52 protein-coding genes and 1 pseudogene (1 of these 53 only partly in view) are annotated in these 56,091 nt (G+C 68.4%); 26 read left to right on the forward strand and 27 right to left on the reverse strand.

Annotated features, from left to right (window positions below):
* The 4 genes and pseudogenes from AB7U46_RS06710 to AB7U46_RS06725 form a co-directional block, all read right to left on the reverse strand.
* A pseudogene (locus AB7U46_RS06710) lies at positions 1–504 on the reverse strand (ATP-dependent DNA helicase RecG); the annotation flags it as partial.
* Positions 501–2,918 (reverse strand): NAD-dependent DNA ligase LigA, encoded by a 2,418-nt coding sequence (ligA, locus tag AB7U46_RS06715; protein WP_428336178.1) that lies wholly within the window; start codon positions 2,916–2,918, stop codon positions 501–503. The gene ligA and the pseudogene AB7U46_RS06710, both read right to left, overlap by 4 nt.
* Positions 2,919–3,007: 89 nt before the next feature.
* A complete protein-coding gene (gene ctrA, locus AB7U46_RS06720) occupies positions 3,008–3,721 on the reverse strand; it encodes a response regulator transcription factor CtrA (protein WP_428336179.1) in 714 nt (237 codons plus the stop codon).
* Positions 3,722–3,815: 94 nt separating this feature from the next.
* Positions 3,816–4,094, reverse strand: coding sequence for a DUF1153 domain-containing protein (locus AB7U46_RS06725; protein ID WP_428336180.1), 279 nt, complete (start codon positions 4,092–4,094; stop codon positions 3,816–3,818).
* Positions 4,095–4,220: 126 nt separating this feature from the next.
* Between AB7U46_RS06725 and mnmA the strand changes: the two genes are divergently transcribed.
* Positions 4,221–5,357: a tRNA 2-thiouridine(34) synthase MnmA gene (mnmA, locus tag AB7U46_RS06730; RefSeq protein WP_428336181.1), complete on the forward strand. Its 1,137-nt coding sequence runs from the start codon at positions 4,221–4,223 to the stop codon at positions 5,355–5,357.
* Positions 5,358–5,364: 7 nt separating this feature from the next.
* Here mnmA and AB7U46_RS06735 read toward each other — a convergent pair whose 3' ends face one another.
* From AB7U46_RS06735 to AB7U46_RS06745, 3 genes are all read right to left on the reverse strand, one after another.
* A complete protein-coding gene (locus AB7U46_RS06735) occupies positions 5,365–5,994 on the reverse strand; it encodes a LysE family translocator (RefSeq protein WP_428336182.1) in 630 nt (209 codons plus the stop codon).
* A gap of 161 nt (positions 5,995–6,155) precedes the next feature.
* On the reverse strand, positions 6,156–8,072 hold the full coding sequence (locus AB7U46_RS06740) for a PHA/PHB synthase family protein (protein WP_428336183.1): 1,917 nt from the start codon (positions 8,070–8,072) through the stop codon (positions 6,156–6,158).
* Between the two features lie 42 nt (positions 8,073–8,114).
* A complete protein-coding gene (locus AB7U46_RS06745) occupies positions 8,115–8,480 on the reverse strand; it encodes a phasin family protein (protein ID WP_428336184.1) in 366 nt (121 codons plus the stop codon).
* 231 nt (positions 8,481–8,711) lie between these two features.
* Here AB7U46_RS06745 and AB7U46_RS06750 point away from each other — a divergent pair, with 231 nt between their 5' ends.
* Genes AB7U46_RS06750 through pxpA form a run of 6 tightly spaced genes read left to right on the forward strand, consistent with a single transcriptional unit; the run spans position 8,712 to position 17,996 of the window.
* Positions 8,712–12,161 (forward strand): DUF2126 domain-containing protein, encoded by a 3,450-nt coding sequence (locus tag AB7U46_RS06750; protein WP_428336185.1) that lies wholly within the window; start codon positions 8,712–8,714, stop codon positions 12,159–12,161.
* 24 nt (positions 12,162–12,185) lie between these two features.
* Positions 12,186–14,600: a circularly permuted type 2 ATP-grasp protein gene (locus AB7U46_RS06755; protein WP_428336186.1), complete on the forward strand. Its 2,415-nt coding sequence runs from the start codon at positions 12,186–12,188 to the stop codon at positions 14,598–14,600.
* Between the two features lie 2 nt (positions 14,601–14,602).
* Positions 14,603–15,487, forward strand: coding sequence for a transglutaminase family protein (locus tag AB7U46_RS06760; RefSeq protein WP_428336187.1), 885 nt, complete (start codon positions 14,603–14,605; stop codon positions 15,485–15,487).
* 42 nt (positions 15,488–15,529) lie between these two features.
* Positions 15,530–16,249 (forward strand): 5-oxoprolinase subunit B family protein, encoded by a 720-nt coding sequence (locus tag AB7U46_RS06765; RefSeq protein ID WP_428336188.1) that lies wholly within the window; start codon positions 15,530–15,532, stop codon positions 16,247–16,249.
* A complete protein-coding gene (locus AB7U46_RS06770; protein ID WP_428336189.1) occupies positions 16,246–17,262 on the forward strand; it encodes a biotin-dependent carboxyltransferase family protein in 1,017 nt (338 codons plus the stop codon). The genes AB7U46_RS06765 and AB7U46_RS06770 overlap by 4 nt, the downstream gene beginning before the upstream one ends.
* Positions 17,259–17,996, forward strand: a complete 738-nt coding sequence (pxpA, locus tag AB7U46_RS06775; RefSeq protein WP_428336190.1) for a 5-oxoprolinase subunit PxpA — start codon at positions 17,259–17,261, stop codon at positions 17,994–17,996. The genes AB7U46_RS06770 and pxpA overlap by 4 nt, the downstream gene beginning before the upstream one ends.
* On the opposite strand, the gene AB7U46_RS06780 is transcribed toward pxpA, so the two are convergent.
* The 14 genes from AB7U46_RS06780 to pyrH form a co-directional block, all read right to left on the reverse strand.
* Positions 17,993–18,283 (reverse strand): hypothetical protein, encoded by a 291-nt coding sequence (locus AB7U46_RS06780; RefSeq protein ID WP_428336191.1) that lies wholly within the window; start codon positions 18,281–18,283, stop codon positions 17,993–17,995. The genes pxpA and AB7U46_RS06780 overlap by 4 nt on opposite strands.
* Positions 18,280–19,437 (reverse strand): lipid-A-disaccharide synthase, encoded by a 1,158-nt coding sequence (gene lpxB, locus AB7U46_RS06785; protein WP_428336192.1) that lies wholly within the window; start codon positions 19,435–19,437, stop codon positions 18,280–18,282. Before lpxB ends, AB7U46_RS06780 begins: the two co-directional genes overlap by 4 nt.
* Complete coding sequence (locus AB7U46_RS06790; RefSeq protein WP_428336193.1) at positions 19,434–20,258, reverse strand: LpxI family protein; 825 nt, start codon at positions 20,256–20,258, stop codon at positions 19,434–19,436. Before AB7U46_RS06790 ends, lpxB begins: the two co-directional genes overlap by 4 nt.
* A complete protein-coding gene (gene lpxA / locus AB7U46_RS06795; RefSeq protein WP_428336194.1) occupies positions 20,255–21,049 on the reverse strand; it encodes an acyl-ACP--UDP-N-acetylglucosamine O-acyltransferase in 795 nt (264 codons plus the stop codon). Before lpxA ends, AB7U46_RS06790 begins: the two co-directional genes overlap by 4 nt.
* Positions 21,050–21,052: 3 nt before the next feature.
* Positions 21,053–21,514, reverse strand: coding sequence for a 3-hydroxyacyl-ACP dehydratase FabZ (gene fabZ / locus AB7U46_RS06800; protein ID WP_428336195.1), 462 nt, complete (start codon positions 21,512–21,514; stop codon positions 21,053–21,055).
* Positions 21,515–21,610: 96 nt separating this feature from the next.
* On the reverse strand, positions 21,611–22,309 hold the full coding sequence (locus AB7U46_RS06805) for an OmpH family outer membrane protein (protein ID WP_428336196.1): 699 nt from the start codon (positions 22,307–22,309) through the stop codon (positions 21,611–21,613).
* A gap of 8 nt (positions 22,310–22,317) precedes the next feature.
* Positions 22,318–24,699: an outer membrane protein assembly factor BamA gene (bamA, locus tag AB7U46_RS06810; protein WP_428336197.1), complete on the reverse strand. Its 2,382-nt coding sequence runs from the start codon at positions 24,697–24,699 to the stop codon at positions 22,318–22,320.
* A gap of 206 nt (positions 24,700–24,905) precedes the next feature.
* Complete coding sequence (locus AB7U46_RS06815) at positions 24,906–25,079, reverse strand: hypothetical protein (RefSeq protein ID WP_428336198.1); 174 nt, start codon at positions 25,077–25,079, stop codon at positions 24,906–24,908.
* Between the two features lie 148 nt (positions 25,080–25,227).
* Positions 25,228–26,559, reverse strand: a complete 1,332-nt coding sequence (gene rseP / locus AB7U46_RS06820; protein ID WP_428336241.1) for an RIP metalloprotease RseP — start codon at positions 26,557–26,559, stop codon at positions 25,228–25,230.
* A gap of 12 nt (positions 26,560–26,571) precedes the next feature.
* Positions 26,572–27,744 (reverse strand): 1-deoxy-D-xylulose-5-phosphate reductoisomerase, encoded by a 1,173-nt coding sequence (gene dxr / locus AB7U46_RS06825; RefSeq protein WP_428336199.1) that lies wholly within the window; start codon positions 27,742–27,744, stop codon positions 26,572–26,574.
* 15 nt (positions 27,745–27,759) lie between these two features.
* Positions 27,760–28,575 carry a phosphatidate cytidylyltransferase gene (locus tag AB7U46_RS06830; RefSeq protein WP_428336200.1) on the reverse strand — a complete coding sequence of 272 codons (816 nt, stop codon included), beginning with the start codon at positions 28,573–28,575 and terminating at the stop codon, positions 27,760–27,762.
* Positions 28,572–29,315, reverse strand: coding sequence for a polyprenyl diphosphate synthase (gene uppS, locus AB7U46_RS06835; RefSeq protein WP_428336201.1), 744 nt, complete (start codon positions 29,313–29,315; stop codon positions 28,572–28,574). The genes AB7U46_RS06830 and uppS overlap by 4 nt, the downstream gene beginning before the upstream one ends.
* A 28-nt stretch (positions 29,316–29,343) precedes the next feature.
* Complete coding sequence (gene frr, locus AB7U46_RS06840; RefSeq protein WP_428336202.1) at positions 29,344–29,907, reverse strand: ribosome recycling factor; 564 nt, start codon at positions 29,905–29,907, stop codon at positions 29,344–29,346.
* Positions 29,908–30,027: 120 nt separating this feature from the next.
* The gene (gene pyrH, locus AB7U46_RS06845; RefSeq protein WP_428336203.1) at positions 30,028–30,759 is read right to left on the reverse strand and encodes a UMP kinase; all 732 of its coding nucleotides are present in this window, start codon (positions 30,757–30,759) and stop codon (positions 30,028–30,030) included.
* 98 nt (positions 30,760–30,857) lie between these two features.
* Between pyrH and miaA the strand changes: the two genes are divergently transcribed.
* The 4 genes from miaA to AB7U46_RS06865 all read left to right on the forward strand — a co-directional run bounded on the left by miaA (position 30,858) and on the right by AB7U46_RS06865 (position 35,476).
* Positions 30,858–31,772: a tRNA (adenosine(37)-N6)-dimethylallyltransferase MiaA gene (gene miaA, locus AB7U46_RS06850; RefSeq protein WP_428336204.1), complete on the forward strand. Its 915-nt coding sequence runs from the start codon at positions 30,858–30,860 to the stop codon at positions 31,770–31,772.
* Between the two features lie 99 nt (positions 31,773–31,871).
* A complete protein-coding gene (locus AB7U46_RS06855) occupies positions 31,872–32,762 on the forward strand; it encodes an AraC family transcriptional regulator (protein WP_428336205.1) in 891 nt (296 codons plus the stop codon).
* A gap of 73 nt (positions 32,763–32,835) precedes the next feature.
* Entirely contained in the window at positions 32,836–33,363 is a 528-nt protein-coding gene (locus AB7U46_RS06860; RefSeq protein ID WP_428336206.1) for a TIGR00645 family protein, read from the forward strand.
* A gap of 145 nt (positions 33,364–33,508) precedes the next feature.
* On the forward strand, positions 33,509–35,476 hold the full coding sequence (locus tag AB7U46_RS06865; RefSeq protein ID WP_428336207.1) for a bifunctional 2',3'-cyclic-nucleotide 2'-phosphodiesterase/3'-nucleotidase: 1,968 nt from the start codon (positions 33,509–33,511) through the stop codon (positions 35,474–35,476).
* Between the two features lie 75 nt (positions 35,477–35,551).
* Here the strand turns inward: AB7U46_RS06865 and AB7U46_RS06870 are convergent, their stop codons facing one another.
* The 6 genes from AB7U46_RS06870 to AB7U46_RS06895 form a co-directional block, all read right to left on the reverse strand.
* Positions 35,552–37,792 carry a methyl-accepting chemotaxis protein gene (locus AB7U46_RS06870; protein ID WP_428336208.1) on the reverse strand — a complete coding sequence of 747 codons (2,241 nt, stop codon included), beginning with the start codon at positions 37,790–37,792 and terminating at the stop codon, positions 35,552–35,554.
* Positions 37,793–37,954: 162 nt separating this feature from the next.
* Positions 37,955–39,481, reverse strand: a complete 1,527-nt coding sequence (adh, locus tag AB7U46_RS06875; RefSeq protein WP_428336209.1) for an aldehyde dehydrogenase — start codon at positions 39,479–39,481, stop codon at positions 37,955–37,957.
* Between the two features lie 308 nt (positions 39,482–39,789).
* Positions 39,790–40,770 (reverse strand): GAF domain-containing protein, encoded by a 981-nt coding sequence (locus AB7U46_RS06880; protein ID WP_428336210.1) that lies wholly within the window; start codon positions 40,768–40,770, stop codon positions 39,790–39,792.
* A gap of 108 nt (positions 40,771–40,878) precedes the next feature.
* Entirely contained in the window at positions 40,879–41,487 is a 609-nt protein-coding gene (locus tag AB7U46_RS06885) for a hypothetical protein (RefSeq protein WP_428336211.1), read from the reverse strand.
* 47 nt (positions 41,488–41,534) lie between these two features.
* A complete protein-coding gene (locus AB7U46_RS06890) occupies positions 41,535–42,287 on the reverse strand; it encodes an RlmE family RNA methyltransferase (RefSeq protein WP_428336212.1) in 753 nt (250 codons plus the stop codon).
* A gap of 10 nt (positions 42,288–42,297) precedes the next feature.
* On the reverse strand, positions 42,298–43,413 hold the full coding sequence (locus AB7U46_RS06895) for a Ppx/GppA phosphatase family protein (protein WP_428336213.1): 1,116 nt from the start codon (positions 43,411–43,413) through the stop codon (positions 42,298–42,300).
* A gap of 334 nt (positions 43,414–43,747) precedes the next feature.
* Between AB7U46_RS06895 and AB7U46_RS06900 the strand changes: the two genes are divergently transcribed.
* The 15 genes from AB7U46_RS06900 to AB7U46_RS06970 all read left to right on the forward strand — a co-directional run.
* A complete protein-coding gene (locus AB7U46_RS06900) occupies positions 43,748–44,068 on the forward strand; it encodes a virulence factor (protein WP_428336214.1) in 321 nt (106 codons plus the stop codon).
* 1 nt (position 44,069) lies between these two features.
* On the forward strand, positions 44,070–44,960 hold the full coding sequence (locus AB7U46_RS06905) for a methylenetetrahydrofolate reductase (RefSeq protein ID WP_428336215.1): 891 nt from the start codon (positions 44,070–44,072) through the stop codon (positions 44,958–44,960).
* Between the two features lie 3 nt (positions 44,961–44,963).
* Positions 44,964–45,941 carry a methyltetrahydrofolate cobalamin methyltransferase gene (locus AB7U46_RS06910; RefSeq protein WP_428336216.1) on the forward strand — a complete coding sequence of 326 codons (978 nt, stop codon included), beginning with the start codon at positions 44,964–44,966 and terminating at the stop codon, positions 45,939–45,941.
* Positions 45,942–46,474: 533 nt separating this feature from the next.
* The gene (locus AB7U46_RS06915) at positions 46,475–47,872 is read left to right on the forward strand and encodes a DUF2927 domain-containing protein (RefSeq protein ID WP_428336217.1); all 1,398 of its coding nucleotides are present in this window, start codon (positions 46,475–46,477) and stop codon (positions 47,870–47,872) included.
* A gap of 37 nt (positions 47,873–47,909) precedes the next feature.
* Complete coding sequence (locus AB7U46_RS06920; RefSeq protein ID WP_428336218.1) at positions 47,910–48,074, forward strand: hypothetical protein; 165 nt, start codon at positions 47,910–47,912, stop codon at positions 48,072–48,074.
* Positions 48,075–48,084: 10 nt separating this feature from the next.
* Positions 48,085–49,266, forward strand: coding sequence for a vWA domain-containing protein (locus AB7U46_RS06925; RefSeq protein WP_428336219.1), 1,182 nt, complete (start codon positions 48,085–48,087; stop codon positions 49,264–49,266).
* Positions 49,263–49,628 carry a hypothetical protein gene (locus AB7U46_RS06930; protein ID WP_428336220.1) on the forward strand — a complete coding sequence of 122 codons (366 nt, stop codon included), beginning with the start codon at positions 49,263–49,265 and terminating at the stop codon, positions 49,626–49,628. The genes AB7U46_RS06925 and AB7U46_RS06930 overlap by 4 nt, the downstream gene beginning before the upstream one ends.
* Positions 49,625–50,227, forward strand: a complete 603-nt coding sequence (locus tag AB7U46_RS06935; RefSeq protein WP_428336221.1) for a DedA family protein — start codon at positions 49,625–49,627, stop codon at positions 50,225–50,227. The genes AB7U46_RS06930 and AB7U46_RS06935 overlap by 4 nt, the downstream gene beginning before the upstream one ends.
* Before the next feature lie 31 nt (positions 50,228–50,258).
* Complete coding sequence (locus tag AB7U46_RS06940; RefSeq protein ID WP_428336222.1) at positions 50,259–50,945, forward strand: M48 family metallopeptidase; 687 nt, start codon at positions 50,259–50,261, stop codon at positions 50,943–50,945.
* Between the two features lie 51 nt (positions 50,946–50,996).
* Complete coding sequence (locus tag AB7U46_RS06945) at positions 50,997–52,301, forward strand: hypothetical protein (protein WP_428336223.1); 1,305 nt, start codon at positions 50,997–50,999, stop codon at positions 52,299–52,301.
* Positions 52,298–53,668, forward strand: a complete 1,371-nt coding sequence (locus AB7U46_RS06950) for a cytochrome P450 (protein ID WP_428336224.1) — start codon at positions 52,298–52,300, stop codon at positions 53,666–53,668. Before AB7U46_RS06945 ends, AB7U46_RS06950 begins: the two co-directional genes overlap by 4 nt.
* 66 nt (positions 53,669–53,734) lie before the next feature.
* On the forward strand, positions 53,735–54,028 hold the full coding sequence (locus tag AB7U46_RS06955) for a HypC/HybG/HupF family hydrogenase formation chaperone (protein ID WP_428336225.1): 294 nt from the start codon (positions 53,735–53,737) through the stop codon (positions 54,026–54,028).
* A 443-nt stretch (positions 54,029–54,471) separates the two neighbouring features.
* Entirely contained in the window at positions 54,472–54,981 is a 510-nt protein-coding gene (locus tag AB7U46_RS06960) for a HyaD/HybD family hydrogenase maturation endopeptidase (protein ID WP_428336226.1), read from the forward strand.
* Positions 54,978–55,409, forward strand: a complete 432-nt coding sequence (locus AB7U46_RS06965; RefSeq protein WP_428336227.1) for a hydrogenase expression/formation C-terminal domain-containing protein — start codon at positions 54,978–54,980, stop codon at positions 55,407–55,409. Before AB7U46_RS06960 ends, AB7U46_RS06965 begins: the two co-directional genes overlap by 4 nt.
* Positions 55,406–56,091: the 5' portion of a hydrogenase small subunit gene (locus AB7U46_RS06970; protein WP_428336228.1), read on the forward strand. It continues 403 nt past the right edge of the window; only the first 686 of its 1,089 coding nucleotides appear in the window; it begins with the start codon at positions 55,406–55,408; its stop codon lies beyond the right edge, outside the window. Before AB7U46_RS06965 ends, AB7U46_RS06970 begins: the two co-directional genes overlap by 4 nt.

Consider the following 56,091-nt stretch of genomic DNA (forward strand, 5'->3'; position numbering starts at 1 on the left):
CTTCGCCATCACCCGCTGCGTGACGCCTGCGCCAAGCGGATAGACCGGCTCGAACCGCGGCAGGCGCGCCGCCTCCTCCGGCGGCAGGATGTGATCGGGATGCGTCATCTGCGCGAAACCGTCGAAGAGCTCGATCTTGCCGGAAACGAGCCGCCGCGCCCCGATCGGCAGCGTCTTTTCGAGGTAGTCGCCGCGGGCGTGAAAGAAGACGAGGCTGAATTCCGCCTCCGCGTCGCGCACCTGCACCCGGCTCGGCGCGCCACGCTTGCGCGCGGGCCAATGCGCGACCACCTCGACCTCGACCGAGGCCACCACTGGCGGCACGATCTCGCGGATCGAGCGCACCGGGCGGCGGTCGATCACCCCATGCGGCAGGGTCAGGACCATGTCGCGCGGGCGCGCAATGCCGAGCTGTTCCATCGCCCGCGCCGTCTTTTCGCCGATGCCCGTCAGGGTCTCGACCCCGGCGAAAAGCGGGAAAAGGACGGCGGGGCGGCCCGTCATGTCGCCCCCGCGAGCGCGAGCCAGGCGGCTTCGTCGATCACCTTCACGCCGAGCGCCGCGGCTTTCGCGGCCTTCGACCCGGCGCCGGGGCCCGCGACGAGGATGTCGGTCTTGGCCGAGACCGAGCCCGCGACCTTGGCGCCAAGCGCCTCGGCCCGCGCCTTCGCCTCGGCCCGGGTCATCTGTTCGAGCGTACCGGTGAAGACGATGGTGAGCCCGGCGATCTCGCTTTCGGCGGCACGCGCCGGCGGCGGCAGGATCGTGAGCTGCGCGGCGAGACGGTCGATCGCGGCGCGCTCCTCCGGGTTGGCGAAAGCGTCGGACAGCGAGAGCGCGAGAACCGGGCCGATGCCATCGGTCGCGACGAGATCGTGCCAGGCGGAATTTGCCTCGTCCGGCACCTCGCAGCGCGCCTTCGACGCCGCGCGCGCCTCGGAAATCCGCGGCCGGCGGCCTTCGGCCTGCGCGGCAAGACGTTCGGCATCCTCGGCGGCATCGGCCGCGCGATGGGCCAGCGCCGCCGGGCGCGCGCGATCGAGCGCCGCAACCATCGCCGGCCAGCTGCCGTAATGCTGCGCGACATCCTGCGCGGCAGATTCGCCGCAATGCCGGATGCCGAGCGCGAAGATCAGCCGGTCGAGACCGATCTCGCGCCGCGCCTCGATCGCGGCGAAGAGGTTCTGCGCCGATTTCTCGCCCCAGCCCTTCACCCGCGCGAGCGGTTTCGCCGCGAGATATTCGATCCCGGCCATGACGTGATCGGCGTCGGCCTCATCCACCGGCACGCCCGAAGCGCGCAGCATCTCGGCGAGCCGGGCGAGCAGCTCGACGGCGCGATCGGGCAGCGCGAGTTGATGTGCAAGCCTTTCGCGCGGGCGTGCGACGAGGGCGTCGGCCTGACCGTCGCGCGTGGCGAGGGTGAAGATATCGGCGGGTTCCGAGATACGGCAGAGGTAGTAGAAGAATTCGATCTGCTTCGCGCCGAGCCCCTCGATGTCGAAGGCCGCGCGCGAGACGAAATGGCGCAGCTTTTCCACCGCCTGGGCCGGGCAGATCAGCCCGCCGGTGCAGCGGCGCACGGCGTCGCCCTCCTCGCGGATCGCATCGGAGCCGCATTCTGGGCATTTATGTGGAAACTCATAGGGTTGCGCATCTGACACGCGGCGCGAGAGATCGACGTCGGCGACCTTCGGGATCACGTCGCCGGCGCGATAGACCTGCACCCAGTCACCCTCGCGGATGTCCTTGCCGCCACGGATCTCTTCTCCGAAGGAATTGCGCCCGGCGATGTAATCCTCGTTGTGCAGCGTCGCGTTGGAGACGACGACGCCGCCTACGGTGACCGGCATCAGCCGCGCGACCGGGCTGAGCGCGCCGGTGCGGCCGACCTGGATCTCGATCTTCTCGAGCCGGGTCCAGGCGAGTTCGGCCGGAAATTTATGCGCGAGCGCCCAACGCGGCGTCGTCGAGCGGAAGCCAAGCCGCGTCTGAAGCGCGAGGTCGTCGACCTTGTAGACGACCCCGTCGATGTCATAGCCGAGCGACGCGCGATTTTCCTCGATCCGGTGATACTGCGCCAGCATCTCGGCGGCCGACCGGCACAGGAGCGTCAGCGGATTGGTTTGAAATCCCAGCGACTTGAGCCGTTCGATCGCGCCGAGTTGCGTTTCGGCCAGGGGTTCGGAGAGCGCGCCCCAGGCATAGGCGAAGAACCGCAGCGGGCGCTCCGCCGTGATCGTCGGATCGAGCTGGCGCAGCGAACCGGCGGCCGCATTGCGCGGATTGGCAAAGGGCTTTTCGCCCCGCTCCTCCTGCCGGGCGTTCAGCGCCGCGAAATCCGCATGCGCCATGTAGACCTCGCCGCGCACCTCGAGAACGGCCGGCGCCCCGATCAGCTGCTGCGGAATGTCCGCGATGGTTCGGGCGTTCTCGGTGACGTTCTCCCCGACCTCGCCATCGCCGCGCGTCGCGGCTTGCACGAGGATCCCGTCCTCGTAGCGCAGCGAGAGCGAGAGCCCGTCGATCTTCGGCTCGGCAGTGAATGCAAGCGGCGCATCACCGGCGAGACCAAGATAGCTGCGCACGCGGGTGACGAAATCGAGAATGTCCTCCTCGGAAAAACCGTTCTCGAGGCTGAGCATGCGCACCGCGTGGGTGACCTTGCCGAATCCCTCGGCGACGGCGCCACCGACCTTCTCGGTCGGGCTGTCCGCCGATCGCAGCGTAGGGAAACGCGCCTCGATCGCCTTCAGGCGGCGTTTCAGCGCGTCATAATCGGCGTCGGAAATCTCGGGTGCATCTAGCGTGTGATAGGCGCGGTTCGCGGCCTCGATCGCCGCGATCAGCCCGGGCAGTTCTGCGGCGGCCCCGGCCTCGTTCAACTCTTCCACTGCGGGACGGCGGTCTTCCGTCATCGTCTTCCCCCTCGGCTGCCCTCAATCCATAGGGGCAGCCGCAAGGGGCGTCCAGTGCCGCCGCGCGGCGCCTTGCCGATCGGGCCGCCTCAGGCGCCGATCGCGACGCGGCGGTCGAACTCGCCCTGATCAGGGTCCCGCAGGACATAGCCCCGGCCCCAGACCGTCTCGATATAGTTCTCGCCCCCGGTGACCTCGGCCAGCTTCTTGCGCAGCTTGCAGATGAAGACGTCGATGATCTTCAGTTCCGGCTCGTCCATGCCACCGTAAAGGTGGTTGAGGAACATCTCCTTCGTCAGGGTCGTGCCCTTGCGCAGGCTGAGCAGCTCGAGCATCTGGTATTCCTTGCCGGTCAGATGGACGGGCTTGCCCTCCACCTCGACCGTTTTCGCGTCGAGGTTGACCGAGACCTTGCCGGTGCGGATGATCGATTGCGAATGCCCTTTCGAGCGACGGATGATCGCGTGGATACGGGCGACGAGTTCCTCGCGATGGAAGGGCTTCGTCATGTAGTCATCGGCCCCGAAGCCGAATCCCTTGATCTTGTTCTCGGTGTCGTCCGCGCCGGTGAGGATCAGAATCGGCCTATCCACACGCGCGAGGCGCAGCTGGCGCAGCACTTCGAGCCCGTTCATGTCCGGCAGATTGAGATCGAGCAGGATCAGATCGTAGTCGTAGAGCTTGGCGAGGTCGATGCCCTCTTCACCAAGGTCCGTGCAATAGACATTGAGATTGGCATGGGTGAGCATCAGTTCGATGCTACGCGAGGTCGTGGGATCGTCCTCCACCAACAAAATCCGCATCCTGGGTTCTCCGCATTAATCCCTCGATCACGATCACACTCGCAGCAAATGGTTAACACCCAGTTACTCTCGCAAGAATTCGTGAATTTGCAACCTAAAGTTGTCTATATTTCTGAATCGCCGTGACCTTGAGCCCGGCGATGCCATGCTTGCGCACCGCATCGACCCAGATCTCGAATTCCTCGTCGGAGAGGCTGTAGCGTTCGAGCACCTCGGCGCGCGAGATCAACCCATAGGCGACCGCATGCACGATCACCGCCTTGCGCGAGGCCACCCAGCGGCGGGTCTCCTTCGATGGCAGGTCGGCGCGCGTCAGGATCGAGCCATCCGGCAGGGTGACGGCACGCGGACCATCGACTTTTTTCAGATACATGGGCTCACCCCCTGGTCTTGACGGGGCCCAGATTGCGCGGTTGGCCTTAACGACGGGTGAAGCACGGGGTTGAGAGTAGTTCGCATTTTCCTATATTTCGGCGGGTCTGGTTAAAGGTCCCTTCAGATGCCCATGGAACTGCCCCTCAATTCGCTCGGCTTCGCCAAGCCCCCCGCCGAGACCCGCGTCGTCGTCGCGATGTCGGGCGGCGTCGACAGCTCGGTCGTGGCCGCGATGCTCAAGGAGGAGGGCTACGACGTCGTCGGCGTCACCCTGCAGCTTTACGATCACGGCGCGGCGCTCGCGAAGAAGGGCGCCTGCTGCGCGGGCCTGGACATCCACGACGCCCGCCGCGTCGCCGAGGCGATGGGCTTTCCGCATTACGTGCTCGACTACGAGAACACCTTCCGCGAGGCGGTGATCGAGGAATTCGCCGAGGCCTATCTCGCCGGCGCGACCCCGGTGCCCTGCATCCGCTGCAACGAGCGGGTGAAGTTCAAGGATCTGCTCGAGACCGCGAAGGATCTCGAGGCCGACTGCATGGCGACCGGCCATTACATCCAGCGCAAGATCGGCGCGACCGGCCCCGAGCTGCATTGCGCGGCGGATGCGAATCGCGACCAGAGCTATTTCCTCTTCACCACCACGCCCGAGCAGCTCGCCTTCCTGCGCTTCCCGCTCGGTCACCTGCCCTCGAAGGCGGAAACCCGCAAGCTCGCCGCGAAATACGGGCTGAGCGTGGCGGACAAGCCCGACAGCCAGGACATCTGCTTCGTGCCGAACGGCAGCTACGCAGCCGTGATCGAGAAGCTGCGCCCGGGCGCGGCCGATCCCGGCGAGGTCGTCGATCTCGCGGGCAATGTGCTCGGCACCCATCGCGGCGTGATCCATTACACCATCGGCCAGCGCCGCGGGCTTGGCATCTCCGGCCATGGCGATCCGCTTTACGTCGTGAAACTCGACCCGGAAGCGCGGCGCGTGATCGTCGGCCCGAAGGAGGCGCTCGCGACCAAGGTCGTCCCCGTGCGCGAGATCAACTGGCTCGGCGATGCGCCGCTTGCCTCGCGCGCGGAATGGCCGGTCTCGGTGCGGATCCGCTCGACCAGCCTGCCGCAGCCCGCGCTCCTGCGCCCGCTGTCGGACACCACGGCGGAGGTCGAGCTCCTGACCCCAGAGGAAGGCGTAAGCCCCGGTCAGGCCTGCGTTTTCTACGAAAGCGAGGGCACAAGGATCCTCGGCGGCGGCTGGATCTGGAAGGGCTGAGCCCGGCTCAGGGCCGCGCCCAGAGCAGCCGCAGCCCGGCCGCGCCGAAAAGCAGGGCCAGCGCGCCCTCGATCCCGCGCCGCGCCCGGCGATAGGCGCGCGCCATCACCGCCGTCGAGAAGGCGAGCGCATAGCCGAGATTGACGGCGAGGCCGAGCGCCGCGCAGCCCGCGAGGATCGCGGGCAAGCTGCCGGCGGGCGCCTCGGGGCGCAGGCCAAGCGCGAGGATCGCAATCCAGCCGAGCACCGCCTTCGGGTTCGTCAGATGCAGCAGCACGCCCCGGCGATAGAGCGCGGCGCGCGTCCTCAGCTTTGGCTCCGTCCCCGCGCGGGGCTCGGGCGCCAGCGCCGCGCGCGCGGATTTCACCGCGAGATGAAGCAGATAGACGCCGCCCGCGAGCTTGATCGCGAAAAGCGCCCCGGCCCAGGCGGTGAGCAACGCGGAAAGCCCCGCCGCCGCCAGCGCGGCCCAGATCAGGCTGCCGCTAACCACGCCGAGTGCAAGCGCGATCCCCGCCGCGCGCCCCTGCCGCATCGCCACCGCCATGATCGCCATCGTGCTCGGCCCCGGGCTCGCCACGGCCAGCAGATAGGCCGCGAAAACCGGCAGAAGCGGGGGGAGGAAGGCGCTCGTCATCGGGGCTCCGGATCGGGTCTGCCGCCGAGCATAGCCGCAACCGCGCCCCGGAACAGCCCCCGGGAACTCCCAAAAGGAAACGGGCGGAGCCCTGCCCCGCCCGCTTCATCTTGCCGAAAATACCTCGGGGTCCGGGGCAGAGCCCCGGCGCCCGGCGGCGATCAGCGCGCCATCACATAGGCGCCCGGCGCGTCGCAAACCGCCGGATACCCCAGCGCCTCGCTGCCGGTCGAGGGCGGAACGACCTCGTCGGGATCGCCCGTCTCGCGCAGCCAGGCCGCCCAGGGTTCCCACCAGGAGCCCTGGATCTTCGGCCGGCCCGCCGCCCAGTCGTCGGCGCCCGGATGCGGCTCGCCCGCGCGATGCGTCATGATCCGGTATTTCGACCGCGGGCTGCCCGGAGGGGCGACGATGCCGGTGTTGTGGCCGCCCGAGACCAGCGCGAAGGTCACGCCGTCGCCGGTCAGATAGGTCAGCTTGAACACCGAATTCCACGGCGCGATGTGGTCGTTCTCCGTCGCCACGGCGAAGACCGGGATGCGGATGTCCTGCAGGAAGACATGACGCCCGCCCGCCTCCATCCGGCCCTCGGCGAGATCGTTGTCGAGGAACAGGTGGCGCAGATATTGCGAATGCATCCGATAGGGCATGCGCGTCGCGTCATGCGACCAGGCGCCCAGCTCGCTGTCGGCCTCGCGCTCGCCCAGCATGTATTCGCGCACCGCCTTCGACCAGACGAGATCCTTCGACTTGAGCATCGAGAAGGTGCCGGCCATCGCCTCCTTCTGCAGGAAGCCCTCGTCCCACATCATGTCCTCGATCAGCGCGAGCTGATCTTCGTTGGTGAACAGGCTGAGCTCGCCCGCCTCGGTGAAATCGACCTGCGCCGCGAGCATCGTGAGCGAGGCGAGCCGGTCGTCGCCGTCGCGCCCCATCGCCGCCGCGGTCACCGACATCAGCGTGCCGCCGAGGCAATAGCCGAGCGCATGGATCTTCGGCGCGCCGGTGATCGTGGTGATCGCGTCGATCGCCGCCATCACGCCCATCTCGCGATAGTCGTCGAAGCCGAGGTCGCGGTCTTCCTCCCCCGGGTTCTTCCAGGAGACGCAGAACACGGTGAAGCCCTGGCCCACGAGCCACTTGATCAGGCTGTCCTGCGGCGCGAGGTCGAGGATGTAGTATTTCATGATCCAGGCCGGCACGATCAGGAGCGGCGTCGCATGCACCTTTTCCGTGGTGGGCGAATACTGGATCAGCTCGATCAGACGGTTGCGGAACACCACCTTGCCGGGCGTGCAGGCGACCTCCTCGCCCGGGGTGAAGGCGATCGAGGGTTCGTCCTTGCCGGTGATCTTCGCGATCATGTCCTCGGCGAAGAACTGCGCGCCGCGGAGCAGGTTCTGGCCCTGCTCCTCACGGGTGCGCGCGATCAGCTGCGGGTTGGTGAAAAGGTAGTTCGACGGCGAGAGCATGTCGAGGAACTGCCGGCCATAGAATTCGACCAGCTTCTCGTGGCTCTTTTCGACGCCGTGGATGCCGGTCGTCGCGTTCGACCACCACTGCTGGGTGAGCAGGAAGCTCTGCGACCAGAGCGAGAAGGGGAATTCCGCCCATTCCGGCCCGGCAAAGCGGCGATCCTGCTTGAGCGGCGTGACGCAGGGCACGTCCTCCTTGCCGCCGGTCGCCTGGCAGACCATCTCGGCGACGAGGCGCTGCGCCTTGCGCGAGGATTTCCAGATCAGCTCCGCCTGCTTGCCCGGGCTGAGCGCGAGATGCGAGATCCAGTCCGCATAGGCGAGCCAGAGCGAGATCGGCGAAATCCCGCCCTCGGCGCGGCCCATCATCGCATGGAAGGTGCGGTCGAGGCTGTGAAAGGCCGCCTCGGCGGCTTCCTTGCTGCTCGGCCCGTTCAGCACGGCCATCGCCTGAGCGGTGGTCGCCGGCGCGGCCGGCATCGGCACGCTCACGGCAAAGGCGGCTTCGGAGACGGCGGGGGAAACGGGGGCGTCGGAGGGGGCAACCGTTGCGGACGCGGCTTTCGCGGCCTTCGCACGGGGCTTGCGGAGGGTCTGGGTCATCTCATCCTCATAATGGGGGCGGACACAGGCCCGCCCCGGACGTCATTTTTTGTCTTTCGCCGAGGCCATCAGGGCCGCGCCTTCCTCCGTGGCGCTGCGAATGGCCTGCTCGGCAATTTCCGTCGCGGAGGTCGCCAGCTTATTCGTTTCGACTGAATAATCCGTCAACATCCGCTGCCAGAACCCCTGCCAGATCCCCATCGCCTCGGTCGCATCCGCGGCCTCGGACAGGCTCTCCAGAACTTCGCGATCCTTCTCGAACCGCGTCTTCAGGAACTCCAGCGTTTCGATGTTCTGCTTGATCAGCGCCTCCGCCATCTTCGCCTGCGGCTTGATGAACGTTGACCATCCGTCGAGCGACGGCATCTGCATGCCGCCAAACATCTCCGTCTTCTTCACTTCAGGCATGACTGTCCTCCTCAGCTACCCAATGCGAAGACTATACCACGACTTTGCAGTTGCAGAATTGATTTGGCGCAACCTGCCGTTACGGCGGCACTTTTCAAGCTGCAGTGCAGCATGATTAATTTTTGAGCGCAAGCGCTAATTCGCCCACTTTTTCCGCCCCGGAAGGTGGTTTTGCGGATGAACCCCGCCCCGCCCCTGCCTAAAGTCAGGTCAAGTACCAACGAGGCGACCATGGCGATCTACGCATCCATCCACCACCTGACGCATTACAAATACGACCGCCCGGTCACGCTGAGCCCACAGATCATCCGCCTGCGACCGGCGCCGCATTCGCGCACCCGGGTGATCTCGCACAGCCTCAAGATCTCGCCCGGCGGGCATTTCGTGAACCACCAGCAGGATCCCTACGGCAACTGGCTGGCGCGCTTCGTCTTTCCCGACCCGGTGACCGAGTTCAAGATCGAGGTCGACCTCGTCGCCGACATGACGGTCTATAACCCGTTCGACTTCTTCGTCGAGGAATCGGCGGAATTCTGGCCCTTCGAATACCCGCAGGAACTGAAGGACGACCTCGTCATCTATCGCACGCCCGAGGCGGAGGGGCCGCTGCTCGCCCAGCTTCTGGGAACGATCGACTACACCAAGACCCGCACCGTCGATTTCCTCGTCGGGCTGAACGCGCGCATCGCGAAGGGGATCAATTACACGATCCGGATGGAGCCGGGCGTGCAGGAACCGGACGAGACGCTGGAAAAGCGCTCGGGCTCCTGTCGCGACAGCTCCTGGCTGCTCGTGCAGGCGCTGCGCCATCTGGGGTTCGCCGCGCGCTTCGTCTCGGGCTATCTCATTCAGCTGAAACCCGATGTCGTCTCGCTCGACGGTCCGGCGGGCACCGATCACGACTTCACCGACCTGCACGCCTGGTGCGAGGTCTACCTGCCCGGCGCGGGCTGGATCGGGCTCGACCCGACCTCGGGCCTGCTCACCGGCGAAAGCCACATCCCGCTCGCCGCGACGCCGCATTACCGCAACGCGGCACCGATCGTCGGCGGCTTCACCGCCACCGGCCCGGTGAACACCGATTTCGCCTTCGACATGCAGATCCGCCGCACGGCGGAACATCCGCGCATCACCAAACCCTTCTCCGACGAGGCCTGGGAGCGGCTCAACGCGCTTGGCCGCAAGGTCGACGCCAAGCTGAAGGAAGGCGATGTGCGCCTGACCATGGGCGGCGAGCCGACCTTCGTCTCGATCGACGATTTCGAAAGCGCGGAGTGGAACACCGAGGCCGTCGGCCCGCAGAAACGCGGCCTTGCCGACGACCTGATCCGCCGGCTGCGCGACCGCTTCGCACCGGGCGGTTTTCTGCATTACGGCCAGGGCAAATGGTATCCGGGCGAAAGCCTGCCGCGCTGGACCTTCTCGCTCTACTGGCGCCACGACGGCAAGCCGGTCTGGAAGAACCCGGACCTGATCGCGCGCGAAAAGCGGCCCGAGCCCGCCACCGCCGATCAGGCCGGCGCCTTCCTCGCGCGTTTTGCCGAATGCCTCGGCATCCCGGGCGAGATGGCGCAACCCGCCTATGAAGACCCCGGCGAATGGATCCTGAAGGAGGCGCAGCTTCCGCCCAATGTCACGCCCGAAAACTCGAAGCTCAAGAACCCCGAGGATCGCGCCCGCTATGCCCGCGTCTTCTCGCGCGGGCTGACCGAGCCCTCGGGCTATGTGCTGCCGATCCAGCGCTGGCAGGCGCGCGCGAGCGCCCCGCGCTGGCGCTCGGAAATGTGGAAGCCGCGGCGCGGCCATCTGTTCCTGATCCCCGGCGACAGCCCGGTGGGGTTCCGGCTGCCGCTCGGCGCGCTGCCCTATGTGCCGCCCGCGGCCTATCCCTACACCTACCCCGCCGATCCGACGGTCGAGGTCGGGCCACTGCCCGATTTCCACGCCCAGATCGCCGGGCGCCCGCCGTTCCGCCGTTCCGACGTGCAGGCCGAGATCGAGCGCCTCGCCCGCGAGGAGGCCGAGATCGCCGCGATGACGCCCGAAACGACCGCCGAGCGCACCCAGCGCGTCACCCGCTCGGCCGGGGCCGAGGACGAGGGCGAGCGCCAGAAGATGCATCTGCAGCAGGGCACGGTCGAGCCGGGCAGCGGCGCGGTGCGCACCGCGATCGCGATCGAGCCGCGCGACGGCCGGCTGTGCCTGTTCATGCCGCCCTGCGAGGCGCTCGAGGATTATCTCGAACTGATCGCCGCGGCCGAGGTCACGGCGGGCGAACTCGGCCTGCCGATCCATATCGAGGGCTATTCGCCGCCGCATGATCCGCGCCTCAACGTGATCCGCGTCGCCCCCGATCCGGGCGTGATCGAGGTCAATATCCACCCCGCCCACAGCTGGGAGGATTGCGTCGCCACCACCGAGGCGATCTATGAGGAGGCGCGCAATTCGCGCCTCGGCGCCGACAAGTTCATGATCGACGGGCGCCACACCGGCACCGGCGGCGGCAACCATGTCGTCGTCGGCGGCGCGACGCCGAACGACAGCCCCTTCCTGCGCCGCCCGGATCTGCTCAAGTCGCTGATCCTGATCTGGCAGCGCCACCCCTCGCTCAGCTACCTGTTCTCGGGCCTCTTCATCGGCCCGACGAGCCAGGCCCCGCGGATCGACGAGGCGCGCCACGACACGCTTTACGAGCTGGAAATCGCGCTCTCCCAGATCGGCGATCCGGTGAACGGCGGGCCGCTGCCGCCGCCCTGGCTGATCGACCGTCTCCTGCGCAACATGCTGATCGACGTGACCGGCAACACCCACCGCGCCGAGATCTGCATCGACAAGCTCTATTCCCCCGACGGGCCGACCGGCCGGCTGGGTCTGGTGGAGTTCCGCGGCTTCGAGATGCCGCCGCATCCGCGCATGAGCCTCGCGCAGCAACTGCTCCTGCGGGCGCTGATCGCGCGTTGCTGGAAGGCGCCGGTGCAGGGCCGCCCGGTGCGCTGGGGCACGGTGCTGCACGACCGTTTCATGATGCCGCATTACCTCTGGGAGGATCTGCTCAGCCTGCTCGCCGACCTGCGCGATCACGGTTTCGACTTCGACCCGGTCTGGTTCGAGGCGCAGGCCGAGTTCCGCTTCCCCTTCTGCGGCCAGATCGAGGCCGAGGGCGTGCATCTGGAAATCCGTCAGGCGCTCGAACCCTGGCACGTTCTGGGCGAGACCGGGGCGATCGGCGGCACCGTGCGCTACACCGACAGCTCGGTCGAGCGGTTGCAGGTGAAACTGACCACGCTGCATCAGGACCGCTACCGCGTGATGTGCAACCGCCGACCGGTGCCGATGGCGCGCACCCAGACCGCGGGCACCTCGGTCGGCGCGGTGCGGTTCAAGGCCTGGCAGCCGCCCGAGGCGCTGCATCCGGTGCTGCCGGTCAACACGCCGCTGATCTTCGACATCTATGACGACTGGACGGGCCGGGCGATGGCGGGCTGCACCTATCACGTCGCCCATCCCGGCGGGCGCAACTACGACACCTTCCCGGTCAACGCCTATGAGGCCGAGGCGCGGCGTCTCGCCCGCTTCGAACCCTTTGGCCATACCCCCGGGTCTTATGTGCCACAGACCGAGGTGCCGCATCCGGAGTTCCCGTTGACGCTTGACCTTCGCAGGCCGATCGGGCTCATGTGACGGGACTTTGACCAGTGAGTCAGCATGACAAGACCCGCCAAGACCTCTGCCCCGGATCTCTTCTCCGATTACCGGCTCACCCCCGGTGTCGCCGATGAGCTGTTCGATGCGCAGGGCCGCATGCGGCCGGTCTGGCGCCGCTTCGTCGACCGGTTCGCGCGGCTCTCCCCCGAGGAGATCACCGCGCGATTCGAACGCGGCAACCAGTATCTGCGCGATGCGGGCGTCTTCTTCCGGCAATATTCGAACGACCCGCTGACCGAGCGGGAATGGCCGCTCTCGCATATCCCCGTGATCCTGCACGAGGAGGAATGGGAGACGATCTGCGCGGGTCTCGCGCAGCGCGCCGACCTGCTCGAGGCGGTGATGGCCGATCTTTACGGCCCCGGCCGGCTGGTGAGCGAGGGGCATCTGCCCGCCGAGCTCGTCGCCGGATCGAAACAATGGCTGCGCCCGATGGTCGGCGTGCCCCCGCGCGGCGGCCATTACCTGCATCTCGTCGCCTTCGAGATCGGGCGCTCGCCCGATGGCTCCTGGTTCGTGCTCGGCGACCGCACCCAGGCGCCCTCGGGCGCGGGATTCGCGCTGGAAAACCGGATGGCGACGGGGCGGATCTTCCCCGAACGCTTCCCGCGCGCCCATATCCACCGGCTCGCGGGCTTCTTCGGCGCCTTCCGCTCGGCGATGCAGCGCCTCGCCCCCGGCCCCGGCGGGCGCGAGCGCACCGCCGCGATCCTGACGCCCGGCCCCTCGAACGACACCTATTACGAACACACCTATATCGCGCGCTACCTCGGCATGATGCTGCTCGAGGGCGAGGATCTGCTCGTCGAGGACGGCCAGGCGATGGTGCGCACGATCGAGGGGCCGCAGCCGCTCGGCGTGCTCTGGCGCCGCATCGACGCCGCTTTCGCCGATCCGCTCGAGCTCGAGGAGCGCAGCCAGATCGGCACGCCGGGCCTGATGGAGGCGGTGCGGCAGGGCAATCTCGCCCTCGTCAACGCGCTCGGCTCCGGCGTGCTCGAGATCCGCGCGATGATGGCCTTTTTGCCGCGCATCGCCGAGGTGCTCACCGGCGCGCCGCTGCAATTGCCCAATATCGCCACCTGGTGGTGCGGCGGCGGCAATGAGCGCGGCTATGTCCGCGACAACGCCGCGCAGATGATGATCGGCTCGGCCTATGCGGTCGACCTGCCCTTCGATCTGGGCGCCACCACCGCGCTTGGCGGCACCTTCCGCGGCGCCGCACGCCCCTCGATCGCCGAATGGCTGGAGGCGGAGGGCCAGCAGCTCGTCGGCCAGGAGGCGGTGACGCTCTCGACCACCCCGGCCTGGGTCGACCACCCCGAGGGCGGCCGGATCGAGCCGCGCCCGATGACGGTGCGGGTCTTCGCCGCGCGCACCCCCTCGGGCTGGCGCTTCATGAAGGGCGGCTACGCGCGGATCGGCCGCTCGGGCGACGCGACCGCGCTCGCGATGCAGCGCGGCGGCTCGGTCGCCGACGTCTGGGTCGTCTCCGACCGGCCGGTGCCGCAGGAAACGCTGATCGCGCAGGAGCCGGGGCAGTTCCACCGCGCCCCGCCCGGCATCCTGCCCGCCCGCGCCGCCGACAACCTGTTCTGGCTTGGCCGCTACGTCGAGCGCACCGAAGACGCGATCCGCCTCGTGCGCGCCTATCACCTGCGCCTCGCCGCCACCGACAACCCCGAGGACGCGCGGCTGAAGACGCTGCGCGGCTTCCTCGACGGCTATGGCATCGACGTCACCGAACCGGTCCCCGCCGCGCTGATCGACCGGATCGAGGCCGCGCGCATCTGCGCCTCGAAGATCCGCGACCGGTTCTCGACCGATGGCTGGGCGGCGCTGAACGACATGGCGAAGACCGCGCGGCGGATGACCACCACCGCGCGCGAGGGCGATGACGCGGCGCGCGCGATGTCGGTGCTGCTGCGCAAGATCACCGGCTTCTCGGGCCTCGTGCACGAGAACATGTATCGCTTTTCCGGCTGGCGTTTCCTCAGCCTCGGGCGCGCGCTCGAACGGGCCGACGCGCTTTCGGCGCTGCTTGGCACTTTCGCCGACCCGGAGGCGCCGCAGGGCTCGCTCGACATCGCGGTCGAGGTCGCCGACAGCGTCATCACCCATCAGCGCCGCTATCAGGTGGAGACTTCGCGCGACACCGTCGTCGACCTGCTCGCGCTCGACGGCGACAACCCGCGCGCGATCCTGTTCCAGGTGAAATCGCTGCGCCGCCTCGCCGCCGACCTGCCCCATGCGCGCGAGAACGGCCGCCTCGCCGCGCTCTCCCGCGCGGTGGTGCCGATCGAGAGCCTGCTCTCCGTCGCCACCCCCGAGGAGATCAACACCGACGCGCTCGAGGTGCTGCGCGGCGAGCTGGCGCAGATTTCCGATCTCATCGGCACGGCCTATCTGAGGTAGCGATGCTCTATCAGGTCAAGCTCACCATCGACTACGCCTATGAGGCGCCCTCGGATCACACCCGCAACCTGCTGCGGCTGCTGCCCTGCGACCTGCCGGGCGAACAGCGCGTTCTGGCGCGGCTGCTCACCATCGAGCCGAAGCCCGACGAGCGGCGCGACTGCCTCGATTTCTTCGGCAATGCCGCGACCTCGGTCGCCTGGCACGGGCCGATCGGCGCCGTCGCCTTCCATGTCGACGCGAAGGTCGAGCGCTTTGCCCCGCCCGCGCCGCTCGATTTCTCGCCGCGGCTGAGCGCGCTCGCCGCCGAGATCGCGGCGGCGCAATCGCTCGCCCCCAGTGCGCCGCATCATTACCTCGGCGCCTCGCCGCGGGTCGCGCCGATGCCGGAAACCACCGCCTTCGCGCGCGATCTGCTCACCCCCGGGATGACCGCGCTCGAGGCGGTGCTGGCGATCGGGCGCGCGCTCAATGCCGAGATGGCCTTCGACGCCGAGGCGACCGATGTCGACACCTCCCCGCGCGAGGCCTTCGCGCAGCGCCGCGGCGTGTGTCAGGATTTCACCCATGTGATGATCGCCGCGCTGCGCGGGATCGGCATTCCGGCGGGCTATGTCTCGGGCTTTCTGCGCACCTTCGCGCCGCCCGGAAAGCCCAAGCTCGAGGGCGCCGATGCGATGCACGCCTGGGTGCAGGCCTGGGTCGGGCAGGACATGGGCTGGGTCGAATTCGACCCGACCAACAATCAGCCCGCCGGCGTCGATTACATCACCATCGGCTCTGGCCGCGACTATTCCGACGTGGCGCCGGTGCGCGGCGCGCTGCGCTCGGCCGGTGGCCACGAGAGCAAGCAGGCGGTCGACGTGATCCCGCTCGAGGAGGCGTGAGCCCCCCTTGCGGCGATGCGGCTTTGCCGCTCTGATAGGGCCATGACCGCCCTGCCCGATCTGCTGCCCCTCGGCCTCGACGGCCTGCTCGCGCGTTTCGCGACGACCTTCTCGGAGGGCGCGAATGCGCGCGCCCGCGATCTTGCCGCCGGGCTCGAGGCTGCGCCGCTGCCCGGGCAGGTCGAGGTCGCGCCGGCGCTCGCCTCGGTGCTGATCCGCTTCGACCGCGCCGCGGTGACGCGCGCGGCGCTGGCGCAGGCGCTGCGCGCAAGGCTGGCGGAGCCCGCCGCGGCCCCCGCCCCCGCGCGGCACTGGCGGGTTCCGGCCTGTTTCGGCGGCCCCTCCGGCGCACAGCTGACCGAGGCCGCCACCCTCGCCGGGCGCAGCGAAACCGCCCTGATCGCCGAGCTTTGCGCGACCGATCTCACCGTGCTCGCGCTTGGCTTTGCGCCGGGGCAGCCCTATCTCGGCCTCTTGCCAGAGCACTGGCAGATGCCGCGCCTGCCTGCACTCACCCCGCGCGTCGCCCCCGGCACGATCACCACCGCGATCCGCCAGATCGTGCTCTTCGCGCAAGCTTCGCCCACCGGCTGGCGCGCGCTTGGCCGCTGCGCCTTCCGCCCGTTCAGCGCCCATGCCGCCGCCCCCTTCCTGCTGCGCCCGGGCGACCGGCTGCGCTTCGCCCCGGCTACGGAGGCGGAAATCGCCGCGCTCGAAGCCAGCGGCGATCCGCGCGGCGGCGCGAAGGTCTCCGCGCCATGAGCCCGACGCTTGAAATCCTCGCCCTCTCCCCCGGCGCCTCGGTGCAGGATCTGGGCCGCCCCGGCTTCCTCGCCCTCGGCCTCGCCCAGGGCGGCGCCGCCGATCGCCGCGCGCTTTGGGAAGCCGCGGCGCTGCTCTGCCAGGCCATGCCCGGCGCCTGCCTCGAGCTGCCCCATTCCGGCGGGCGCTTCCGCGTCACCGCGCCCATGCGCATCGCGCTCACCGGTGCGCCGATGCGCGCCGCGCGCGACGGCCAGCCGCTTTTGTGGAACGCCGCGCATCGGCTGCACCCCGGCGAAGAGCTCACGATCGGCCCGGCCGAAGCGGGGATCTATGGCTACCTCAGCTTCGCCGGCGGCATCACGACCGAGCCGGTGCTCGGCGCGCGCGCGGCCCATGCGCCGGCGGGCATCGGCACGCCGCTTGCCCCCGGCACGCGGCTGCTGCTCGGCCCCGATCCGGCGCCCGAGACACCACCCTGCGCGCTGCCGCCCGACGACCGCTTCACGGGCGGGGTGCTGCGGGTGATGCCCGGGCCGCAGACCGATCTTTTCGAGGCCGAAACGCGGGCGCGTGCCTTCGCCACCGCCTTCACCGCCGGCCCCGGCAACCGCCAGGGGTTGGCGCTGCACCACGCGGGCGCGCCCTTCACCGCCCCTGCCGCGGCGGGGCTCGTCTCCGATCTCATCACGCCCGGCGACGTGCAGATGACCGGCGCCGGCCTGCCCGTCGTGCTGCTCTCCGAATGCCAGACGGTTGGCGGCTATCCCCGCCTTGGCACGGTGATCCCCGCCGATCTGCCGCGCGCCGCGCAGGCCGCGCCGGGCGTCACGCTGCGCCTGCGCGCCATCACGCTCTCCGAGGCCGAGGCCGCCTCGCCCCCCGAAACCGACTGGCTTGCCCCCCTTGCCCGCGCCTGCCGCCCGCTCATTCGCGACCCGCATGACATCGCCGATCTGCTCGGCTACCAGTTGATCTCGGGCGCGGTGCGCGGCGATGAGGAGACCCGATGAAACTCGATCTCAATGCGGATATGGGCGAGGGCTGCGGCGATGACGCGGCGCTTTTGCGCATCGTCACCTCGGCCAATATCTGCTGCGGGCTGCATGCCGGTTCGGTGGCGGAGACGGCGCGGGTGATGCGCCTTGCCGCTGCGGCGGGCGTCGGCATCGGCGCGCATCCGGGCTTTGACGATCGCGCCAATTTCGGCCGCACGCGGCAAGGCCTGAGCACGCAGGAGATCACCGATCTGATCGCCTGGCAGACCGGCGCGGCGCAGGCCGTCGCGCAGGCTTCGGGGCTGAAACTGCGGCATTTCAAGCTGCATGGCGCGCTTTCCAACATGGCCTCGGAGGATGCGGCGCTGGCGCGGACCTGCTACGCCGCGGCGCTCGCCGTCGCGCCCGATCTGCGGATCATGGTGCTTGCCGCCACTGCGCAACAGACCGCGGCCGAGGCGCTTGGCGCGGCCTGGGCGGGCGAGATCTTCGCCGATCGCGCCTATGAGGATGACGCGACGCTCGTCGACCGGCGCAAGCCCGGCGCGGTGCTGCACGATGCCGAGGCGGCGGCGGCGCGGATCCTCGCCATGCTGCAGGCCGGCGCGATCATCGCGGAAAGCGGCCGCCGGATCCCGGCGCGGATCGACACCGTCTGCCTGCATGGCGACACGCCCGAGGCGGTCACGATGGCGCAGGCGCTGCGCACGCGGCTCACCGCCGCCGGGGTCGCGATCGCCCCGCTCTAAAGGAGCCCGGCGAGATAGGCGGCCAGCGCCTCCGCCCCCTCCTCGCCCGGGGAATGGTGGTTGAGCACGAAATCCTTGAGCCAGATCGCACGCTCCTCCGGCGCGCGGCCCGAAAGCTCCCAGGTCAGCGGTTCGAGCACCTTCGCCGGGTCGCGGTGACAGCGCGCGCAGCTCCGCGCATAGCCCGCCGCGCCGCGCGCCGCCAGAACGGCCTGCGTCGCCGGCGTTTCCGCCGCGCCCGCCCCGGCGCAGAGCAGCGCGCCCATCAGTGCCAGCCCCCGCCTCATCGCCCCGTCCCCCCGATCGCGGCGAGCACCGAATGCGCCGCGCGCAGCCCGGGCGGCTCGCCGCCCTCGCCGAGGCGGCGCATGGTCTCCTCCATCGCGGCGAGCTGCACGGCGCGCGCGCCCGGCTCCTCGATCAGCTTCAGCATCGCCTGCGCCATCGGGCCGGGGCGGCAGGCCGGACCGAGGAATTCCGGCACCGCGCGGGTCTCCGACACCAGATTGACGAGGGTCACGGTATCGACCTTCAGCAGGCGCCAGATGATGTGCCAGGTCAGGAAATTCGCGTCATAGCCGATCACCATCGGGGTGCGGCTCGCGGCAAGTTCGAGGCTCACCGTGCCGCTCGCGGCCAGTGCCAGATCGGCGGCGGCAAAGGCCGCGCGCTTGTCGGCGGGCTCCTCGACCACGATCGGCGCGACCGGCCAGCGCGCCGTCATCTCGCGCACCATCGGCGCGACGCCGCGCACCGTCGGCAGCACCACGCGCAGCCCCGGCTCGCGGTCGCGCAGCCGCATCAGCGCCTCGTCGAAGCGCGGCCCGAGCCGCTTCACCTCGCCGCGCCGTGAGCCGGGCAGGCAGAGCGCGAGCGGCTGATCCTCGCCGATCATATAGGTCTCGCGGAAGGCGGCGGCCTCCTCGGGCGTGGCGCGCGGCTCGGCCACGACCGGATGACCGACGAAATCGCAGCTCATCCCGGCCGCTTCCATATAGGGCGGCTCGAAGGGCAGGAGCGCGAGGACATGGTCGATCACCTCGGCCATCTTTCGCGCGCGCCCCGCCCGCCAGGCCCAGACCGAGGGCGCGACGTAATGGATCGTGCGCAGATCGGGGCGCGCGGATTTCACGATGCGCGCGACGCGCAGGCAGAAATCGGGGCTGTCGATGGTGATCAGCGCCGCGACGCCCGCGTCGAGCACGGCCTGCGCGGTCTCGGCGATGCGGCGCTTGAGGTGACGGTATTTCGGCAGCACCTCGGCGAGGCCCATCACCGAAAGCTCTTCCATCGGAAAGAGGCTTTCGAGCCCCTCGGCCTCCATCAGCGGCCCGCCGACGCCGACGAAACTGACGCCCGGCGCGAGGGTCTTCAACCCGGCCATCAGGGCCGCGCCGAGCTTGTCGCCCGAGGCCTCGCCTGCGACCAGGAAGAGCTTCATGGCGCCCGCCCCCAAAGGAAAAGCCCGGCGTCTTCCGCCGCGGCGATCGTCGCCGCGCGGTCGAGGAGCAGCACGCCGCCCGCCTCGAAGACGATGCCGGCAAGCCCCGCCGCGGCGGCCTTCGCCACCGTCTGCGGCCCGATCGCGGGCAGGTCGATACGGCGGTCCTGCCCGGGCTTCGGCGCCTTGAAGAACACGCCCGATTTCGGCGTGCGGATCAGCCGCGCGCGATGGGCGGCGGCGAAATCGAGCATCGCATCGGTGCCGGGCAGCGCCTCGGTCGCAAGGCAAAGCCCCTCGGCCACCACCGCGCCCTGCCCGACGTCGACTGCACCAAGCGCCGCGACGATCGCGGCGGCGCGGGTCGCGTCGGCCTCGTCGCCTTTGGTCAGCGCGCCGCAAAGCAGCCCCTCGCCCGGGACGAGATCGGGGGCGAGCGTATCGGCGCCAACCACCTCGAAACCCCATTCCTCGAAAAGCTCGATCACCGCGCGCAGCGTCGCGTCATCGCCCGCCTGCAGCGCGCCGATCAGCCGCGGCACGAGCGCGGCGGTGCGCGCGTCGAAAAATTCGGGTTCAAGCCGCGGGCGCTGCATCGCGCCGGCGAAACAGACCTGTTTCACGCCACCGTCGAGCAGCGCATCGAGGAAAGGCACCAGCCGTTCGACGCGAAAACGCAGCGGCTCCGCCCCCGGCACGGTCGAGGGAAATCCCTCCATCTCGCAGATCCGCCAGCCAGGCGCCGCCGCAGCCAGAAGCGCCGGCAGGGCGCCGGTGCCGGCGATCAGCGCCCCGGTCGCGGCCAGGGACTCGCCCCTCATCGCGGCGTCAGGAAGCTGCGGTCCGAGGGACCGAGGATGAAATCGAGCACCTCGTTCACGAGGCTGCTTTCGGGCTTCTCGTCGTGCAGCTTGCGCGCCTGCTCGCGGAAATTGCCCTCCGAAAGCGCCATGAACATCTCGCGCAGCGCGCCGATCTCGGCCCGGGCGACGCCGTGGCGCTTGAGCCCGACAAGGTTCAGCCCCTCGAGCCCGGCGCGCGGCCCGGCCACGAGCGCATATGGGATCACGTCCGCCGCCACCATCGAGAGCGCGCCGACGATCGCGCCGCGCCCGATCCGCACCCATTGGTGCACGCCCGAGAGCCCGCCGACGATCACGTCGTCCTCGAGATGGCAATGGCCGGCGATCGCGACCGAGTTCACCAGGATCACCCGGCTGCCGATCGTTACGTCATGGGCGACATGGCTCGACGACATGAAGAGGTTGTCGTCGCCGACCCGCGTGACGCCGCCACCGCCCTCGGTGCCGGTGTTCATCGTGACATATTCGCGGATCCGGTTGCGCGCGCCGATGATGAGCTTCGTGTGCTCGCCCTTGAACTTCAGATCCTGCGGGATCTGGCCGAGCGAGGCGAAGGGGAAGACCACCGTGCCCTCGCCGATCTCGGTGTCGCCGGCGATCGCGACATGCGATTTCAGCTCGACGCCCGCCGCGAGGCGCACCTCGGGGCCGATGTGGCAAAACGGGCCGATGCGGCACCCGGCGCCGATCACGGCCCCCGCCTCGATCACGCTCGAGGGGTGGATCACTGCGCCCGGATCAATGCTCATCGCTCAGCCCTTCAGGTCCATCATCGCGGTGAATTCCGCCTGCGCGGCAAGCTGGCCCTCGACGAAGGCCTGGCCCTCGAATTTCCAGATCTTGCCGCCGCCGCGCTTCACCACGACCTTCATCTCGAGCACGTCGCCCGGCACCACCTTGCGGCGGAACTTGCAGGCGTCGATCCCCATGAAATAGGTGCCGAGCGGCTTGTCGATCACGTTGAGCGAGATGCCCACGACGACGGCGGAGGTCTGCGCCATCGCCTCGACGATCATCACGCCGGGCATGATCGGTTCGTCCGGGAAATGGCCGGTGAATTGCGGCTCGTTGTTGGTGACGCATTTGATCCCGGTCGCGGATTCGAAGGGGACGATGTCGCGCACCTTGTCGATCAGCAGGAAGGGATAGCGGTGCGGGATGATCCGCTTGATGAGGCTCAGATCGGCTTCGGTATAGGGGGCGGGCTCGGTCATCCTCGGTCCTCGTGTCGGTGGCGCAGTCGTTGACTAGCTAGCAATCGGGGGGCGGCTTGGCAAGGCGGCGCCCCGGGGGCGGGCCTTTTGGCCGCGCTACTCGGCGCCCGGCGCGGCACTCGCGGGCGCCCCCCCGGCGGTGGCGTCCGGCGTCGTTTTGGGCAGGTCATTGCCGGTCTCGGGCGCGGGAACCGGCACCGAGGGCGGCCCCTCGCCCAGCCGCGCATCCATCAGCGCGACGAGATCGTCGGTGATGTCGGCCTGGTTCAGCCCGCGGATGATCGCGCGCCGGTCGAGCACGACAACCGCGCCGCGCGCCGCCAGAACCTCGTCGAGGAGCGGCGCCACCGCGTTGAAAAAGGCCTGCCGGTCGGCGTCGAACTGGGTGCTGAGCGCCTGCGCCTTCGCCTTCTGCGCGTTGCGGATCCCGGTCGCGCGCTGGTCGAAGGCATCGGCCTCCTTGCGGAAGACATCGGGCGCCAGCGTCGCGCGGCGCGTGGTCAGATCCTTCTCCTCGGCGACGAGATCGTCGGCGATGCGGTTGTTTTCGGTGTTGAGCGCCTGCGAGGCGGCGGCGAGATCGGTGCGGATCCGCTTGCCCCAGCGGGTGTTCTCGAAGAGCTTCTCGAAGTCGAGGGTGAGCACCGGCAGCGGCGCCTGCGCCTGCGTGCCGGCCGCAGCGGGCGCCTGCTGCGCCTGCACCGGAGCCAGCGCGCCAAAGGCCAGCGCCGCGCAAAGCGCAAGGCCGGGCAGTGCGCCCGGCCTCCTGAGAACTGTCACGACAGGGCCACGCATCGCCGGGCTCAGAACTTCGTCGAGATCGTCAGATCGAAGTTCTGCTCCTTGTCGTAATCCTCTTTCTTGATCGCCTTCGAGAAGTTCAGCCGCAAGGGGCCGATCGCCGAGGTCCAGAAGATCGAGAAACCGACCGCGGAGCGGATATGCGACCCGTCGTCGACCGTCGTGACACCCGCGGTGTCGTCGAGACCGAAGAGCGTGCCGGTATCCCAGAACAGACCGCCGGTGATGCCGTATTCTTCCGGGAAGCCGATCGGGAACTGCGATTCGAGGCGCAATGCCGCGTAATATTTGCCGCCGAGCGCATCCTTGTTCGGCGCGCCGGTATCGCGCGGGCCCCAGCCGTTCGGCTCGAAGCCGCGCACGACATTGTAGCCGGTGAACCGGTCGAGCACGGTCAGATCGGTGCCGCCCCGGGCCACGACCGCGCCACCCTCGAGTTCGGCACGCAGGGTGACTTCCTCGTTCCAGATCTTGCGCTCGGCGCGCAGCAGCGCCGTGGTCTTCAGGCTTTCGACATCGCCGCCGAAGCCCGCGAGATCCTGCGAGAACCGGAAAGTATAGCCATAGCGCGGGTCGATCCCGGTCCGGCGGGTATCCCAGGTATAGGTGTAGCCAAAGGCGGAGGTGTCACGCTCCCCCTCTTCGCGGCTCAGGATCGGCGAGGAGCCCTCGAGATAGTCGTCGGAGGTGTCCGAGGGCGTATCGTTGTCGTTGGTGCCGTAGGCCGTCACGCCGTAAAGCTTGTTGCGCGCATAGGTATAGCGCAGCTCGAAACGCGAATTCTCGCCCAGCGGGAACTCGATCGAGGGCGAAAGCCCCTGCATCCGCGTGGAATAATCCGCATTGTCGTCTTCGGAGGTATTATACCACATGTGGTAGCGGAACTTCAGATCGCGCCCGAGCAGATAGGGCTCGATGAAGTCGATCGAGCTGTCCTGGTTGCTCGAGGTGGTGCCGATCGACACCCCCAGATACTGGCCGCGGCCAAGGAAGTTCTGCTCGTCGAAGGACACGTTGATGCCGAAGCCCGAAGCGGCGCCGTAGCTCGCGCCGAAGCTGAGCGAGCCGGTGGGCTGTTCCTCGACGTTCACGTCGACGATCATCTGGTCGGCCGCGGTGCCCGGGCGCGCGTTCACGTCCGCCTTCGAGAAGAAGCCGAGCGCGCGGATGCGTTCGGCCGAGTTCTTGATCTCGCGCGCGTTGAAGGGGTCGCCTTCGACGGTGCGGAACTCGCGCCGGATCACAGAGTCGAGCGTGGTGGTGTTGCCCTCGATGTCGATCCGCTCGACGAAGATCCGCGGCCCTTTCACGAGGGCGAATTCGACGTTCAGCGTCTGGGTCCGCTCGTCGCGGGTGACGCGCGGATCGACGCGCACGAAGTTCACGCCCTTGCGCAGCGCGACCTCTTCCATCCGCGTCACCGCGAGGTCGATCGCATTGGGCGAATAGATCACGCCGGGGCGGATCTTGGCGAGCTTCTCGAATTCGGCGGCGTCGAGGCCGGGCACTTCGGAAACCGTGGTGATCTTGCCGAACTTGTATTGCTGACCTTCGTGGATGTTGAAGGTCATGAAGAAGCCCTGGCGGTCGCGCGTCATCTCGGAGGAGACGCCGGTGACCTGCACGTCGGGGTAACCGCGCGAGCGGTAGAAATCGGTGAGCAGCTGGCGGTCCATCGCGATCCGGTCGGGCACGAAAGTGTCGCGCTGGATCAGCCGGTGCAGGATGCCGGCCTGCTTCGTCTGCAGCACGTCGCGCAGACGGCGGTCGGAATAGGCGCGGTTGCCGGTGAAGGTGAGGCGCTCGACCTCGGAATTCTTGCCTTCCTGGATCTCGAAGACGACGTCGACACGGTTGCCGTCGCGCTTGATCACCTTCGGATCGACGCGCACCGCGAGGCGGCCGGCCTGGGCATAGCCCGTGGCGATCGAGCGGGCGTCGGCCTCGACCATCGCCGGCGAATAGACCTTGCGCGGCTGGGTCTTCACCAGCGGGGCGAGCTTGGCGTCCTTGAGCATCTTGTTGCCCTCGAAATCCACCACGTTGACGGTGGGGAATTCGACGACCTTGATCACCAGGGTCGAGCCCTGCGGCACGATGTCGACGCTTTCGAACAGGCCCGAGCCCTGCAGCCGCTGATAGGCGTCGTTCAGCGCCCCGGCCGAAACCTCCTGCCCCTTGCCGATTCCGGCATAGGTGAGGATCGTCTGCGGTTCGATCCGGTCGTTGCCCTCGATCTTCACCTGGGTGAAGCGATAGCTCTGCGCATAGGCCTGCGCCGGCAGCATCACGCTGGGCACCGCGAATGCAAGGAAAGTCGTCGCAAGCAGCGCCGTGGCGCGGGTTTTCGCCCGCTTGTGAGCGTCGTGCAGCCGGATCGTCATCGCCCTCTCCCTGCCGGATGGCATTCTGGTCTTTCCAGACGTGACTAGCGAGAAAGGCGGGGCTTGTCAAAACCGCAGGCGGGGTTTTTCGAGCGCCGGGCGCCGTTGTTGCGAAACCGCCCGGCGCAGGGCGCGCGGGGCGGCTTTGCGGCGCGTTTCGCGCCCGTTTTCAGCGCGGCACAGGCGCCGGATCGGCGCCTTTCCGCTCAGAGCTGATAGGGCAGCGAGGTGGCGGGGGAGAGCATGTCGCTCAGCTGCACCCCGATCAGCGCGGCCCCGACCAGCGCGACGACGATCGCCGCCGGCACGAGAACGCGGTCGAGGGTGAGATCGAGCACCAGACCAAGCCCGCGGTAGCCTTCCGTGAGAACCATCTGCATTTCACCCTCCTGCACTCTGCGCGGGAAAGACTCCCTCCGCGCAGAGCAGGGTGTATCCGGCTTTTGTGGCCGAATTAGGATGAAATAAGGCGCAATTTAGGCAAATGCCGCAAAGCGCCCTGCCCCGCGGCCCCTTCCCGGGCTGCGCTCAGCAGGTCAGATCGTTCCAGAGCCCGAAGATCATCATCGAGAGCACCAGCGTCAGCCCGATCGCCATCAGGAAATTCATCACCGCATCCGACGGCGGCTTGCCGGTGATCCCCTCGTAGAGGTGGAACATCAGATGCCCGCCGTCGAGCACCGGGATCGGGAACAGGTTGAGGAAGCCGACCGCGGTCGAGAGTACGGCGATGAACCAGATGAAATCGTCGATGCCGCCCTTCGCCGCCGCCGCCGAGCCCTCGGCGATGCCGATCGCGCCGCGCAGGTTGCACGAGGAGATCTTGCCCGAGATCATGTGCGTCAGCGCCGAGACCGAGGAGCTGACGATCGCCCAGGTCTGGCGCGCGCCGCCGGTGACCGCCTCGAGCGGCGTGGTCATCCGGGTCTCGGGTTCGAAGACGAAGGAGCCGGTGGCGCCGATCAGCCAGCGCGTCTCAAAGCCGCCGGTGGCGGTCGGGATGTCGGTGCGCCGCGGCGTCAGCGTGACGTCGAGCGTTTCCGCGCCCGTCTTGGCCGGGCGCCAGATGCTCAGATCGAGCGGCTTGCCATCGGCGGCCTTCACCCGGTCCTGCAGATCGGCGAAGGTCCAGATCGGCGCGCCGTCGATCGCGGTCACCACGTCGCCCGCGCCGAGCCCGGCGTCATAGGCGGCCGATTGCGGCGCGACGCCGGCGAGCCGCGGCGGGAAAAGCTGCGGGCCGGTGACGTCGATCTCCTGCCCGTCGCGCGCGACGCGCCAGTCGAGCGTCGGCTGCGAGGGCAGCTTTGCCACCGCGTCCTCGATCTCGGGATAGGTCGCGGCGGGACGGCCCGCGACGGCGATCAGCCGGTCGCCCGGGCGCAGATCGCCTGCGCCGCCGGGAAGCTCGACGACGGTGCCCACGGTGGGTTCGTCGATCGCCGTGCCCGACCACATCATCACACCGGCGAAGATCGCGATCGAGAGGATGAAGTTGAAGATCGGCCCGGCCGCCACCGTCGCCGCGCGCGCCCAGAGCGGCGCGCCGTGCATCGTGTGGCGCCGCTCCTCGGCGCTGAGCCCCGACATCGCCGCCTCGTCCACCCCCGCCGAGGCGGCATTGGCATCGCCGAGGAACTTGACGTAACCGCCGAGCGGGATCGCCGAGATCTTCCAGACCGTGCCGCGCCTGTCGGTATGCGAGATCAGCTTCGGCCCGAAGCCGATCGAGAAGGCCTCGGCCTTGATGCCCGAAAGCCGGCCGATGATGTAATGGCCGTATTCATGCACGGTCACGATGATCGAAAGCGCGACGACGAAGGCCACGATCGTATAAAGCGCATTGCCGAAGTCGGGCATGAAATCCAAGGGTCAGATCCTTCCGGTCGCAATCATCTCACGCGCGAGGGCACGCGCCTCGGCATCGGTGCCCATGACGTTATCGAGGCTGCGCGCGTCATTTCCAAGGCCCTGCCGCGCTGACATCTGCGCGAGCACCGCCTCGACCAGCTCCGCCATCGCCAGAAATCCGATCTGGCCGCCGATGAACCCGTCGAGCGCGATCTCCTTGGCGGCGTTGAAGGCGGCGCCGGCGGTGCCGCCCGTCGCCATCACCTCGCGCGCAAGGCGCAGCGCGGGAAAGCGCGTCTCGTCGGGGGCGCGGAAGCTGAGCTGGCCGATCTTCGCCAGATCGAGCCGCTCGACCGGCAGATCGCGCCGCGCGGGCCAGTTCAGCGCATAGCCGATCGCATGGCGCATGTCGGGCGCGCCCAGATGCGCCATCAGCGCCCCGTCGCGGAACCCGACCAGCGCATGCACGAGGCTTTCGGGGTGGACCAGAACCTCGATCTGCTCCGGTGCGAAACCGAAGAATTCCTTCGTTTCAATGAGTTCGAGCGCCTTGTTGAACATCGAGGCCGAATCGATCGTGATCCGCTGCCCCATCGCCCAGTTCGGATGGCAGGAGGCCTCGGCCACCGTCGCCCCCTTCAGCCGCTCATAGGGCCAGTCGCGGAAGGCGCCGCCCGAGGCGGTGATGATGACGCGCTCGACCTCTTCCATCCGCTCGCCGGTGAGCGCCTGGAAGACCGCGGAATGCTCGCTGTCGACGGGCAGGATGCGTGCGCCGTGACGCGCCGCCTCGGCCAGCAGAAGCGGCCCCGCGGCGACGAGGCTTTCCTTGTTCGCGAGCGCCAGCGTCGTGCCCTGTTTCAGCGCGGCAAAGCCCGGCGCGAGCCCTGCGACGCCGACGATCGCCGACATGATCCAGTCGGCCGGGCGCCCGGCGGCCTCGATCAGCGCCGCCTTGCCCGCCGCCGCCTCGATCTCCGATCCGTGCAGCGCGGCGCGCAGCGCGGGCAGGCACTCTTCATGGGCGGTCACCGCCACCTCGGCGCGCAACGCCCGGGCCTGGGAGGCCAGCAAATCGACATTGCGCCCGCCCGAAAGCGCCACCACCTGGAATTCACCCGGGCGCCGCGCGATCAGGTCGAGCGTGTTCACCCCGATCGACCCCGTCGATCCGAAAACAGAAATCCGTCGCATCATCCTATCCCTCGGTCACATCCCGCCGAAGGGCAGCCGCATGAATTGCATCACCACGAGCAGGAAGAGCACGCCGCCGATCAGCGCATCGAACCGGTCGAGCACCCCGCCATGGCCCGGGATCAGGTTGGAGCTGTCCTTCACCCCCGTCCGCCGCTTGATCGCGCTTTCGGCGATGTCTCCCATCTGCCCGGCGAAGGCCAGCAGCGGCGACAGCCAGACAAGCGCCCAGCCGCCCCAGCCGAGCGACGCGAAAAGCGCGCCGACCAGCACCGCGCCGATCCAGCCCGCGACGGTGCCCGACCAGGTCTTCTTCGGCGAGACCTTCGGCCAGAACTTCGGCCCGCCGATCATCCGCCCCGCGAAATAGCCCGCGACGTCGGAGATCACCACGATCGTCACGATCCAGAGGATCACCATCGCCCCGGAGGTGTTGCGCAGCTGGATCAGCCCGTAGCTCGCCGCCATCACCGCGAAGGCATAGGCGGCGAAAACCCAGCGGTCGCGCCGCGGCATCAGGGTACCGACCACGACCGGAATGAGCAGCATCCAGCGCGTCATCGCGCCCGGCTGGAACAGCACGAAGACGATCAGCGCCGCGGCCAGCGCGGCGAGCCCGCCGGCCTGCCCCCGCGGCGTGCCCTCGGGCTCGGTCATCGTCGCGAGTTCCCAGATCATCAGCGCGCAGACGAGCACCGCAAGCGCGCCGAAGGCCTTGCCGCCAAGCCAGATCGTCAGCGCGCCGACCGCCACCATCGCGAGGCCCGAGAGCACCCGCGCCTTCAGATCGCCCCAGCGCGCGCCGGCGGAAACGGGCTTCGGATCGCTCATCCCTTCACCCCGCCGAAGCGGCGTTCGCGCGCGCCGAAGCGCTCGAGAATGCCGGCCAGAACCTGGGGCGTGAAATCGGGCCAGAGCGTGGGGGTGAATTCGTATTCGGCATAGGCCGCCTGCCAGGGCAGGAAGTTCGAGGTCCGCGTCTCGCCCGAGGTGCGGATCACCAGATCCGGGTCGGGCAGATCGGCGGTGTCGAGCCGCGCCGAAAGCGCCGCCTCGTCGATCGCCTCGAGCGCAAGCCGCCCCTCGGCCACCTCGCGCGCGATCTGCGCGGCAGCGCGGGTGATCTCGTCGCGCCCGCCGTAATTGATCGCGACCGTCAGATTGAGCCGGGTGTTGCCCGCGGTGCGCGCCTCGATCCCCGCCATCAGGTTCTGCAGCTTGGGGTCAAGCCGCGAGCGCTCGCCGATGAAGCGCATCCGCACCCCCTCGGCCGAGAGCCCGTCGGCCTCGCGCTGGATGTAGCGCGCAAAAATCCCCATGAGACCAAGGACTTCTTCGGTCGAGCGCTTCCAGTTCTCGGTCGAGAAAGCATAGACGGTAAGCCAGCGCACGCCGAGATCGGGGCAGGCGCGCACGATCTCCTTGACGCGCTCGGCGCCCTTGCGATGGCCGACGAGCCGCGGCCAGCCGCGGTTCTTCGCCCAACGGCCGTTGCCATCCATGATGATCGCGACATGGCCCACCCCGTAATCGGTGGTATCCGTCGCGGGCTTCGGCTCGGTCGCGGCCATCGGGGCCCCCTTCGCAGGTTGGCGCAGGTCAGACCTGCATGATCTCCGCCTGCTTGGCTTCGAGCGCCTTGTCGACGAGGGCGATATGCTTCTTCGTCAGCTCCTCGACCTCGGCCTCCCAGAACTTCACGTCGTCTTCCGACATGCCGGCGCCCTTGGCCTTCTTGATCTGGTCCATGCCGTCGCGGCGCACGTTGCGCACGGCGACGCGGGCGTGTTCGGCATATTGCGCGGCGACCTTGGTGAGCTCCTTGCGGCGCTCCTCGTTCAGCTCCGGGATCGGCAGCATGATGATCGGCCCGTTGGTCTGCGGGTTGATGCCGAGGCCCGACTCGCGGATCGCCTTTTCGACCTTGTTGATCATGCCCTTGTCCCAGACGTTCACGGTGACCATCCGCGGTTCGGGCACGTTGATCGTGCCGACCTGGTTGATCGGCACCAGCGAGCCATAGGAGTCGACCATGATCGGCTCGACCATGCTGGCCGAGGCGCGCCCGGTGCGCAGCGTGCCGAATTCATGCTTGAGCGAGGCCATCGCCCCCTCCATGCGGCGTTCGAGGTCGTCGGTGTCGATTTCGATGTCGTCGGACATGGGTTATCCCCCGGATCTTGAAGTCTGTCTCTCTTTAGCCGCCCCGGGCGGCCTTGGGTAGGGCTTTCGGGATCACCCCCCGAGGCCCCGGCGTATTTGCGCCCGACCGCCGGCGGCGGTTCAGCCGCGCACGGTCGTGTAGGTGCCCTGCCCCGCGAGGATGCCGCGGAAGCCGCCCGGCTCGTCGAGCGAGAAGACGATGATCGGCAGGTCGTTGTCGCGGGCAAGCGCGATGGCGGAGGCATCCATCACGCCGAGGTTCTTCTGCAGCACCTCGTCATAGCTGACGGTATCGTAGCGCTTGGCGTCGGCGTGCTTCTTCGGATCCTTGTCATAGACGCCGTCGACCTTGGTGCCCTTGAAGATCGCCTCGCAGTTCATCTCGTTCGCGCGCAGCGTCGCCGCGGTGTCGGTGGTGAAATAGGGGTTGCCGGTGCCCGCGGCGAAGATGCAGATCCGCTTCTTTTCCAGGTGGCGCACCGCACGGCGACGGATATAGGGCTCGCAGACCTGGTCCATCGGAATCGCCGAGATCACCCTCGTGTGGATGCCGAGCGCCTCGAGCTGCGCCTGCATGCCAAGCGCGTTCATCACCGTCGCGAGCATCCCCATGTAATCGGCCGTCGTGCGCTCCATCCCCTGCGCCGAGCCGGCAAGCCCGCGGAAGATATTGCCGCCGCCGATCACCATGCAGATCTCCACGCCGAGATCATGCACCGATTTCACCTCGCGCGCGATCCGCGCCACGGTCGGCGGATGCAGCCCGTAGCCCTGATCCCCCATCAGCGCTTCGCCCGAGATCTTCAGAAGCACACGTTTGTATTTCACAGTCGGCTCGGCCTCTGCACTCATCCCGGGTTCCTCATTTCGGTTGTGTTCCGCGCGCAAAATGTCGCAAATGGCGGGCGGGTTCAACAGCGCCTTTCCGCGCCCCCGCCTCCCGCGACCAGATGCCCGACCCGTTCCCGATGCCAAAGCCCCCCGAAATGCCCGAGACCGACGCCCGCCGCCCGGTGCTGATCGCCGGCCCCACGGCCAGCGGGAAATCGGCGCTGGCCCTTGAAATCGCGCGAGAATCCGGGGGCGTCGTGGTCAATGCCGATGCGCTTCAGGTGTGGTCCTGCTGGCGGCTTTTGTCGGCGCGCCCCGCGCCCGGGGAAGAGCGCCTCGCCCCGCACCGGCTTTATGGCCACCTCGCCCCCGGCGCGGACTATTCCGTCGGCGCCTGGCTGCGCGAGATCGCCGCGATCCTTTCCGACTGGCGCGCGGGCGGGCCGCGCCCGATCGTGGTCGGCGGCACCGGGCTTTACCTCACCGCGCTGACCGAGGGACTGGCCGAGATCCCCGCGACGCCGCCCGACATCCGCGCCGAGGCCGATGCGCGGCGCGCGGCCGAGGGGCACGCGGGCATGTTTGCCGAGCTCGACCCGGTCACCGCCGCCCGTGTCGACGCGCTGAACCCGATGCGGGTGCAGCGCGCCTGGGAGGTGATGCGCGCCACCGGCCGTGGCCTCGCCGCCTGGCAGGACGACACGCCGCCGCCGCTCCTGCCGCTCTCCGAGGCGACGCCGCTCGTGATCGAGGCCGACCGCGACTGGCTTGCGGAACGGATCGACCGCCGCTTCGATCTGATGCTCGCCGAGGGCGCGCTCGAGGAGGTCCGCGCGGTGCTGCCCTTCTGGGAATCGGGGGCGCTCTGGGCGAAGGCGATCGGCGCGCCGGAACTCGTCGCGCATCTGCGCGGCGAGACCGATCTCGCCACGGCGACCCGGCGCGCCCAGGCCGCCTCGCGTCAATATGCCAAGCGCCAGCGCACCTGGTTTCGTGGCCGCATGGGCGGCTGGCACAAGATCCTGCGAGGCTGAGGCGGGCCGGCAACAGCCCGCCGCAATCGGAAATTACGGTTGGAGATTAAGGACTTCGCGCTTATTCTTCACGCGACTTTCGCAACCCGGAACACCCCAGTGAAACTCTTCAGCGCCCCGCCGCTCTCGCAATTCGCCAAGCCGAAGGCCGAGGCCGCCGATCAGCCCAAGGCCGGCCCGAAGCCGCGCGCCGCGCTGCTGCCCGAGCCGCCCGGCACGCCGCGCGTCGTCGCGATCCAGCGCCTCGCGCAGGGCGGTCGCTGGCGGGTCGAGGCGATGCGGGCGCTCTCCGAACCCTGCCTTTTGTGGTTCACCCGCGGTCAGGGCCGGATCACCGTGGGCGGCGTGACGCGCGGTTATGGCGCGCATAACGCGGTGCTGATCCCGCCGGGCGTGATGCACGGTTTCGAGGTCGGCCCGCAGACCCACGGGCTCGCGCTCTTCTTCGGCCGCGGCTCCGACGTCACCCTGCCCGAGGCGCCGCTGCATCTGCGGGTGCGCGACAATCCCTCGCAGGCGGAGCTTTCGGGCATCCTCGAGGCGGTGAGCCGCGAACTGGAAAGCGACCGCCCCGGATCGGACCGCGCCGCGCGCCACCATCTTGGCCTGCTCGGCGTCTGGCTCGAACGGCAGACCGCCGCCCATCCCGAGGAGATCAAGCGCCGCGATGCCGCGCAGCGCCTCGTCGCGGGCTATTCCGCGCTGCTCGAACGCGATTTCCGCTCGGGCGCCGGGGTGGCGGAATTCGCCGCCGAGCTTGGCGTGACGCCGACGCATCTGACCCGCGCCTGCCGCGCCACCTGCGGCCGCCCCGCCTCCGATCTGCTGCAGGACCGCCGCCTCTACGAGGCGCGCCGGCTGCTGAGCGAAACCGCGCTGCCGGTGAAACAGATCTCCGCGGCGCTCGGCTTCACCAGCGCGAATTATTTCACCCGCGCCTTCCACGGCAAGACCGGCAAGACCCCGTCGCAGTTCCGCCGCGCGGGCTGAGCCGAATCTCTTGGCCGGGCGGGCCCCTGCCGCTATGCAGCAGGAACTGCTGCGACTGCGACATGAGGGTCCGATGGAAAAAGCGATCGAACGCGTTCTCTTCGCCAGCCGCTGGCTGATGGCGCCGATGTATCTCGGCCTCGTCGGCGCGCTGGCGATCCTGCTCTGGGCCTTTCTGGTCGAGCTCTGGCATTTCGCCCTCGCGCTGCCCGGGATCGGCGTCGACGAGGCGGTGATGGGCGCGCTCGCGCTGATCGACCTCAGCCTCGCCGCCAATCTCCTGGTGATCGTGATCTTCTCGGGCTACGAGAATTTCGTCTCGAAGATGAACACCAACGGGCATGAGGATCGCCCCGACTGGCAGGACGAGGTCGATTTCTCGGCGCTGAAGCTGAAGCTCGTCGCCTCGATCGTCGCGATCTCGGGGATCCACCTGCTCAAGGTCTTCATGAACCTCTCGGCCTATAGCGACGACAAGATCCGCTGGATGGTGACGATCCACCTCGTCTTCGTCGTCTCGGGCGTGCTGCTCGCCGCGATGGACTGGATCACGAACCACGCCAAGACTTTGAAAAAGGCCAAATATTCCAAGGCCGGCTGAGGCCTTTCGCGCGACCTCCGGGCGCGGCGATCGGCCGATCGCCGCCGGCGCGCGCGAAAGGGCTTGCACCCGGCGCCGCGCTCCGGCGTCATGTCCCCGTCATTTGACCGTTCGATAAAGAGCGGGTCCATCCGAGGGGGTTTCCATGACCGATCTTTCCCGCCGCCATTTCCTGCTCACCGGTTCCGCACTTGGCGGGCTGGTGATGCTGCATCCGTTCTCGGCGCGCGCCCAGGCCGGTCAGGCGCATCTGCGGCTGATCGCGACGACGGATCTGCATTGCCACGTCCAGCCCTATGACTATTACGCCGACAAGCCGGTCGACACCGTCGGCCTCGCCCGCACCGCGACGCTGATCGAGGCGGTACGCGCGGAGGCGGCGAACAGCCTGCTCTTCGACAATGGCGACTATCTGCAGGGCAATCCGATGGGCGACTGGATCGCCTATTCGAAGGGGATGAAGGCGGGCGATCTGCATCCGGTGATCGCGGGGATGAACACCCTGCCCTATGCCGCCGGCACGCTCGGCAATCACGAGTTCAACTACGGCATCGAATTCCTGGAAAACGTCAATGCGGGGGCGAATTTCCCGATCGTCTGCGCGAATTTCGCGAAGAAACTCGGCGCGACGCCGCTCGAGGACGATCTTTTCGCGCCGCCCTATGTCGTGCTCGAGACGCTGGTGACCGACGGCGCGGGCGAAAGCCATCCGCTCAAGCTCGGCGTGATCGGATTCGTGCCGCCGCAGATCCTGCAATGGGACCGCGCGCATCTGGAAGGGTCGTTCCAGAGCCGCGACATCCTCGAGGCGGCGCGCGCCTGGGTGCCGCAGATGCGCGAGGAAGGCGTCGATCTGGTGCTCGCCCTCGCCCATACCGGCATCGACGCGAGCCCGGAAAGCCCGATGATGGAAAACGCCGCCTTCCACCTCGCCGCGATCGAGGGGATCGACGCGCTGATCACCGGGCATCAGCACAAGGTCTGGCCGTCGAAGGATTATTCCGGCGCGGGCTTCGACATGGAAAGCGGGCGGATCAACGGCAAGCCGGTGGTGATGGCGGGGTTCTGGGGCTCGCATATGGGGCTGATCGACCTCATGCTCGAGCGCGAGGGCGGCAGCTGGCGGATCGCCGGATCGGAAAGCTCGGTGAAGCCGATCTACGAGCGCACGCCGGAGAAGAAGGTCGTGGCGCTCAGCACGGATTTCGCCCCCGCGATCGAGGCCACCGCCGAGGCGCATCAGGCGACGCTCGCCTATATCCGCGCCGAGGTCGGCAAGACCGATGCGCCGCTCTATTCCTATTTCGCGCTCGTGGCCGACGACCCCTCGGTGCAGATCGTGTCGCGCGCCCAGATCTGGTATGTCGCCGATCAGCTCGAGGGCACGGAGCACGAGGGGCTGCCGATCCTTTCCGCGGCGGCGCCGTTCAAGGCGGGCGGCCGCGGCGGCCCGGACTATTACACCGACGTGCCGGCGGGGCCAGTCGCGATCAAGAATGTCGCCGATCTCTACCTCTATCCGAACACGATCCAGGCGGTGAGGATCACCGGCGCCCAGGTGCGCGAATGGCTCGAACGCTCGGCGGGGATGTTCAACCGGATCGTGCCGGGCGAGGCGGATCAGCTGCTCTTGAACCCCGACTTCCCCTCCTACAATTTCGACACGATCGACGGGGTCACCTATCGCATCGACCTGACCCAGCCCGCACGCTACGACGACGAGGGCAAGGTGGTCGCGCCCGAAGCACATCGCATCACCGATCTGAACTTCGACGGGAAACCCATTGACGAGGCTCAGGAATTCGTCGTCGCGACGAACAATTACCGGGCCTCGGGCGGCGGGCATTTCCCGGGCGCGGATGGCTCGACGGTGATCCTGCAGGCGCCGGACACGAACCGCGACGTGATCGTGCGCTACATTCACGAGAAGGGCACGGTCGCGCCCGAGGCGGATGCGAACTGGGGCTTCGCGCCGGTGGCCGGGGCGAACGTGCTCTACGACACCGGGCCGAAAGCAGCGGCCTATCTCGACGACATCCGCGCGCGCGGCCTTGCGATCGAGCCGGCCGGCGACGGGCCGGACGGGTTCGCGCGTTTCCGCATCACGCTGTGAGCCGCTGATCTGAGGCCGCTGCCGGCGGATCTTGCCCCCCGGCAGCGGCGCTTTGGCTAACCGCGGAGCGCGACCTCATTCCGCTGCGAATTGCGCGCCCGGCTCCTCCGCGGCAGGCGCCGCCGCATCGAGACGGAACTGCCGGACGGTCTGGATCAGCTCCGTCCCTTCCCGCGCGAGCGACTTGCCCGAGGCCGCGGCGTTATCGGACATTTCCGCCGTGTGCTGGGTGGTCTGATCGAGCTGGTTCACCGCCGAGCTGATCTCGGTGATCGCGCTCGCCTGTTCGTCGGCCGAGGTCGCGATCTCCCCCACCCGCGCGAAGATGTCGCGCACCGAGGTCACGATCCGGCCAAGCGCCGATCCCGTCTCCCCCACCAGATGGACACCGCTCTGGACCTGCGTCGTCGAGGTCGCGATAAGTTCGGAAATCTCCTTCGCCGCCTCGGATGACCGCTGCGCGAGCGCGCGCACTTCCGAGGCGACGACGGCGAAGCCGCGCCCCGCCTCGCCCGCGCGGGCGGCCTCGACGCCGGCGTTCAGCGCGAGCAGATTGGTCTGGAAGGCGATGTCGTCGATCACCGAGGTGATCCGCGTGATCGCCTGCGAGGAGGTCTCGATCTGCGCCATCGCGGCCACCGCCTCCTGCACGACATCGACGCCGCTTTCCGCATTGCCGCGCGCCACCGAAGCGAGATCGCGCGCGGCCTTCGCCCCCGTCGCGGCCGATCGCACCGATTCGGTGAGCTCGTTCAGCGCGGCCGCGGTTTGCTCCAGCGTGGCGGCGTTGCGTTCGGTGTTCTGGGCGAGCGCGGCACTCGACTGCGCGATGTCGCCCGCCTCCGAATCCACCCGCGCCGCGCTGCTTTCGATCTTGCGTAGCGCTTCGGAGAGTTGCGTCACCGCCTCGTTGAAATGCAGTCGCAGCGCGTCATATTCGCCGGGCAATTCCTCGTCGAGACTGCAGGAGAGATCGCCGAGCGAGAGCGCCTCGAGCCCGCGGGCCAGAGCCGCGACGATGCGCTCCTGATCGGCGAGCTGGGCGCGGGCAAGCTCGGCCCGATGCGCCTCGGCGGCCTGCATCGCCTCCGCGGCCCGGGTGCGCTCGGTCTCGGCCAGATGCTCCGCCGCCGCGCGGGTCTCGCGCGCCTCCTGCTCCTGCGCCAGCCGCGCCGCCTCGGCGCGCCGCACGGTTTTCTCCTCGGCCTGCAGCGCCTCCTGCATCTGCGCCCGCTCGATCAGGTTGCGCTCGAAGACCTGTAGCGCGCGCGCCATCTCGCCGATCGCATCGCGCCGCTCGATCCCCTCGATCGGTGCGCCGGTATCGCCCTCGGCGAGCGCCGCCGTGCGCCGCGCCAGCGCGGAGATCTGCGCCACGATCGAGCGCCCGAAGACCAGCGCCAGGATCGCGGCGACCAGGAGCGAAAGCGCGGTCACGCCGATCGAGATCCAGCGCCCGGTCACGTTCAGCGCATCATAGATCGCCGTCGGCGCCGCCACGGTGAAGATCCCCGCGACCGCGCCGGTGTAATCGGTCACCCCGATCGCCCGCGCCATGTGATTGCCGCCGTCGATCTCGGCGCTCAGATCCCGGCTTTCGCCCCCCTGCACCGCGGCGAGCGTCGCCGCATCGAGCAGCGGCGCGCCCTCGAAACTCGCCGCCTGGCGCGTGGGGCCGGCGTCCTTTTCCGCGAAAGTCTCGGTCGTCGCGTCGGGGATGCTGTAGAATTCGAAATCGTAGCCGGTCCGACGGGACAGATCCTCGAGGAACTGCGCCCCGATCGTCAGGCCCACCTCGACCGTACCGACCGGCTTGCCGCCCGATTTCACCACCGCGACACCGCGCGCCCCGATCCCCGCGCGCCCGCGTTCGAGCGCCTTGATCGAGACGCCCTTCGCATTGGCATCCACCACCGTCTTGCGAAACGCGCTCAGATCGTCACCGCGTTTCTTCAGATTATGGATGCGGATCAGCGAGGTGGCGGGCGGAATGTGGAATTGCAGCTGCTCGATCCCGGTGCCGGCGGAGAGATCCTTCCAGCCCGGCGCGAAGATCGCCTCGAGCGCGGCATCGTCTTGCGCCGCCACCGCCGCCTGCACCGCGGGCAGCGAGGCGATCAGCTCGGCGCGGTCGAGCGCCTCCTGCTCCTTCTCGCCAAGCGCGGCGCGCAGTCGTTCCTCCGCGATCGAAAGCTCGCGCGCGCGCACGGTGTGGTCCGTCTCCGTCTCGAGATAGAACAACCCCGAGGCCATCAGCGCGCAGGCGATCAGCGACACGACGACGGGAAGAAGCAGGATCTGTCGGCGAATGTTCATCCAAAACCTCGGCAGTTTTCCCCTGCCTAGGCCGAAAACCCTAATCTTGCGTTCACGCGATTCACCAATTCCGCTGCATTTGAACGAAAAGGCCGCCCCCGGAGGGACGGCCTCGAAAGCGGGCCGCCCCTTGCGGAGCGGCCCCAGCCGGGCGGGGAGGGATCAGAAGAAGCCCAGCTTGTTCGGGTTGTAGGAGACCAGCATGTTCTTGGTCTGCTGGTAGTGGTCGAGCATCATCTTGTGGGTCTCGCGGCCGATACCCGACTGCTTGTAGCCACCGAAGGCCGCATGCGCCGGATAGGCGTGGTAGTTGTTGACCCAGACGCGCCCGGCCTGGATGTGGCGGCCGAAGCGGTAGCAGGTGTTGATGTCGCGCGACCAGACGCCGGCGCCGAGGCCGTACATCGTGTCATTGGCGATATGCAGCGCCTCTTCCTCGTCCTTGAAGGTGGTCACCGAGACGACCGGCCCGAAGATTTCCTCCTGGAACACGCGCATCTTGTTGTGGCCCTTGAGGATCGTCGGCTGGATGTAGAAGCCGTTCGCCAGCTCGCCGTTGAAGCGCGCCGCGTCACCGCCGCAGAGCACTTCCGCGCCTTCCTGCTTGCCGATCTGCAGGTAGGAGAGGATCTTGTCCTGCTGCTCCTGGCTCGCCTGGGCGCCGACCATGGTTTCCATCAGACGCGGGTCGCCCTGCTTGATCGCTTTCACCCGGGCGATGGCGCGCTCGATGAAGGCCTCGTAGATGTCTTCCTGGATCAGCGCGCGCGACGGGCAGGTGCAGACCTCGCCCTGGTTGAAGGCGAAGAGAACGAAGCCTTCGACCGCCTTGTCGAGGAAGGCGTCATCCTTCGCCATCACGTCCGAGAAGAAGATGTTCGGCGACTTGCCGCCCAGTTCGAGCGTGACCGGGATCAGGTTCTCGGTCGCGGCCTGCATGATCTTGCGCCCGGTCGCGGTCGAGCCGGTGAAGGCGATCTTGGCGATGCGCGGCGATTTCGCGAGCGGCGCACCGGTCTCGGCGCCCATGCCGTTGACGATGTTCAGCGTGCCGGGGGGCAGGATGTCCTGGATCAGCTCGGCCAGAACCATGATCGCAGCCGGGGTCTGCTCGGCGGGCTTCATCACGATGCAGTTGCCGGCGGCGAGCGCCGGGGCGAGCTTCCACGCCGCCATCAGGATCGAGAAGTTCCACGGGATGATCTGGCCGACGACGCCGAGCGGCTCGTGGTAGTGATAGGCGACGGTGTCGTTGTCGATCTCCGACATCGAACCTTCCTGCGAACGCAGGACACCGGCGAAGTAACGGAAGTGGTCGATCGAGAGCGGGATGTCGGCGGCCGTCGTTTCGCGGATCGGCTTGCCGTTGTCCCAGGTCTCGGCGGCGGCGAGCAGGTCGAGGTTGGCCTCGAGACGGTCGGCGATCGCGAGCAGCACGTTCGAGCGATGCGCGGCCGAGGTGGTGCCCCAGGCGTCTTTCGCGGCATGCGCGGCGTCGAGCGCGAGCTCGATGTCGGCGGCGTCGGAGCGGGCGACTTCGCAGACCTTCTCGCCCGAGATCGGGGTGATGTTGTCGAAATAGCGGCCGTTGACCGGCGGCACGAACTTGCCGCCAATGAAGTTGTCGTAGCGCGTCTTGAAGGGCGAAACCATCACACCCTTGAACTCAGCGGACATATCGGTAGCCATCTTTTCCTCCCTGGATGAGCTCGGCCCGCGCGGGGCCTTCGATAGGTTCAGACTGCGCCGCCATACCCCTCTTGCATAGCGGGGCTGCGCGGCGGGAATGGCCGACCTGTCTCAGGGCCGAGACAGGTGCAGCCGCAGCATTGCCGCCGGGTCAGGGGCGCCGCCCCTCTTTGCCTGCGGCAAATTCACCCCGGGATATTTTCCCACTTTGGAAGTCCTCCCGTTCCAAAGTGATGAAATATCCCGGGGGGAGCGCGAAAGCGCGGGGGGCGGCGCCCCCCTCCCGCTTCAATACCGAGAACCGCCGTTCAGACGGTCAGACCAAGCGCCTTCGCCTTGCGATAGAAGGTGGCGCGGCCAATGCCGAGATCGCGCGCGGCGGCGGAGACATTGCCCCCCGTGCGCGCTAAGGCGCGGGCCATTTCCGCCCGCTGCGCCTCGTCGAGGGCGCTGCGACCGGCGCGGCGGCCGGCGTCGAAAAGGTCGTTCGCCGGCAGCCGCCCGATCTGGCCATCCTCGAGGCCGAGATGGCGGCGCGCGGCGCGGGTGGCGCCGATCACCAGATCGTCGCGGTCGAGCGCGAGCAGCATCACGCCCTGCGGCGCGCTTTCGCCCGAGCCGGTCGAAAGGATCCGCGCGCCCTCGAAGGAGGCGCGGAAGAGATCGGATTCGATGCGCTGCGCGGCGTCCTGCACGGTGAGCGCGACGAGGCGCGCATAGCCCTCGGTCATGTCGGCGCGCGCGGAGCTGACGTCGATCACCCCGGCGAGCTCGCCCAGCGCGCCATAGACCGGCGCGCCCATGCAGGTCAGCCCGGTGTTCGTCGCGCGGAAATGCTGGTCGCGCCAGACGGTGACCGGGCGCCCCTCGGCGAGGCAGGTGCCGATCCCGTTCGTGCCCTCGGCGCCCTCGGACCAGTCCGATCCGGCGGCGAGGTTCGAGGCGTGGAAGTCGATCTTGTCGCCGTCGCGCATGCGCTCGTCGAGCACCCAGCCCTCCGCGTCGGAGAGAAACACCGCGCAGCCCGCGTCGCAGGCCGCGCGCGCGAGCCGGTCGAGCACCGGCCCCGCGATCTCGACGAGCAGGCCGGTGGATTCGCGGCGCGCGCGCATCTCGGGGGTGGAGAGCCGTTCGAGCGGGCGCGGCTTGCCGGGGTCGAGCTTGTGATGGACGAGCGAACGGCGCCAGCTTGCGGCGAAACCGGCACGACCGAGCGCCGCCGGGGAGGCGACGACCGCCTGGACGATCTCGGCATGGTTGCGCGGCGGGGCGCTGTGCAAAGACGCCATCGGAAAGCCTCCCCTCTTTTCGACGCATCGGGTGAACAGGATAAGCGCCCTGTCGGCAAGCGCAACGGTCCCTGACAGTGCAAATCTACGACTTTGGTCGTAGAGCCGCTAGTGGCGATAGATCAATCGACAGGACAGCAGTCGAAACGCCGTATTGAGCCGCGCCCGGGTCAGCGCCGCCTTGAGCCGGGGGCTGAGGAAGAAAACCCGCACCAGTTGCGGATCCGTCCACAGGTCCGCCCCTTTCATCGCCTCGTGAAACAGCGCGATCTCGTCCGCCTTGACTGTCAGCGTGGGCGTATACTGCCCCGAGGGGATTTTCCGCAGCTGGCGGCTTTCCGCATCGTTCAAGACCCGTTTCTCGGCGCCGAAATTCAACGCCCAGAACGGGCCGGGAAAGGGTGTCACCCCATCGACCTGCATCAGCTCGATCGGATACAGCCCGCCTTGCCCAAGGTCGTGGTCCCGCAAGACCGCGGCGACCTTTTCGCTGACACAGAGAAAGTCGGAAATCAAGAACACATGGGGTAGCTTGCTCACGACCTGATAGGGCTGATTGATCGCCCGCTGTGGCAGCAAGCCCGGGTCGAGATGGACGCCGTTTATGTGCTTTTGCGAGTTGTGCGCGCGTTCCAGCGCGGGCACGACGCGATCCTCAACCGCGAAAGGCAAGGGCGCTTCCCTCAGGGCCCCGCTCATCCAGATCGTGTCGTTCATCTCACCCCTCCGACGCGGACGGCCTGGCGCGGCTCACCGCCGGCGCGTCATTCCTCGGCCGGTGCCTGCCCCTCTTCGTGGCGCTTGCCGCGGAAGCCGGTGGCGACGACGAATTTCTCGGAACTGTCCTTGCGGCTCGACGGCGGCTTCATGTTCACCACCTTCTCGAAATTCTTCTTGAGCACGGTCATCAGCCCCTGCTCGGCGCCGCCGGCGAGCACCTTGGCGACGAAAGTGCCGCCCTCCTCAAGCACGTCGAAGGCGAAATAGGCCGCGTGTTCGCAGAGCGTGATGATGCGGAGGTGGTCGACCTGCTGGTTGCCCGAGGCCGCCGCCGCCATGTCCGACATCACCACATCCGCCTGCCCGCCCAGCCAGTCCTTCACCTTCTGATCGGCGTCGTCCTCGAGAAAATCGAGCACATGGATCTCGGCCCCCGCGATCGGCGCCACCTCCTGCAGGTCGACGCCAAGCACGGTGCCGACGCGCTTGCCCGATTTCTCGCCCAGCGCATTCACCCGCTTCACCGCGACCTGGCACCAGCCACCGGGCGCACAGCCAAGGTCCACCACCCGCGCGCCGGGCACGAGGAAGCGGAACTTGTCGTCGAGCTCCATGATCTTGTAGGCGGCGCGGCCGCGGTAGCCCTCTTTCTTCGCGCGCACGACATAGGGGTCGTTCAGCTGCCGTTCGAGCCAGAGCGTCGAGCTCAGCTTGCGCCCCTTGGCGGTCTTCACCCGCACCCGCAGATCGCGCTGGCCGCGGCCCGAGGTGTTCTTTCCGGTCGGTGTCTTGGTCATCGCGTTCCCCTCAGATCGGCGGCATTTCTTCGAGCACGCCATCGGCGGCCATCTGGGCATAAAGCAGCCCCTCGCGCAGGCCCCGGTCGGCGACCGACATCCGGTCGGTCGGCCAGACCCGCATCAGCGCCTGCAGGATCGCGGCGCCGGACATGATGAGTGTGTGTCGGTCGCGCCCGATGCGCGGATCGGCGCGCCGCCCGTCCGGCCCGAGCGCGAGGAAGGAGCGGATCACCGCGTCGATCTGGCCCGAGGACATGGTGAGCCCGTCGACCCGGGTGCGGTCGTAGCGCTTCAGCCCGAGATGACAGGCGGCGACCGTCGTCACCGTGCCCGAGGTGCCGATGATCTGGAACCCCGCCTGCGGCGAGCCCGAGCTGTAGGGCGAGAAATCGGCGAGCTTTTCCTCGAAGAACCAGCTCATCAGCGCGAAACGCGCGGCGTCGTCCTCGACATCGGCGAACTGGTCCTTGAGCGTGGCGACGCCAAGCGGCACCGAGATCCAGTCGACCACCCGCGCCTGCGGCTCCAGCCCCTCGGGCTGATGGAAGCCGTTCGAGAGCCGCATGATCGCGCGGGCGCGGTCGGCGGGCGGCACCGCGGTGACGTCGATCCAGACGAGCTCGGTCGAGCCGCCGCCGATGTCGACCACCAGCGCCTGTTCGGTGCGGGGCGAGACCAGCGAGGCGCAGGAGATCACGGCAAGCCGCGCCTCCTCCTCCGCCGGGATGATCTCGAGCGGCAGCCCGGTCTCGCGCCGGACATAGCGGATGAAGTCGCGCGCATTGCCCGCGCGCCGACAGGCCTCGGTCGCGACGAGGCGCATGCGCTTCACGCCATGCAGTTCGATCTTGCGCCGGCAGATCTGCAGCGCCTGCACCGTGCGCGCCATCGAGCTGCGCGACAACCGGCCAGAGGCCTCAAGCCCCTGCCCCAGCTGGACCGCCTTGGAAAAGCTGTCCACGACCTGAAACTGATCGCCTTTCGGCCGGGCGATCAGCATCCGGCAAGAGTTGGTGCCAAGATCGAGCGCAGCATAAAGCTCGCCCTTCTCGGCGGTTTTGGTCGCGGTCGGCTCTACCGTTTTCGGGAACGCGCCCGCAGACCGGGGACGCCTGGGCGCCATGAGACACGCCCTCCGATTTCAAGTTATCCCCAAAGTAGCGCGGGGGGGCGCCGGGTTCAAGGCACGATCCCGCCGCACCGCCGCCGCCCCCGGCCCCGGCGCTGGAAGGGGGCGCCGCCCCCCGCTGCCGCTCCCCCCGGAGTATTTGGGCCAAGGAAAAGGAAATCCGTTTTTTCTTGGTCGAAATACTCCCGCCGGAGGCTCCGCCCGCGTCGCGCGCGACCGGCCGCGCCCGGGGCAACCCGACCCGAGGTCGCAAGGCCTCCGCGGAGTGTCGAAATCCGTCATCGGGCAGGTCGTTTCCGCGCGTAGCCTTGATGCAGGAGGGAATCACATGGCCGAGATCACCATCGTCTACTGGCGCGACATCCCGGCGCAGATCATCGCGGGATCGGGGCGGCGCGGGGTGAAAAAGCCCCTGCCCGAGCGATTTGAGCAGGCGATCGACCGCTGCGCGATGAAGATCGGCGCGCAGGACAGCGACGCCTATCTCGCCGAATGGCGCAAGGTGGTGATCGGGCTGCGCGCGGGCAGCGATGCCGAGGCGGCGCAGGCGGAACTCGACCGGGTGCTTACCGATTACGACGCGGCGCGTCTCGCCGCATTGATCGCAAACGGCGGATGGGATCACGCCCCCGCCCCTGACGGAGAGTGAGATGGCGCTACTGAACTTCCGCCGCGAGGCCGAGAGGCCCACGAACGGTGTCGTCACCGCCTTTCTCGAGGGGGTCTCGATCGAGGTGATGCCGCGCACCGCCGCCGCGATCGAGGATTTCCGCCCGCTCCTGCCGCCCGGCACCCGCGTCTACATCGCCCATATCGAGGGCACGCCGATCGAGGACATGATCGCCACCGCGCGCCGGCTGCGCGAGGAGGGCTTCGAGCCGATGCCGCATTTCCCCGCGCGCATCATCCGCGACGCGGCCGAGCTCGGCGACTGGGTCGCGCGCTACAAGGGCGAGGCCGGCGTCACGCAGGCGCTGCTTCTGGGCGGTGGGGTCAAGACCCCGGCGGGCAAGCTCGACAATGCGATGCAGATGCTGGAAAGCGGCGTCTTTTCGGGCTTCGAGCGGCTCCATGTCGCCGGCCACCCCGAGGGCAACCGCGACATCGACCCCGACGGCTCCGACCGCGCGGTGATGGAGGCGCTGCGGCTCAAGCAGGCGTTTTCCGAGCGCACCGATGCGGCGATGGCGATCGTCACGCAGTTCGCCTTCGAGCCCGCGCCGATCATCGCCTGGGCCGACCGGCTGGCATCCGAGGGGATCGCGCTGCCGATCCACATCGGCGTCGCCGGGCCCGCGAAGCTGCAGACGCTTTTGAAATTCGCGATCTCCTGCGGCGTCGGCCCCTCGCTCAAGGTGCTGCAGAAACGCGCGAAGGACGTGACGAAGCTGCTTTTGCCCTTCGAGCCGACCGATCTCATCGCCGCGCTCGCCGCACATAAGGCCGCCCACCCCGGCTTCGGCATTGAGGCGGTGCATTTCTTCCCCCTCGGGGGCATCAAGACGAGCGCGACCTGGATCGCGGATCACACGAAAGGCTGAGCCATGACCCGGACCGTTCTCGAATCGCAATCCAAGACCGTCGTCATCGGCTTTGACGAGCCCTTCTGCGTGATCGGCGAGCGCATCAACCCGACCGGGCGCAAGAAGCTCGCGGCGGAGCTGGAGCTGGGCGATTTCTCCACCGTCGAGCGCGACGCGCTCGAACAGGTCGCCTGCGGGGCGACCGTGCTCGACATCAACTCGGGCGCCGTCTTCTCGAACAAGATGGCGGAAGACCCGCGCTATGCCGACAACAATTTCGTCGAGCCGCCCTTGATGGCGGAACTCATCGCCCGGGTGCAGGCGGTGGTCGACGTGCCGCTCTGCATCGACAGCTCGGTGCCCGCGGCGCTCGAGGCGGGGCTCGCCGCCTGCAAGGGCCGGCCGCTGCTCAACTCGGTCACCGGCGAGGAGGAGCGGCTCGAACGCGTGCTGCCGCTCGTGAAGAAATACAACGTGCCGGTGGTGGCGATCTCGAACGACGACACCGGGATTTCGGAAGACCCCGACGTGCGTTTTGCCGTGGCGAAGAAGATCGTCGAGCGCGCCGCCGATTTCGGCATCCCCGCGCATGACATCGTCGTCGATCCGCTGGTGATGCCGGTCGGCGCGATGGCCTCGGCCGGGCGGCAGGTCTTCACCCTGGTGAACCGGCTGCGCAGCGAGCTTGGCGTGAACACCACCTGCGGCGCCTCGAACATCTCCTTCGGGCTGCCGAACCGGCATGGCGTCAACGCCGCCTTCCTGCCGATGGCGATCGGCGCAGGGATGACGAGCGCGATCATGAACCCGGTGCGCAACCAGGAGATGGAGGCGATCCGCGCCGCCAACCTCTTGATGGATCACGACGCCAACAGCATGGAGTGGATCCGCCTCGCCAAGGTGCTCGAGGCGATGAAGGAGGGCGCGAGCTTCGCCGAGGCCTCCGCCGCGGCCGCCGCAGCCGGGGGCGGACGGGGCCGGCGCCGCGCCCGCGGCTGAGCCTTAAACTTCCGATTCGGAACAATCGCGCCCCCGGGAGCCCCGCTCCCGGGGGCGTCGTTTCCCGATCATGGGGCAATCGCGGCGGATTACGGCCCGCCACGAGGCCAATTGCGCCGGGGATCGGGCGCTTGCCGGGCCGCGCCCATCCCCGGACAAAATATTTTCGCCGCTTCGTCACCCAAGCGTCGTTTCGCCCTCGGAAACGGGCGTCTCCGTCACGCCGGGTCACGCCGCCGTGATTCGGGTTTTGCGCAACGCTTCGTTTCCGAAACTGCGCCAAATCGGGCCCGGCGGCCCCAATTGTGTCAACAATAAGGCGCGTCCGTGGCCTGATTCTGCCACTATATCTGGATTCGCCACAGAAAAATCTTTTTGCAACTCAAAGAATTACTGGTCGAAGTTAAGGTAATCTGCCTAAGCTTCCCTACCAACCTGGGATACGCACTGCCATGCGTGTGAAATGTCTGCCGCCTCGGGCGGTTTCTGCGGCTGCCACCGCGGAAACCGCCCGGCCCCCGCATGCCGTGCGGATGGGCCGTCCTCTCGTCGCGCGCCTTTCGGCGTTCGCGCTCGTCTCTGCACTTGCCGCCTGCGCCTCCGCGCCGATGGAAGAGCCGACGGCGCGTGCCTCCTCCGCCGCGATCGACCTGCCGCTCGCCGATCCTTCGGCCGGTGTGGCGACCTCCGTGCCGCGCTCGGGGGTTCTGCCCTCGAATGCGGCGCTCGCCCGCGACTTCATGGAACTCAGCTTCTCGCTGGAATCGGGGCGCGCGCTCTCGCGCTTCACCCGCTTCGAGGGGCCGGTTTCGATCGGCCTCGAGGGGCCGGTGCCACCCAGTGCCCCGCAGGAGCTTTCGCGGCTCGTGTCGCGGCTCGGCAGCGAGGCCGGGTTGCCGGTGACCACCGCGCCGGGCCACGCGAACCGGATCACCGTCGAATTCGTGCCCAAGCGCGCGATGCAGGCCGAGGTGCCGAACGCCGCCTGTTTCGTGGTGCCGAACATGGTGAGCTGGGACGATTACCGCGCCAATCGCCGCGACGCCCGCGCCGACTGGGCGCAGGTGACGCAGCGCAGCGCCGCGCGCGTCTTCATCCCCGCCGAGGCCACCCCGCAGGAGGTGCGCGACTGCCTGCACGAGGAAATCTCGCAGGCGCTGGGGCCGCTGAACGACCTCTACCGGCTGCCGGAATCGGTCTGGAACGACGACAACTTCCAGGCGGTGCTGACGCGCTACGACATGATGCAGCTGAAGGCGACCTATGCGCCCGAGCTTCATTCCGGCATGTCCGCGCCCGAGGTGATGAGCGCGCTGCGCCAGGTCTATCCGCGGATCAACCCAGCGGGCGGGGCCGTCGGCAGCTGGCAGGAGAACCCGACGCCGCGCTCCTATGTGAACGCGATCGAAAAGGCGCTGGGCGCACGTGCGAGCACGGCGCAGCGCAAGGGCGCGGCGATGCAGGCGGTGCAGATCTCCGCCGCGCAGGGCTGGCACGGGCCGCGCGCCGCCTTCGCCTGGTTCGCGCTGGGCCGGCTCAGCGTGAAGGACGACCCGGACACCGCGCTGCGCGCCTTTGCCAATGCCGGCGCGATCTATCGCACGATCCCGGGCGCGGGCATCCAGTCGGCCCATGTCGACATGCAGCTTGCCGCCTTCGCCCTCTCGGCGGGGCGTGCGCAGGATGCGATCGCACTGGTGAACCGGGCGCTCTCGCCCGCGCTCGAGGGGGAGAACGCGGCGCTGATGGCGACGCTCTACCTGATCCGCGCCGAGGCCTATGAGACGCTTGGCAACCATGCCCAGGCGCAGGCCGCGCGGCTCGACTCGGAGCAATGGGCGCGCTATGGCTTTGGCTCGGATGCGGCGCTGCGGGCGCGTGCGGCGGAGGTTGCCGCACTGGCGCGCGCCGGCGAGCGGCGGGTGAACTGACGGCGGGGCTCCCCGCCGGATCGGGCGGGGAGGCGCGATGTATATTCTGGCCGGGATCGTGATCGGCGCCGTGATCGGCGAGCGTCGCGCCGCAAAGCGCGGCGGCAACGCGCTCGACCGGGCGCAATATGCCGCGGCCCATGGCATCGCGCTCGGGCTCGTCGGGCTGTTCCTCACCATCGCCCTGAACCGGCTCGGCTGAGGGGGCGGCGATGTTCCTGCCCTTCTTCGACGCCCTGCGCCGCGCCGGCGTCCCGGTCTCCCCCCGCGAATATCTGGGCTTTCTCGAGGGGCTCGCCGCCGGGCTCTGCACCTATGACGTGGACGGGTTCTATTATTTCGCCCGCGCCGCGATGGTGAAGGACGAACGCCATCTCGACCGGTTCGACCGCGCCTTTTCGCAGGCCTTCGCCGGGCTCGAGGCGCTGACGCCCGAGGCGGTGATCGAGGCGCTCGACCTGCCCGGCGACTGGCTGAAGAAGCTCGCCGAGAACAACCTCAGCCCCGAGGAAAAGGCGAAGATCGAGGCCTTGGGCGGCTTCGAGAAGCTGATGGAAACGCTGAAACAGCGCCTCGCCGAGCAGAAGGAACGCCATCAGGGCGGCTCGAAATGGGTCGGCACCGCCGGCACCTCGCCCTTTGGCGCCTATGGCTACAACCCCGAGGGGGTCCGGATCGGGCAGGACAAATCACGTCATCAACGCGCCGTAAAGGTCTGGGACAAAAGGGAATTCAAGGATCTCGACGACACCGTCGAGCTCGGCACGCGCAACATCAAGGTGGCGCTGAAGCGGCTGCGCCAATGGGCGCGCCACGGCGCCGCCGAAGAGCTCGACCTGCCCGGCACGATCCGCGCCTCCGCCGAGGCCGGCTATATCGACGTGAAGACCCGGCCCGAGCGGCGCAACGCGGTGAAGCTCGTGCTTTTCCTCGACATCGGCGGCTCGATGGACGCGCATATCCGCCTCGTCGAGGAGCTGTTCTCCGCCGCGCGCGCCGAATTCAAGCACCTCGAACATTTCTATTTCCACAACTGCCTTTACGAGGGGGTGTGGAAGTCGAACCGCCGCCGCTGGGACGAGGTGACGCCGACCTGGGAGGTGCTGCACCGTTTCGGCCCCGATTACAAATGCCTCTTCGTCGGCGACGCCTCGATGTCGCCCTATGAGATCAGCCATGCGGGCGGCGCGAACGAGCATTGGAACGAGGAGCCGGGCGCGCTCTGGCTCGCCCGCGCGCGCGAGCAATGGCCGAACCACGTCTGGCTCAACCCGGTGCCCGAGCGGCACTGGGGCTACACCCAGTCGATCGGGATGATCGAGACGGCCTTCGAGGGGCGGATGTTCCCGCTCACCCTCGAGGGCATCACCCGCGCGATGAAGGAGCTCGGATGACCCTGCTGCGCCGCCTCTGGGCCGAACAACGTGTCGCGCTGATCGGTTTCGTCATCGCCGTGGGGCTTGCGGCGTTTTTCGGCGGGCGGATCGTTGTGCGCGCGGTCTATTGGGCGAACCCGGCGCATCACCGCCAGCTGCCCGAACCCTGGATGACGCCCGGCTATATCGCGCGCAGCTGGCATCTGCCGCCCGAGGCGATCGACGGGGTGCTTGGCGACGGTGTCGGCCCGGGGTTCATCGACCACGGCCCGCCCACGCTGGAACGCATCGCCGCGAAACAGGGCGTGCCGGTCGGCGCGCTGATCGAGCGCCTCGACAGCGCCCTGCCCGCGCTTGCCGCGCAAGAGCCCGCGAAATGACCGACTGGGTTCTCGCGCTCCTGCCGGTCTACGGGCCCTGGCTGCTGATGCTCACCACTTTCCTGAGCTGCCTTGCCGTGCCGGTGCCCTCCTCGCTGATGATGATCGCCTCGGGCGCCTTCGTGGCCTCGGGCGATCTCGCGCTCGTCACCGTCGCGGGGGCGGCCTTCGCGGGCGCGCTCGCCGGCGATCAGATCGGCTTCCTGATCGGGCGGCGCGCGGCGCATCTGCTGCCGCGGCCCGAGACGAAGGGCGGTCGCCTCGTCGCCTCGGCCCTCGAGGCGCTCGAGCGGCGCGGCGCGGTGAGCGTGTTTCTCTCGCGCTGGATGTTCTCGGCGCTCGGCCCCTGGGTGAACCTCGCCGCCGGCGCCTCGGGCTTTGCGCATCACCGCTTCACCGCGGCCGACGTTCTGGGCGAGGCGGTCTGGGTCGCGGCCTATGTCGGGCTCGGCATCGCCTTCGGCGCGAACCTGCAGGCGGCGGCCGACCTCGCGGGAAGCGCGCTCGGCTTCATGGCGGCGGGCGCGGTCGCCGTCGCCCTCGGCTGGTGGCTCCTGCGCGCCGCGCGCCGCCCCGGTCGCGCGACGAAAGCGGATTGACGCGGGCGCGCCCCGCCCCCACATCCGGATCATGCTTCTGCGCCTGCTGCCCTTTCTCGCGGTGATCCTCTACGGCCTCGTGCTGTGGCATTTCTCCGCGCGCAACCTCGCCCGCCAGCTCACGCAGAACTCGCGCCGGCTCAACGACAGCCGCCTCGCCCCGGTGATCGAGCGGCTGCGCGCGGCGCTTGGCACCGAGACGCTCCCTGTCCATGTCTATCAGGTTGCCCCGGTGAACGGCCTCGCCGCGCCCGATGGCCGCGTCTTCCTGACCGAGGGCTTCATGGATCTCTACCGCAAGGGCGAGGTCAGCCCGGAGGAGATCGCCTCGGTGATCGCGCATGAGCTCGGCCATGTCGCGCGCGGCCATGCCCGGCGGCGGATGATCGACTTTTCCGGCCAGAACGCGCTGCGCGTCGTGCTCGCGGGGCTGCTTGGCCGGATCATCCCGGGGCTCGGCATCTGGATCGCCAATCTGATCGCCACCGCGATCTCGGCGCGGCTCAGCCAGCGCGACGAATACGAGGCCGACGCCTTCGCCTCGGCGCTGCTGATCAAGGCGGGGATCGGCACCGGCCCGCAGATCTCGCTTTTCGAAAAGCTCGACCGGATCACCGGCGCGCCCGGCGCCGCGGCCCCCGCCTGGCTGCTCACCCATCCGCAAACCCAGGACCGGATCGCCGCGATCCGCAGCAATGCGGCGCGCTGGGGCGCGTAACTCCTTACTTTCGCCCGGGTTTCCCGCTAGGCTGCGGAAAACGAGGGTGAGATGAGCGCAAACGAGCCGCAATCGGTCCGTCGCCGCCGGGTGTTCTACATCCCCGGCTATGACCCGATTCACCCGCGCCGCTACCGCGAGCTCTACCGCAAGGAGGGCGCCGATCAGGCGGCGATCTCGGGTTATGAGATCGCGCTTGCGGCAAAGACCGGCGGCGGCCCCTATGGCTGGCGCGTCACCTCGACGCAGGACGGCGCCACGGTCGAGACCGAGATCGAGGTGCTGATCTGGGCCGACATCGTGCGCGAGAGCATGGGCGCCTCGATCCTCGCGACCTATGGCCAGCTTGTCCGCACCGCCTCGTGGTATATCTTTTCCGGCGCGCTCTTCCGGCTGATGCGGCTGCGCAAGGGGCCGATCATCGCCGCGCTCTACCCGATCTTCGCGCTGATCCTGCAGCTGCTCCTCGCGCTCGGGCTGGGCGCGCTCACCGCCTGGGCACTGATGAACGGCTCCGAGCTGATCCTCGCGCAGATCAACGGCCCCGCCCTGTTCCAGCCCGGCTTCACCGCGCGGATCTGGGCCGCAAGCGCGCTTGGCCTTGGCGCCACATGGCTCACCCTGCGCTGGTTTCGCAAGCACGACGGGCGCTTCTACGCCTATTACCTGATGCACGACTATGCTTTCACCGCGCGCTGGGGCGGCGCCAACCCAGCCCAGCTCGAGGCGCGGATGGCCGCCTTCGGCGACACCATCGCCCAGGCGCTGACCGAGGACTGGGACGAGGTGCTCGTCGTCGGCCACAGCTCCGGCGCCCATCTCGCGATCTCGATCCTCTCCGATCTGATCCGCGCGGGCCGCGTGCCGGTTTCCAAAGTGCCGAAATATCCTGGGGGTCCGGGGGTGAAACCCCCGGTCCTCTCCTTCCTCTCGCTCGGCCATGTCGTGCCGATGGTCAGCTACCTGCCCCGGGCGCGCCGCCTGCGCGGCGATCTCGCCTTTCTCGGCGCGCGGCACGAGCTCACCTGGGTCGACGTCACCGCCCCGGGCGACGGCTGCGCCTTTGCCCTTTGCGACCCGGTGAAAGTGACCGGCGTCGCCCCGCCCGAGCAATTCCAGCCGCTGATCCTCTCGGCCGCCTTCACCCAGACCCTCTCGCCCGAGCGCTGGAAGGAACTGCGCTGGCGCTTCTTCCGGCTGCATTTCCAGTATCTCTGCGCCTTCGACCGGCCCGGCGATTACGACTATTTCCGCATCACCGCCGGGCCGCTGACGCTCTCCGAACGCTTTGCCGACCGCCCCCCGTCAAAAAGTCGCATCACCCGCGCGGCGAACCGGTTTACAAGCGTGGCATGACCGCACCGCTCCCCCCGAAACCGCCCGCGCGCCCCGACAAGGTGTCGCTTCTGCGCTATTTCCGCCTGTTCCGGGAGGACATCCTCTCGGCCCAGCCGGCGCGGCTCTACCGCGCCTGGATGGCCGAGTTCAACACCCCCTTCTTCCGCTCCTACCTCTGCAACGACCCGGCCCTCGTCGATCTCGTGCTGAAGGAGCGGCCAATGGCTTTCCCGAAATCCGACCGCGTGCGCGAGGGGCTGAAACCGCTCCTGCGCGACAGCGTCTTCATCACCAATGGCGAAACCTGGGCCCGCCAGCGCCGCATCATCGACCCCGCCTTCGAGGGCGGCAAGCTGCGCGAGACCTTCCCCGCGATGTGGGATGCCGGGATCGCTTGCGTCGAGCGCCTGCGCATGAAGATCGGCTCGGAACCCGTTGAAATCGAGGCGGAAACCTCGCATGCCGCCGCCGATATCATCTTCCGCACCCTGTTCTCGATCCCGATCGAGGATGCCACCGCCTCCGCCGTCTTCGCCGAGTTCCGCGCGCATCAGAACGCCTCGCCGGTGGTCAATCTCGGCGCGCTGCTGCCGCTGCCGCGCTGGTTCCCGCGCTTTCATGCGCGCGAGACGAAGCGCACCGCGAAACGCATCCGCGCGCTGATCGAAAGCCTCACCGCCGCGCGCGCCCGGGCGATCGCGGCAGGCACCGCGCCCGACGATCTCGCCACCAAGATCATGACCACCCCCGACCCGGAAACCGGCGCCTGTTTCGGCACCGAGGAGATGGTCGATCAGGTCGCGATCTTCTTCCTCGCCGGGCACGAGACCTCGGCCTCCGCGCTGGCCTGGTCGCTTTATCTGCTCGCGCAGAACCCCGACTGGCAGGACCGTGTCGCGACCGAGGCCGCCGAGGTCATCGGCAATGAAATCCCTTACTTTTCAATCCTCAACAGGCTGAAGCTCAGTCGCGCCGTGTTCCGCGAGGCGATGCGGCTTTACCCGCCGGTCCCGATGTTCGTGCGGCAATCCCGCTGCCCCGAGCATTTCCGCGACCGCGACGTCGCGCCCGGCAGTCAGGTCGTGATCAGCCCCTGGCACCTGCACCGGCACGAGAGGATCTGGGACAACCCGGACGGCTTCGACCCCGCCCGCTGGGAGACCGAGAACGGCCGCGAGGGGCTGCGCTGCGCCTATATCCCGTTCTCGACCGGCGCGCGGGTCTGCCCCGGGGCGGGTTTCGCGATGGCGGAGGGGCCGCTCCTGCTCGCGCTGCTCACCCGCGCCTTCCGCTTCGAGCTGGTCGCGGGGCGCGTGCCCGTCCCCGTCGCCCATCTCACCGTGCGCGGCCGCGACGGGATCTGGCTGCGGCTCACCCCGCGCTGAGCCGCGGGCTTGCATCCCCCGGGCCAGCGCCTATCCTGCGCGGGCGAAGCAGGAAGGATCCTTGCCATGTGTCTCGCCTTTCCGATGCAGGTTCTGTCGATCGAAACCCCGAACCGGGCGATCTGCGACAACAACGGCCAGCGCGAAAGCGTCGATCTGAGCCTGCTCGAGACGGTCGCGCCGGGCGACTGGCTCACCGTCCACCTCGGCCTCGCCCGCGAGAAGATCAGCGCCGAGGACGCGCAGCGGCTGCGCGACGCGATGGAGGCGCTCGAGAAGGTGCGCCGCGGCGAGACCGGAATCGACCATCTCTTCGCCGATCTCGTCGGTCGCGAACCGCCCCGTCCGCCGCAGGGCTGAGCCCCGCGAGCGGGCGCGAATCCCCCTCCGCATCCTCTCGCTCCGGGCTGCCCGCGCACCGCGCCGGGGCGTCTGTGCGTGCCGCCGATCCCGCCCGGCACGTCGCTGCACCGCCGCGCATTTGCTGCGACGGCAGCGTCGCGCGCAGTGGAAACAGCCCCTGCCCCGGGCCGAAAATGGAAAGTTCCCGACCAGAGTTTCCGCATGATCGGAAAATATATTTGCACTCCGCAGGGATGGAGCAATTACTTGTATTGCAGCTGCACAATAAAAATATTCATCAAAAATCAGTAAGTTACGGAAACTATCCGCTTCGTTGCGCGCGGCCTCTGCGCTAAGCTGTCGCAGCTTAGCATCTTTGCTGAACCCACCCGGGCAGAGGCGCAATCTTCACACATCGCATTCTGATGATGCGTCGACAGGCTCCAAGGAGGGAGCGGACCGTGACCGAGCAGAAGACCCCCGACAGGTTCCGGATCCTCGCCCTTGGCGTCGGCAACACCCTGATGACGGACGAGGCCGCCGGGCCGCGCGCACTGCAAGCCTTCGAGGCGCAGCACGGCGGTATCCCCGGCCTCACCTGCCTCGACGTCGGCACGCTCAGCTTCACCCTCGCCGAGACGATCGGCGCGGCCGATGCGCTGATCGTGTTCGACGCTGCCCGCTTCCGCACCGCCCCGGGCACGGTGCGCCGCCTCGAGGGCGCCGAGATGGATGCCTTCGTGCGTTCGGGCTCGCTCAGCGTCCATGAGGTGGGGCTGCGCGATCTGCTGGACATGGCGCGGCTGACCGGGGACCTGCCGCCGCGACGCGCGCTGATCGGTATCGAACCGAACGAGATCGGCTGGGGTCTCGAACTCAGCGCGCCTGTCGCGGCGGCGATGCCTGCGGCGGTGGCCGCGGCGGTGGAGGTGGCGCGACGCTGGCGCGCCGAGGAGGAGGCGCTCGCATGAGCTTCGATCCCGATGGCCCGGGTCTCGCCGATTTCATGCCGAAGACCGAGACCGGCAATGTCGCGCTTCTCCTCAACGAGATCCGCCACGCGCTGGAACGTTTCGTCGCCACCGGCGAGGCGACGGTGATCGACCTCAGCACGATCCCGATGATGAAAGCCGAGATCACCGAATTCGAAACCGCGCTTGGCCGCGGCGAGGTGCACGCCGAGATCGAGGCGGGCGGCCCCTCCGAGGTGATCGAGACCGCCTATCCCGGCGTCTGGCGCGTCACCCATCGCTCGGCCGGGGGGATGATCCTCGGCCGCTACGTCGAGATCACGACGATCCCCGACATCCTGTGCGCGCAGGCGCCCGACATCCGTTCCGGGCTGGTGCGGCTGCGCGCGCGACTTCAGCAATCCTTTGACCAGGAGGAGGCCAAATGACAGACAGGCAAACAACTCTGGGCGAACGGCTGCAGGCGCGCGGCGTCTCCCGGCGCAGTTTCCTGCGGTTCTGCGCCACCACGGCCTCGCTCCTCGCGCTGCCGCCGGCGATGGTGCCGCGCATCGCCGCCGCGCTCGAGGCACAGAAACGGCCCTCGGTGATCTGGCTCAGCTTCCAGGAATGCACCGGCTGTTCGGAATCGCTTTTGCGGTCCTCCTCCCCCTCGATCGAGAGCATGATCTTCGAGACGATCTCGCTCGATTATCACGAGACGCTGCAGGCGGCGGCGGGCCATCAGGCCGAGGCCGCGCGCGAAGACGCGATGAAGGAGAACTGGGGCAAATATGTCCTCGTCGTCGACGGTTCGGTGCCGATGGGCGGCGGCGGCTTTTCCACCGTCGCGGGGCAAAGCAACGTCGACACGCTGAAACACGCGGCCGAGGGCGCCGCGGCGATCGTCTGCATGGGCACCTGCTCGGCCTTCGGCGGCATCCCCTTCGCCAATCCGAACCCGACCGGCGCGGTGCCGGTCTCGGCGATCGTCAAGGACAAGCCGATCGTCAACGTCCCCGGCTGCCCGCCGATCCCCGCGGTGATGACCTCGGTGCTGGCGCATTACCTCACCTTCGGCGCGCTGCCCGAGCTCGACCATCTCGGCCGCCCGGTGGTGTTTTATGGTCA

It is taken from the genome of Paenirhodobacter sp. (assembly GCF_050177655.1).
Classification (GTDB): Bacteria; Pseudomonadota; Alphaproteobacteria; order Rhodobacterales; family Rhodobacteraceae; genus Rhodobacter.

Bases quoted from the DNA above. Each gene is read 5' to 3' on its own strand.
- AB7U46_RS06770 (WP_428336189.1), top strand. From the start codon at position 16,246: ATGAGCCCGACGCTTGAAATCCTCGCCCTCTCCCCCGGCGCCTCGGTG.
- AB7U46_RS06760 (WP_428336187.1), top strand. From the start codon at position 14,603: ATGCTCTATCAGGTCAAGCTCACCATCGACTACGCCTATGAGGCGCCC.
- pxpA (WP_428336190.1), top strand. From the start codon at position 17,259: ATGAAACTCGATCTCAATGCGGATATGGGCGAGGGCTGCGGCGATGAC.
- AB7U46_RS06895 (WP_428336213.1), bottom strand. From the start codon at position 43,413: ATGGCGCCCAGGCGTCCCCGGTCTGCGGGCGCGTTCCCGAAAACGGTA.
- AB7U46_RS06920 (WP_428336218.1), top strand. From the start codon at position 47,910: ATGTATATTCTGGCCGGGATCGTGATCGGCGCCGTGATCGGCGAGCGT.
- AB7U46_RS06830 (WP_428336200.1), bottom strand. From the start codon at position 28,575: ATGAGCGATCCGAAGCCCGTTTCCGCCGGCGCGCGCTGGGGCGATCTG.
- fabZ (WP_428336195.1), bottom strand. From the start codon at position 21,514: ATGACCGAGCCCGCCCCCTATACCGAAGCCGATCTGAGCCTCATCAAG.
- AB7U46_RS06765 (WP_428336188.1), top strand. From the start codon at position 15,530: ATGACCGCCCTGCCCGATCTGCTGCCCCTCGGCCTCGACGGCCTGCTC.
- AB7U46_RS06865 (WP_428336207.1), top strand. From the start codon at position 33,509: ATGACCGATCTTTCCCGCCGCCATTTCCTGCTCACCGGTTCCGCACTT.
- lpxA (WP_428336194.1), bottom strand. From the start codon at position 21,049: ATGAGCATTGATCCGGGCGCAGTGATCCACCCCTCGAGCGTGATCGAG.
- AB7U46_RS06745 (WP_428336184.1), bottom strand. From the start codon at position 8,480: ATGCCTGAAGTGAAGAAGACGGAGATGTTTGGCGGCATGCAGATGCCG.
- AB7U46_RS06860 (WP_428336206.1), top strand. From the start codon at position 32,836: ATGGAAAAAGCGATCGAACGCGTTCTCTTCGCCAGCCGCTGGCTGATG.
- AB7U46_RS06805 (WP_428336196.1), bottom strand. From the start codon at position 22,309: ATGCGTGGCCCTGTCGTGACAGTTCTCAGGAGGCCGGGCGCACTGCCC.
- AB7U46_RS06925 (WP_428336219.1), top strand. From the start codon at position 48,085: ATGTTCCTGCCCTTCTTCGACGCCCTGCGCCGCGCCGGCGTCCCGGTC.
- AB7U46_RS06880 (WP_428336210.1), bottom strand. From the start codon at position 40,770: ATGGCGTCTTTGCACAGCGCCCCGCCGCGCAACCATGCCGAGATCGTC.
- adh (WP_428336209.1), bottom strand. From the start codon at position 39,481: ATGGCTACCGATATGTCCGCTGAGTTCAAGGGTGTGATGGTTTCGCCC.
- AB7U46_RS06955 (WP_428336225.1), top strand. From the start codon at position 53,735: ATGTGTCTCGCCTTTCCGATGCAGGTTCTGTCGATCGAAACCCCGAAC.
- ligA (WP_428336178.1), bottom strand. From the start codon at position 2,918: ATGACGGAAGACCGCCGTCCCGCAGTGGAAGAGTTGAACGAGGCCGGG.
- AB7U46_RS06945 (WP_428336223.1), top strand. From the start codon at position 50,997: ATGAGCGCAAACGAGCCGCAATCGGTCCGTCGCCGCCGGGTGTTCTAC.
- AB7U46_RS06915 (WP_428336217.1), top strand. From the start codon at position 46,475: ATGGGCCGTCCTCTCGTCGCGCGCCTTTCGGCGTTCGCGCTCGTCTCT.
- lpxB (WP_428336192.1), bottom strand. From the start codon at position 19,437: ATGAAGCTCTTCCTGGTCGCAGGCGAGGCCTCGGGCGACAAGCTCGGC.
- AB7U46_RS06755 (WP_428336186.1), top strand. From the start codon at position 12,186: ATGACAAGACCCGCCAAGACCTCTGCCCCGGATCTCTTCTCCGATTAC.
- miaA (WP_428336204.1), top strand. From the start codon at position 30,858: ATGCCCGACCCGTTCCCGATGCCAAAGCCCCCCGAAATGCCCGAGACC.
- AB7U46_RS06885 (WP_428336211.1), bottom strand. From the start codon at position 41,487: ATGAACGACACGATCTGGATGAGCGGGGCCCTGAGGGAAGCGCCCTTG.
- AB7U46_RS06740 (WP_428336183.1), bottom strand. From the start codon at position 8,072: ATGACCCAGACCCTCCGCAAGCCCCGTGCGAAGGCCGCGAAAGCCGCG.
- AB7U46_RS06750 (WP_428336185.1), top strand. From the start codon at position 8,712: ATGGCGATCTACGCATCCATCCACCACCTGACGCATTACAAATACGAC.
- frr (WP_428336202.1), bottom strand. From the start codon at position 29,907: ATGTCCGACGACATCGAAATCGACACCGACGACCTCGAACGCCGCATG.
- AB7U46_RS06725 (WP_428336180.1), bottom strand. From the start codon at position 4,094: ATGTATCTGAAAAAAGTCGATGGTCCGCGTGCCGTCACCCTGCCGGAT.
- uppS (WP_428336201.1), bottom strand. From the start codon at position 29,315: ATGGCCGCGACCGAGCCGAAGCCCGCGACGGATACCACCGATTACGGG.
- AB7U46_RS06910 (WP_428336216.1), top strand. From the start codon at position 44,964: ATGACCCGGACCGTTCTCGAATCGCAATCCAAGACCGTCGTCATCGGC.
- AB7U46_RS06735 (WP_428336182.1), bottom strand. From the start codon at position 5,994: ATGACGAGCGCCTTCCTCCCCCCGCTTCTGCCGGTTTTCGCGGCCTAT.
- rseP (WP_428336241.1), bottom strand. From the start codon at position 26,559: ATGCCCGACTTCGGCAATGCGCTTTATACGATCGTGGCCTTCGTCGTC.
- AB7U46_RS06790 (WP_428336193.1), bottom strand. From the start codon at position 20,258: ATGAGGGGCGAGTCCCTGGCCGCGACCGGGGCGCTGATCGCCGGCACC.
- bamA (WP_428336197.1), bottom strand. From the start codon at position 24,699: ATGACGATCCGGCTGCACGACGCTCACAAGCGGGCGAAAACCCGCGCC.
- AB7U46_RS06780 (WP_428336191.1), bottom strand. From the start codon at position 18,283: ATGAGGCGGGGGCTGGCACTGATGGGCGCGCTGCTCTGCGCCGGGGCG.
- mnmA (WP_428336181.1), top strand. From the start codon at position 4,221: ATGCCCATGGAACTGCCCCTCAATTCGCTCGGCTTCGCCAAGCCCCCC.
- pyrH (WP_428336203.1), bottom strand. From the start codon at position 30,759: ATGAGTGCAGAGGCCGAGCCGACTGTGAAATACAAACGTGTGCTTCTG.
- AB7U46_RS06815 (WP_428336198.1), bottom strand. From the start codon at position 25,079: ATGCAGATGGTTCTCACGGAAGGCTACCGCGGGCTTGGTCTGGTGCTC.
- AB7U46_RS06905 (WP_428336215.1), top strand. From the start codon at position 44,070: ATGGCGCTACTGAACTTCCGCCGCGAGGCCGAGAGGCCCACGAACGGT.
- AB7U46_RS06900 (WP_428336214.1), top strand. From the start codon at position 43,748: ATGGCCGAGATCACCATCGTCTACTGGCGCGACATCCCGGCGCAGATC.
- AB7U46_RS06870 (WP_428336208.1), bottom strand. From the start codon at position 37,792: ATGAACATTCGCCGACAGATCCTGCTTCTTCCCGTCGTCGTGTCGCTG.
- AB7U46_RS06935 (WP_428336221.1), top strand. From the start codon at position 49,625: ATGACCGACTGGGTTCTCGCGCTCCTGCCGGTCTACGGGCCCTGGCTG.
- dxr (WP_428336199.1), bottom strand. From the start codon at position 27,744: ATGCGACGGATTTCTGTTTTCGGATCGACGGGGTCGATCGGGGTGAAC.
- AB7U46_RS06965 (WP_428336227.1), top strand. From the start codon at position 54,978: ATGAGCTTCGATCCCGATGGCCCGGGTCTCGCCGATTTCATGCCGAAG.
- ctrA (WP_428336179.1), bottom strand. From the start codon at position 3,721: ATGCGGATTTTGTTGGTGGAGGACGATCCCACGACCTCGCGTAGCATC.
- AB7U46_RS06930 (WP_428336220.1), top strand. From the start codon at position 49,263: ATGACCCTGCTGCGCCGCCTCTGGGCCGAACAACGTGTCGCGCTGATC.
- AB7U46_RS06890 (WP_428336212.1), bottom strand. From the start codon at position 42,287: ATGACCAAGACACCGACCGGAAAGAACACCTCGGGCCGCGGCCAGCGC.
- AB7U46_RS06950 (WP_428336224.1), top strand. From the start codon at position 52,298: ATGACCGCACCGCTCCCCCCGAAACCGCCCGCGCGCCCCGACAAGGTG.
- AB7U46_RS06940 (WP_428336222.1), top strand. From the start codon at position 50,259: ATGCTTCTGCGCCTGCTGCCCTTTCTCGCGGTGATCCTCTACGGCCTC.